The sequence below is a fragment of the Bacillus sp. AFS059628 genome, from assembly GCF_002571225.1.
Classification (GTDB): domain Bacteria; phylum Bacillota; class Bacilli; order Bacillales; family Bacillaceae_G; genus Bacillus_A.
This window is the reverse complement of record NZ_NVEC01000102.1, coordinates 1-57671: the sequence shown is the minus strand read 5'-3', so window position 1 is coordinate 57671 and position 57671 is coordinate 1. Positions and strand designations below refer to the sequence as shown.

Below are 57671 nucleotides of genomic sequence, written 5' to 3'. Positions count from 1 at the left end.
ACAACAAAGCTACTTATTCATTTTTTTCTTTTTTAAATTGGAAGGTTATATGTTCCAATTGTTTGATTTCCTCCATTATTTTACGAATTCCTTCTTCAATCCTATCTTCCTTTACATTCGATACGTTTAACTTTAATAGTCTTTCTTTCGGAAAACCTCTCACATAATTTTTATCAATTGTATCAATACTTATTTGTTTTTCACTTAGTCTTTGGAAAAACATTTCTGAAATACTCGTTTTATGTAATTTTAAACAAGTATGAATTCCAATTGTATTTTGCTTTTTATACGTGAATAAAAGCGGGTTTTCACTATGAGCTTTTTCTAATGTTTCTGCTAGTTTTTTAGATCTATCGTGATAGGAAGATTTAATTTTATTTTTATGACGTTCAAACATGCCACTCTTTATATAAATTTCTAAAGCAGCTTGAGATATCATCGGGCTATCAATATCCAAAATTTTTTTATATTTATGGAAATCATTTGCGATGGATGGCGGAATGACCGCAACTCCAACCCGTAAACCTGGGAAAATAATCTTCGAGTAACTTTTTAAATATATTACATGATTACAATTATCCAAGTTATATAAAGGATCCGCTTTTGAATCCGTTTCTAAATCTGCTAAGTAATCATCTTCCACTATAAATACATTATATTTCTTAGCCAATAATACGATTTTTTCTTTCTCATCTTTAGAATAAGAAGTTCCAAGCGGATGATGATATCTTGGTATTGTATAAAAGAATTTTATTTTACCTGTTCGAAAAATACGTTCCAACTCATTTAAGTCAATCCCTTCATTCGTACGTTTAATACCGATTACAGGGATTTGGTTTATTTCTAGATATTCAATATATAGATGATATGTTGGTTGTTCAATTAATATCGTTTCATTTTCATTTGGAAATGGTATAGAAGTTAATATTGCTAGCGCCTGCTGTACACCTGACGTTATAAAAATATTTTCTTCTTTAGTGAAGACTTGATAGTTTGCTAATTGTTTTTGAATGACCGGAATTAAAGACGGTAAACCTTTTGGCGTCCCATATACGAACAAGTCATTTTTATATGTATCAATGGCTTTATTAATACAATGTTGAAAATCTAAATATGGAAAAACATCTGGATCTGGTGCTGAGGAAGCAAAATTAATTATCTCATCATTCTCTACAAAACTCCCTGACTTTCGAACAACGTAGTATCCACTTTGAGGGACGGAATAAATAATATGACGCTTTTCTAATTCATGTAGTGCCCGTATAACTGTCGCCTTATTGCATTCATATTGCGTAACAAGCGATCGTATAGACGGTAATTTCTTTCCTTCTTTTATTTCTCCATGTTGAATCATGTTTTCTATATCATTAAAAATATGTAAATACTTATACATTATTTCACCCCTTATGCAAGGACTTAAAAATATTCCTCATTCTTAAGCAAACAGAAATACATCCCTTCTACCACTTTAAAGTTTAACATTATTTTACATTCCCTTCTCTTAACAAGGAAATTACAATTAATAAGTAGAATATCTCCATGAATGAATAAAAAGTGAGGGATATGTCATGCAGCGCTTAAATACAATTGATATTAGTAACGTTCTAGAATTAGAAAAAACTCTTTCTACTTTATTAAATAAAGAGATTTCTTCAAAGCTAGAGCTTGAAAACTGGTTAAAAAAACAATTTACAGTCATTTGGGAAATTGAAGAACAGTTAACATCGCACTATATCGCATTTCAATGTAATACAAATAATAAAAAAATAAAAGATACTTTTGAATATGATCAACAATATGTACGCCCTCTTTTGAAACGTTATCAAAATTCATTTGATAATAAATATTTAGAGTCACCTTTTCGAATGGAACTTGATGTAAAAAAGTATAGCTTACTAGACAAAAGAATTAAGAATGCGCAAACTTTATTTTGCGAAAAGAACATTGATTTAGAAATAAGCGAAGACAAACTAATAACCGAGTACTTCGAAATTACAGGTGGTTTAACTGCACAATGGGACGGTGAAGAAAAAACAATTACTGAACTACAGTCTTACTTACAAGATCCGGATCGTCATATACGAAAAAAAGCAAAAACGCTCATTTCTTCAACATTCTTATCTGTTGAAGATACATTACAACATATATTAAATGAATTAATCGCAATCCGTCATCAAAAGGCTAAAAATATTCAATTAGATAATTATCGTGATTATATGTTTAAAAAACATGAACGTTTTGATTATACGCCTAATGATTGTTATGAGCTTGCTGAATCTATTCGTAAATACGTAGTACCACTTATCGATAAAATATTTAATGAGAAAAAATCTGAACTTCAAGTAGATATTCTTCGTCCATGGGATTTAAAAGCAACTGCACCAAATCAAAAAGTATTAAAACCAATTGAAGATGCGAGTGAATTAATCGAAAAAAGTTCTTATATTTTACATAAACTAGACCCTGAATTTTCTGTACTACTGAATCGTATGCATGAAAATAATTGCTTAGATTTAGAAAGTCGTAAAGGAAAAGCGCCAGGAGGATTTTGCGAATATTTGCCTGTTTCTCGATTATCTTTCATTTTCATGAATCTCAATCATACACATGATGATGTTACTATTTTCCTCCATGAAATGGGTCATAGTATTCATAATGAATGTATGAAGCAGTTAGAGCTACAAAAATATTTAGAAATCCCTTCTGAATCAGCTGAACTCGCTAGCATGACGATGGAATTATTTTCGATGGAATATTGGGATACATTTTATGATAATAACAAAGAATTTATAAAAGCAAAATTAGATTTCTTTAAAGATATTGTTAAGTATTTACCCCCAATGCTTATCGTTGATCAATACCAGCATTGGATGTATGAAAATCCTAATCATACTGCTAAGGAAAGAAACGAAAAATATTTAGAATTACATAACACTTACCAATCAAACGTCGTAAATATCGAAGGGTATGAAAATTGGATCGCAACTGGCTGGTTACCTGTATTACACATATTCGAAATCCCATTCTATTACATCGAATATGCTATTGCACAGCTTGGTGCGTTGCAAATGTATAAACAATATAAAGAAAATCCTAAACAAGCAATAGAAAATTATAAAAAAGCTTTATCATTAGGTAGCTCTAAATCTTTACCGGAAATATATGAAGCGGCTGGAATTCGTTTTGATTTTTCTGGAGAAACGATTAAAGAACTAATGTTATTTGTAGAGGACGAATTAGAGTCACTTGAACAATTGTAAGAAGTAAGCTGTTCCTATATTTTAGGTTCAGCTTTCTTCTTTATTTTATTTATCAATTCTATGTACTGAGTATCACCATATCCGATTGTTGGAAAAAGTTGAAACAACTTTATTAATAGTTCTTGATTTGATAAACTTTGATTTTTAGAGATGAATTTCATTACGATATTATCTTCTTTTAGCATTTCTAAATATAAGTCTATAGCCTGATACATTACAGGTGGTACCTTATGGGAAGTCTTTTTATGGTTTACTAATACTTCATTGTATATAGTAGAATAATTACCCAATTCAAGTTCAATTTGATTTACTTTAAATTCATCCTCCCTGAAACTATTTAAGTATACTTTCCCTTCATAACAAGACTGTTCAAGATATGAAAGTATAGTAAGTAGATTCATTTGGCAAAACATATCTTCACCGAACCATAAAACAATGCATTTATACTTTTTCGTAAAAAGATTTTTTAACGGATCTATAACCTTTTTTGTATAACTTTCTACTGAACTGTTATGTCCTTCTGCTCTTGTTTTAATAAACTCATCATTAAAAACTTGTGTAGTAGCGCTATTTACACACATGGCCTCGTTAAATGGGGCATAATTAGACTCACCCATTAGCTTCTCCGTTTTAAATTCTTCATACATCATTTGACCATTTAATATGTTCAGTACATCTCTATCAAACAGCTCTCTTTTCGCATTTCGTAACTGCTCAACCTCTAATTTTCTAGAAACGTTCATTTTAAACTCCCCTTCTTTATTTATATTGAGTTTAACAAATGATTGAATAGGCATGTTGTTACGTTGGTATTCTCTTGGATTCATTCCAAAAACAGTCTTAAAAGCTCTACTATAAGCCTCTTGTGAAGAATAATCGTAATCCAATGCAATATCTATTATCTTTCTATCATTTTTCAAATCCTCCGTAGATAAATACAGTCTTCGTAAAAGAATATAGCGCCTAATACTAATGCCTGTTACTTGGTGAAATCTAAAAGAACAGTAATACGGAGAATAGCCCATATAATGGGATAATGCATTTAATGAAAATTTTTCATTTAAATTGCTCTCAATCCAATCAATCATCTGCTGTATATGTTCATTCATTTCCTTCACTCCTTATTTATAAGTATAAAAGAGGTTCGTTGCTTTCTTTTGATATTTCTTGTGTTTTCTAACAGGAGCCATTCATGACATCATGCTTCATTTTAAAGGATATCAAAAATAAAACACGAATGTTGTAAATTAAGATTCTTTTAGTTATCTGTTAAAAAATCACAGTTCAGAAAGGACGTTACAATGAACGAGCTAGAAAAAGAAATACTCAAATTAATAAATGAACGATATCTATTAAATTTTATTAACATTAAACCAATAACGAATGAAATGTATCAATGTATTACAGAACTAGATACATACTTCATTAGAATTACAAACTACAAAACATATGAAGAACAGTTAGAAGAAGTTACATATACGAACTTTTTATATCAAAATGGTTTAGCAGTTCCTCCAATATTACCTTCTCTTAATGGGAATTTAGTAGAGAAATTAACATTAGACGAAGAGCTATTTGCTGTATTATATAAAGCTGCGCCTGGTATACATTTACCAAGGTGCGAATGGAATTCTAAAATATTTAAAAAGCTTGGTAAACAAATTGGAAAATTACATCGTATTTCTAAAAGCTTTGAACAGACTAATCCAGTTAAACATATAAACGATTGGTATGAAAATGAAGAGTATAATTTTCTTAAGTATATCCCTAAAGAAGAAACTACTATAAGAGAAATTGCATCTGACGTTTTAACTTCTATAAAAAAGCTACAAAAATCCACTTCGAATTACGGCTTAATTCACGGTGATTTATGGTTAGAAAATATATTAGTTGAAAACAATTCAAACTTAATAATGATTGATTTTCAAGACTGTGAAAAACATTTTTACCTATTCGATTTAGCAGTTCCTATTTATAGTGCGATAGAATATTCATTTGCTGGAAATGGGAATATCGTTGACTATGAGCACTCTATTACAAAAGCACTATTTGAAGGATATCAAAAAGAAAATGAACTACCTAAAGAGATGATAGAAAAGTTTCCAATGTTTATTAAATTAAAGGAGATTTTTGAATATAGCTTAATACATATATATTAAGATAAAGAAAAATTAACTGAGGAACAAGTACGGATAATGAATCTTTATAGGATGAAGATCGAAACTAAATATACCTATATCAATGTTTAAAAATACTGTTGTTTAACTACAAGGAAACTTTAGTTAAACAACAGTATTTTAGCTACTAAATAACCTTTGTTTTATTACTTATAAATACTGAGACAATAATCTGTTTACATACACTTCATTTTGCGGAGATACTCTCTCAGAAAATCTAGCTGCAATCATAATAGGAGCCCATTGAAAGATCTCATCTCTTGTTAGATCGGAATTGCGGCAATATATTTGTAAATACATTTTCGCTAATTCTATATAAGACTGCGCATATAATAAATATGTACGAAACACCTCTGCACGAATATCACCTGAACAAGCATCTACCCAGTCTATAATACTTACATTCTTTTCACTTAAAATTAGATTAAATGGATGGAAATCGCCATGGCATAATATAGGATCAAATTTGATTGAATGTAACTTATTCAATATACTTTCCTTTTGTTTTCCATCCAATTTATGTACAGATTTAATTTGACGCTCTAACCTTTCCTCCATTGCTTCCATTTCACCCGTATTCACACGTATAGCGTGAATCTTTTTTTGTTCATTCACACAAATATTTATATAATACTCTGCCTCATTTAGATTATTAAGCAGGAGATCACCTATACTGTCCCCTTTTACGTATTCCATAATAATTGCCTGTCTATTTTGTATCTTAGTCACTTCAAATACGTTTGGAACTGATAGCCCGCATGAATACGAATATTTTTGTTTTTTTGCTTCATTCATAGACTCTGTATTTGGGAGGTAATCTTTAAATAATTTCATAATCTTATTATCATATAGATAAATTTCCGCTGTGTTCCCTTTTGCTATCGGATTTCCTAGATTCAATTCATTTCTCTCCTTACAGTAAAATAAGCTAGCATCTTATACGCCTTTATAAATTCATTGTAATAAAGCGAAAACCCTTCTCCATGAAAATACAAAAAACTTACCACTTCCCATCCTTAAATAGAAAGCGGTAAGTTTAATTTACTTGGAATATCAGAATGGAACTCTGGTGTATGCACAATTGAAAATGCATATCCCTGTTCAATAAATGACACTTCATTATGCTTACATTGAAATGGTACACTATTTTTCTTAAAGTTAATTTGAATTTGCTGTAAAAATGCAGGGTCCGGTGTTCCAAAAGAAACATGCACTTTAGGTGGTAAAGCTTTCATCGCAATCGGGATCCAAGGTCGTTGCCACCATGTTGCAACAATATATGCTGTGCCCCCTATAACAAAGTTGAAAATAGCCCCATCTTCCATCGTTTTCATATTGAGATTTGATTTCAACCATTCTGTAAATACAGGTACACTTTTAACGGGAAGTCCGATTTCTCTTACATATAAAATGTTTAAAGGCGAATGCGGTACTACTACACCTTCTTTAACATAACTATGTGCGATAATTTCGAGAAGGTTTCCATCACCGTCTTTAAAGTATACATTAAATAAACCATTCTCTTCACCAATTACATTTCCATTTTTCCATTTCACAATGAGTAATCCAGAATCCTTTAACCACCTTGCTGTTTCATGAAATTTTGAATATGGAATCTCAAAAGCAAAATGTGCAGGTGCAATTGGTTCATACGCTTCTTGAAAGCTAATTGTTGTGTATGGCGTTACTTCAAATTGAATAAACGATGCTGTTTCTTTTTTGATTGGAAAAGATAATATATCCTTATAAACTTGTTTTACCCCTTCTATGGAAACCGTTTGTAGTTTTATATTTGATATATGTGTAATCACGTTCCATCCCCCTTGTTTCTTATTATCTATTCGTATTGTATTACATTTATAAATAGATAGAATCAAACGGAAGGATGGATTTTTCAAATAAAAAACTACAACTTTAGTATGAATATGTTAGCTTCTTTCATTATTAATATATAGTATTGTTTCCATACAAAAAAGCTGCCTTTCCTTAAACGAAAAGCAACTTTTACAATAAAACATATTATGATTTTACAGCAATCATCATAAACCTTTTTGAATTTGTACGAATCCCTTTTTCAGAACTATTCATGTCAATGAACTTTTGTAAAATAGTAAAATCCTCTTCTTCTCCAAACCTAGGAATAATAGGCGTATGTTTTAATAAGAAAATGAGATCTTCAGCCGTACTGTAATAATCAGTAACATCATATTCAAGTACTTGCACGAGTTCAAATCCTGCACTTATAAGTTCACCCATATACTTTTCTTTTAAAGTTCCATCTCTTTCACCAAAGCATTGTCCTCTTCCAAATGCCTCTTTCAAGTTCAATTTATCATGTTCGCTAACTTGTTGTGTTAAAAACAAAGCACCTTTTTTCATTACTTTTGCTAATTCAGATGCTATAAACGGTGCGTGACAACTAGAAGCAATATCAAAATGCGCATGCGGAAACGTTAAAGCTGCAGAATCCATTTGAAGAAACTCAACATTTTGTACATCTGATTTTCTCAAATTGGAATGTGCTTTTTCAATCATTCCGTTAGAATTATCTATTCCAACTAACAATTTAGCCGAAGATGCTATGTTAAGTACATTTTCTCCTCCACCTGTACCAACATCTAGTAAAATATGTGATGGCTTGCACCTTTCTTTTACCTCACCATAAAAGTCCCATGAATCTCCTACAGTTTCACCTTTTACTTTACTAAAATCCCATCCATTTAATCTTCCTACTTTATCATAAAAGTTTTTGTACTCTAATTCGTTCATCTTATGTGTTCCCCTTTGTTGATCTGTAATTATAAACTTATTATTTAATTATATATTACAAAATAAAAATTATCAGAAAAACATTCAATATACTGCATTTTAGTTTACATAACAATTTTATTCTAAATGCTTCCTTCCCCACAACCACAAAAACTATCCAAAACAGCACTTACTGATTTTCCATCTTCGGATAAACTATATTCCACTTTAGGTACTATTTTTTGATAAATTTCCCGTTTACTATTCATACGCACCAGCTGTTCGCACATTCTTATCTATTTGTATAAATATTTTCCCTCTTAACAACCTTTGAATAAAATAGTTTACTATAATTTTATTATGTATTTAAATTATCTTGAATCCAACACACAGCATCAAGTGGGTTTTGCGCTATATAATCAGGTACTGTTTCTTTCCACGAATTTCTATACTTTGTTAATGAGCTTTCTCCCCATCCTGTTCGTACTAAAATCCTTTTCATAATACTGCCTTCATTTTTATTTCTTCCTTCAGGTTTTAAAATACCTCTAAAAAGTAGGATTCGCCTAAAAATTACAGAATTCTATATATAACAAATATTGGACGGATGATTTTCAAATTCCTCTATAATAAAGGTGGTATAAATAGTGTGAAACTTAAACAAGAACAAAGACTTACCGTAAAGACAACTTTTTCTAAAGAATACAAGATTTTTATTTTTGGTTTACTCATTTCACGAATTGGGGATTCACTCTACATTTTTGCGTTGCCTTGGATTGCCTATCAATTAACCGGTTCATCTGTAATTATGAGTTCTTTATTTGCTATTAATGTATTGCCAATTGTTTTATTTGGCCCTTTAGTTGGTGTAATAATTGACCAATACGATCGAAAAAAGTTACTTTGGATAGCTGATATTACCAATATTATTTTAGTAAGTCTCGTACCAATTCTACATGCATTACATCTATTAGAAATCTGGCATTTATACGTAATTACTTTTACCTTAGCAGTTATGTCCATGCTTTTTGATGTAACAACTGTTACAGTCATTCCACATATTGCAGGTGCATCATTAACGAAAGCTAATTCTTTCTATCAAATGGTCAATCAATTGGCTAGTTTGTTTGGTCCAATAATAGCTGGTTTTTTTATTACTTTTATTGGTGGCTTTCAGGTGCTTTGGATTAATGTTCTTTCATTTATTGCAACATTAGTTGCTGTGATATTATTACCGTCTATGAAAACCGTAAACAAGAAATGCGAAGATAAAAATACACTTCAAAATGTACTAGCTGATTTGGTTAATGGATTTAAATGGCTCAAAAATGACCGCTTAAATTTAGCTTTATCTTTTCAAGCTATGATTGGAAACTTTGGAGCAAGTGCGGTTTTAGGTGTGTTCATGTATTATTTACTATCCACATTGCAACTTACGCCGGAACAAAGCGGCTTTAATTATTCACTAATTGGAATAGGCGGGCTCTTAGGAAGCTTGATTGCAGTTCCTTTAGAAAAGAGATTGCAACGCGGTCTTCTAATTCCTTTACTCCTATTTGTTGGAGCAATTGGCTTAACTTTTGCGCTTTGGAGTACATATTGGCTTGCTCCCGGTATTGCTTTCGGTATTGCAATGACTTGCAATATTGCATGGAATACAATTGTAGCCACAATTCGCCAGGAAACCGTTCCATCAAATATGCAAGGAAGGGTTTTAGGCTTTTCACGTGTACTTACACGATTAGCGATGCCACTCGGGGCATTAGTAGGAGGTATTATTTCAGCCTATAATCCAGTTTTTGTATTTGCTTTAGCTGCTTTCACTAAGCTACTCGAAGTTTTTATTGCAATATATAGCCCGATACGCAAAATATGATGGATGGAAAGATAATTATGTATGATTAGCTAATTGAAGTCGAGAAACTTAAATATCTATTATAATGCGCTAATTTTATAGATTTGCAAAGAAAATTGTGCTAGTCATTGATGAATCGAATCAAGAAGTAATTTCTCTTGATATTTATGGATAAATTGATAAAGAAAAAAGGCATTATGTATATGCCTTTTTTCTTTATCATCATTTATACCTTTTTCCTTCTTAAGGCTATAAAGATTGAAATTAGCCCGTTCACAGCTAATAAAGTGATAATAATACTTGCAAATAAAGCTACGTCTGGCGCAAACATTTTAATCGTATGCCATGGTGATTTTGTACCATAAGTAAGAATTGGGATGAACGTAATAGATAATAGTAGGGATAGACTCCCTATGGATAACCAAATTACCTTTTTTACAGTGTTCATATGTTTATACTTTTTAATTAACATAAATGATATTATGAAAAGTATAAGTGTAACTATCAACAAAATAATTTGTGTTAATGGTATGTTTTTAGGGATATCAACCGGTTCTTCCCCATTCAAAATACTAATAATCCCATTTTTCAATACCGATAGTGCTGGTTCTTCTAAAACATGATTTTTATTTGTTAAAATCACACCACCCCAGCCACTTTTATTTAAAATAAATATTTCTGCACGAGCATCGGGCGTCGATCCTGAATGCCAAATCATCATTTCGTTTTCATTTATATTTGTTGTTCTTAACCCAAAACCATGACTTTTTTCTGAATTTATTTTATAAAGTGGTGAAAGATAAAGATCCATGTTTTCTTGTTTTAAAAATTGAGCATGCTCAGACCGATTCAAAAACATAATATATTGAATCATATCTTCTAAATTTGCAGTAATATAGCCATACGGTGCCCCGGCATTATCATAGGACACTACACTTTTTCTTGGAATGCCAAACCAAGACTGATAACCTGTTAAATAACCTTTTTCATATGCAGTTTCTTTACTTGCTGCCGCGCCATTCATATTTAATGGCTGAAAAATATACTTTTCCATGTATGATGAATATGTTTCATTTGTAACGGCCTCAATAAGCGCACCAAGTATTATATAATTCGCATTACTATATTGATATTTTTCACCTGGTGGAGCAGTTAATTTTACATTTGAAAGTTTCATTACATTTTCTTTTAGTGCTGTAGAATTTTCGGACTGCTTATCTGATAATGCTAAGCCTTCATATGTACTGATTCCGCTTGTATGAGTTAGTAGATGTTGGATTGTTATAGTTGAGGATATTTGAGAATCTTTTAGTTGAAACCAAGGAAGATACCGTTGAACTGGATTCTCTAATTTTATTTTTTCATCTTCTATTAAATTCACTATAGCTAAAGCTGTTAAAGATTTACTTATTGAGCCGATTGCAAATGGGGTTTTACTAGTTACCTTTTTTTCAGATTCTCCAGTAATTCCTATCGTTTTTGTGAAAAATACATCTTTATTATGTACAATTGCAACAGAAGCTCCTGGAATGTTCCGCTCCTTTATAAACTTTTCAATATACTTATCTAATGCAATTTTAATATTTTGCTGAGCATAAACTTTTGAATCTGTAATACATAACATTAATACATTACAAAGAATATAAATTAGAGACATTTTATAGATCGTATTCTTCATTATGCTTTAGACAGCTTTCTTTTTTTATAACTTACTAAACTAATAAATACTAATAAAGAGAGCATAAAACTAATCATTATTAATAATGAATTCCACCATTGATTTTCTGAAATACGATATAAAAGATTATACTGAAATGTATTTTTACTATTAGTTGGATTAAATGATCTAGTTAAAAATATTGTAAATGTAGTTTGCGAGATGAGGTAAGTAATAACTGCGATGAATATGCCGTTTAAGATAGATTTGTTTAATTTCCCCTTTTCATTTTTCAATTGCTTCCTTTTAACTTGTAAATCAATCTCATTTATTTCTAAATAATCTTGAACAAATAATTGAGGTGTACCTAAATCCTCTATACTATCTTCACCATGTTCACGACATTCTTGAATATGTTCTAATATTTGTCGCTTAATATTTTCCCTTTCTTCTAAACTAATGTCGTATTGCTTTAATTCCTTAAGTACGTCTATTAAAAATTGCTTTTCTTTACCTATCAATCTATTCCCCATTTCAGAAGGTCTCCTTTCAAACCGCTTTTTAATAATGTTTGAATATCCGATTGCAATTCTAACCACTCATTAATTTTATTCTCAAGACGTATTTTCCCGTTTTCATTAATTTCATAATAAATCCTAACTTTACCACTGTCTGTTACTACTTGATAAGTATTAACCCAATCTTGATTTTTCAACTTAGTTAAAATGGGGTAAATACTTCCTACTCCTTTCAATTTTAAATTGTTTACTTCAAGTTCTTTCATAATCTCATAACCATAACTTTTCTTTTTCGACAAAATAGATAATACACACATTTCTAAATGACCTTTAATTAAACTTGTTCTATCCATAGGATAAATTTAACAGAAACATATACTTCATTCAAGTATATGTTTCTGCTAAATTTAAAAAATCAGACAAAATAATAAAGATATTAAATAAGACATCACTTATGAACTGTTTTCATCCTTGATAATCACTTTTATACTATAATAATTACATAATATATCAACTTTTCATCCCTTTTATTTTCCATCTCTCCATATTATATTTCTTAATTTTCACATTAAGAAATTGGATCTTCTTTCATTACTTTGTAATACTCATACTACCTTATTATGAACATTATAAAGAATATAAAGTTATGTTAATAACACATAAATTAATAAAATTTTACTAATTACTCTCAAGACATTCATAAACCGCCATCATATCTCGTTTATCCAATTCGCGAATACGATTGAAAATTGGTATTTGCGCAACCGCTTCTGTTAATAAGCTTTCATCCACAACATCATTAACTTTTCCAGTTAACCATGTTTGTACATCCACGCCCTCAACAACTTCTTTTAGTCCTTCGTCATTAATATCAGTTGCATTACAAGTTACACATGGAATGGAATCACTGTATCTAATTTGTTAATGTTATTAGAATCCCAATTGATTTACTTTCTTTTATTTTTCATAAAAATGATTTTTACAATATAATAATTACACGATAAATATAATATCTTACTTGATTATCCTCTCAATTCAAGAACCTTATCCTTATATTTTTCAAACCACTGTTGCCATTCATCTTTAGAAAATTCTTTTTCTTTCCCTTCTAGTACGGAGGAAAAAAGATCTAAACAAATATGCCAACCCGCTATATCTTTCGGAGTATGATCTGTTAACTCATGAATGAATTCTTTAAGAAGTAAAATAGAACCATTTTCTTCTTTATGTATTTCAAATCGGACACGATCTTTATCCCAAGTAAATTCAAGCACAGCGTTTACTTGACACTCTAAAATATCAATATTTATAAAAGAACCGTCCATCATATCAAACTTGATTATTCCACCTGTTTTAAGGCATTCAATCTGTAAATTAGACATCCATCTTTTAAGCTTACTGTTTTCCGTTAAAACAGACCAAACTTCCTCAATTGTATATGGAAATTGGCGTTCAAATTTTACAATATACCCATCAGTTACTTTTTCAATTTCAGCTATCATATTAATTACCCCCTACACAGAATGTATGTTCTCACCTTATTTTAACCGATTTTATATATAAAATAAATCTTTAATGACGTATTAATTATTATAAATAGCCTCTTCCATATTACATACCAATAAAAAAAGCCGCAATTGCGACTCATGAAATTATAGTATTAACTCTTGCTTTTATTGAATGACTTATCGTTTAATCGCATCAACAATTAACGATGGAAAACCAAGTTTATCGCCTTTATTTCTAGAATCATACCTTTTCGAACGGAAAATAACACCGTCGTTTGCATCCCATTCATTATAATAAAACTGACCATTTTCATCACAATATTCAAGTAAAACTACCTCAAACCCAGCAGTTTCAAACATTTTTGTTAAGGTTTTATAATTATGAACAATTTTATGACTTGCTGCTGGATGATCTTTCGGTCCTGGTCCACCTATCTGAACTATATTTTGGTACGCTTCGTCCCGGAAAAACGCATCAGGAACACCGCACCGAATGTGCCCTGCTGGCTTTAAAAATTCATAACAAATCTCTGCTGCCCTTACACCTTCTTCAAACGTAAGATGTTCCCATACATGCTCAACTAAAATAGCTGAAATAGAATTGTATTCAAATCTTTCTTCCCACGTAGCTTTATCTAGTAAATTAAGTTCATCTTCTTGCGTTTGTATCCACCCTGGATTATTATTAAACACCCCTGCTCCGACTACTACTTTAATCTCGTCTTGTTTTATTGCCATCACCTTCACCTCGTAAACATATTAATTATTAATATATTCTATGTTTACTTTTAACGTACCTTCTACAATAAATTAAGAAACAACGAGTGAAGGACAATATCAAACTCAAGCAATAAAAATCCCCTAATACACTAACAGTTCACGATACAAAATTATTTTTATACTCTATTCTTCAAACGAATAAGCTGTACTATTATTTTTATATCTTTCTAAATTTGAGAACTAGAGTAAGTACTATACCTACTAAAACCATACATATGCCCATTGCGGCACTGCTAGTTGTACTGGCACCCGTATTTGGAAGCTCTTTATATGTAGATTCTTTTTTGTTAGAATTACTGTTGTCCGAGATATTGCTGTTATTAGCAAGTCCATTTGCTTTACTAGTACCTTTATCTTTTACCAATATTTTTTTTATTGTATGCACCTTATTACCTACAGAATCTGTAACACTATATATTATTTCAAAAGTACCAGCTTTAGTAGTATCTCCAATACCTTCATATGCTACTTTAGAAGTAAGATTGCCGTCTTCTTTATCAGTAGCTGATACACCTAGCATTGGATTGAATTGATCTCCTTCAGTAATTGTAGTTGTAGCAGGTACTTTTAGTATTGGTAATTCATTTTCAATTTCTTCTCTAACTTTGACCGTTACAGTTTGTTTCGCAGTTCCTTTATGGCCTTTAGAATTTGTAACTGTGTACGTTAAAACGTAAGTACCGGATTTAGTTGTATCTACTTTACCATCAACTTTTACTTTAGAAGTAAGATCGCCGTCTTCTTTATCAGTAGCTGATACACCTACCGTTGGATTAAATGAATCTCCTATACTAATTGTCGCTACAGCAGGCACTGTTAATGTAGGATTAAGATCTAATATTTTTCCATTTCCCTCCACAATTACAGTCTGTGTTGCCGTTGCATTCCCTCCTTGAGAATCAACGACAGAGTATTCCACAATGTATTTTCCAGGTTTAGAAGTATCTACATCACCTTTATGTTCTACTCGATTTGTTAAATCACCATCTTCTTTATCAATAGCTTTTATATTGCTCATTGGATCAAATTTATCACCGACACGTAGTGTAATTGTTGACGGTACTGTTAACTCTGGGAATTGGTTTGCCTCAGTTTTTTCGTTTTCTTTCACCGTTCCTTTAATTTTCGCTGCATCAAATGCTTTTTGAACCGCTTCAACCTCAATTGAATTCGCACCATATTTGTTCGTTGCAACTTTAAGACACGCTAATCTTAATTCAGTGAAATTAGATGTCATGTTCAATTCATCAGTATTTGCATAATAGAAAATATCAAACATTTTATCTTCACCAATGCCATTTACAGTTACATCGTTATGAGTTCCACCTTGTGCAATTAAATACGCGACTTTATTAATAATACTTGAGTTGAAATGGACGCCCTCATTATCTTCTCCGTTTAAATCACTGTATTTGCTATAATCATCTGGATACGGTACTCCATCAAAAAATTTGACTGAAGGTGGATTTTTCATATTACGGAGAACCGATCCGCTTTGTTCTCCTATTGTCCAATTAAATTCCCCATTATTTATATATTTCTCAATAGCCGTTCCCATAATATCAGATAATGCCTCATTAATTGCTCCTGATTCTCCAAAAAATTCAAGATTAGATTCACTAGATGTAACCGCATGTGTAAATTCATGCCCCGCTATGTCAAACGCTCTAACCATTGGATCACCATATATAAGCATACTAACATTGTTAATATTAGCACTAAATGCATTTGCCCAATTTTTAGGATCATTTGTTTCTCCAGAATCCCATGCATGTACAACTGAAACTACTTTTTTCCCTTTATTATCAAAACTATTACGCTTATATTTGTCTTTATAAAAATCATATACGTTTGTTGCTAAGAAATGAGCACTTACCGCTTTTGGATCATTAAATGTTGTTGATGTGCTAGTTGCTAATATACCAGGATAATATTTATCTTCAAAAGTAATATCCCTATAATTTACATCGTACGTCTCAATTCCTTGCCCCCTTGTGTAATCAGCAAGCGCATATTTCCCGTTACTTTGTTCAGAAATACCAAATGTACGAGTTATACCTAAATCATCTTTTCCAGTTCCGGTTAATGATTTAAAATTGCTTTTTTTACTCTCCTGAATAGCTTCAACATGCTCTTCACTTACTTTTAAATCTGACTCTTGCACCATATTTTTCAACATATCACCATTATGAGCATCCACTAAATAAGTTCCAGATACATAATTTGGTGTTGCAGCAGCAAATGTAACTTGATATGCATTGCTAGCCTGCCCATTATTTTCATTAACAAAAATAACTTCCTTAACTTCTGGTTCAGAAATAAATTTAACATCGTTTCCGTACTTCGTATAAATATATTGCTTTGCTTCTTCTTTTGATAAATTTTTTACATTCTTTACATTTTCTTGAGTTAAATTTTGTGCACTTTCTCCTGAAACACTTTTAATAATACCCTTTTTATCTACATGAGCAGTCAATTGGTATCCGTATACTTCTTTACCTTCATATACTTGTTGCATACGCACAAGTGTAGTCCCATCATAAGAACCACGTTTTTGAATAACTTCGTAGTCTACCCCTTCGTCTCCACTCACTTGTTTTGAAGACAAAGCATGCTCCGTCTTTTCCTTAAGTGCATCTTTCACTACGTTCTCAGGCGCCTTTTGTGATGGTTGTGTAAGTTCACCTGTACGGAACGAATCCTCTTGAATTTCAACTTGCATTTGATCTTTTTCCTCTGCATAACCCACTTCATATGGTGTTACAGTTGTTAAAGCTAATCCTGTTGTTAATGCAACTATAGCTATTTCTTTTTTATTATTCATGTTATTTTCCTCGTATAATTTCTTAAAATATGAAACTGTTTAAATGTATTCCTATCAAAAATAGAAAAATAAAAAGTACAACACATTACGCAATACTGTATTATAAAAAGATGACTTCTGTAACCAACAAAAGTCATCCGTTCAATATGTAATATCCCTAATATATTTTCAATGCATAATTTCTATATAAAAAGAAAAAACATTCTTTAACGAGCATTTTGCATTACTTTTATTAGGTCATTTATATTTTCAACTTTCTGCTGAAACTGATCAAAACTACTATGTAGTAATAAAGGATTTTTATCTTCAGTTGAAATAACTAGTTTTAATTCCTGTTCTAATTTATCATATGTATGAAAGAAATTATCAAATTCTACACTTATGAGTTCTTCATTTTCACGATAAAATCTTTTTGCTTCTAAATAAGTCATATATGATTTATTTAGAAATCCTAATGAAATTAAATATTTAGAAGTGTTTTCTTGATAAATAGCTATATCACATGCTATTTTAATATCAGAATAAGTCTTTTGAACGAAACAATGCAATTCAAAAATCTTAACTTTTAATCCATTATTCATTTCATCCCCTCCCATCCTATCTATTCTACAAAAAAATAGAATATTATACAAAGTAAAATATCAATATAGTACAAAAATAAAAAGCGAAAGAATAACTCCTTCCACTTTTTACAGCAATACATACATTTCATATTGTGCTAACGAATTCTTTTCAAAACCAGTTTTCTTTAAAAATCCTTCTAGTAAATTGTTGTTTGGAAACCCAATTGATAAACTTGATACATTTAAGTTTTCTCTTGCCACTTGTAATAATCTTGATCCAATACCTTGATTTCTATAGTCTTTGTCTACAAAAAGAAAACTAATTTTACCTTGCTCATTTACACATATAGAACCCTTTAAATCATTATTGACATATGTCCCGTAAAATGTATTATTTGTTTTTTCGATATAATCCATATCATTTTGCCAATTTATATGGAAGTGTAACCATTTCTGAATTGCAACTTTGAAAGCTGGAAATTCTAATTGTTTTACTTCAATTCCGTTACAGTCTTTAGTTATTATTTTAGTCAAATCTTTTAAATGATAATAAGATAGATCATACACTTTTTCATAGCCTAATTTCGTATAAAAATGAATTGCTCGGTCATTGCCTACAATGACTTCAAGAAAAAGCTGCTTACACTCATTTTGAAGCGCCTCTTCTTTATGCAGTTCAAATAACTTTTGACTCACACCCATACCACGGTAATTAGGATGAACAGCTAATGTTCCACAGCGCATTGTTTTTATGTTTTCGTAATCCTTTATCCCGCCAAGTATTACACCAACAGATTTGTTACCGTCTAAAGCAACAAAGGAATGTTTTAGTGAATTCCCTTCAGCTCCAAAAAATCTTTTTATAAAATCTTCTTTTGAAACTTCCATTTTAATAATGTAATCTGAAAAGCCATCTCTAAAAGCTTCATATACTAAATCTATACTTACTTCACTGCATCTTTTGTATTGAATCATATAAAATTATCCCCCAATTACTCGTGTTAAACTTAACATTCAAATACATAAAATGTACTAGTTCCACTCTACCCATCATTCTTTAATTTTTAATTCTACCATTTAATTTGAAATAAACGGGCACTTCCCTACATATCTGTCACTATTAATTTGTTTTATAACAAATGGTGCAATATCACCATTTTGTATTTTGATTCCTGGCATATCAACTAAACTCTCATTTATATTTCCAATGCCCTTCCCTTCTATAACAAATGGTAATCTAACAATTGTCCAATCGACTTCACTACTTTGGATAATTTGTAATTCTTTATATTTATCTTGCATCATTTTTGATAAAAAAACTTTAAATAAGGTAGCCCCTATTTTATTTACAATTCCCTTTTGATCTCCTGTAACATTTAAAGAACCTCCGGAAATTACAATATATCTTTTTATTTCAAACTCCTTCATTGCTTCTAAAATATGCTTCGTTACTGTGCTAAAAATATAAGATTCATTTTTTGGTTGACCTACTGCATTAATTACAGCTCGACACCCTTTAAGTAATTTGCGTATTGAAGCAAAATCACGTGCATCTCCATTAATAATCTCTAAATTTCCATTTGTTATTTTGATATTATTAGCATTTCTTGTTAATATTTTTACTTGATACCCCTTATCTAGCGCTTCTTTTACAAGGAATTTCCCGGCTTTTCCGTTTGCACCCAAAATAGCTATTTTATTTGTACTTTCCAATATTAACCCCTCTTACTATCTATTATTTACTACATTAATCTCATATACACGTAAAAAAGCAATTAAATGCTCACACGCTCGTTCACACGCTAACATTTTAAAGATTTTTTGTTCCTCTTTCGTTTTATCATTCGCTTGATCTGATGCAGCTTTTAAACTGAGAAAAGGCTTGTTATTGATTTGACACACATAAGCAAAAGCTGCCACTTCTTGATCAACCGCTAATGCTCCATATACAGTATGAAGTAAATATCTCATTTCTGAACTACGGATACGTTGATCTCCAGATAAAAATGTGCCATAATGAATCGGATCATAAGATCGTACCTTTTTTATTCTTCTTACAAGTGACTTTGTTGTTTCAATAGGTGCTGTTCTACCATTATATAAATTAAAAACATCTTCCCCCGAACCAGCAGCAGTAACGTCGTGTTGTATTGCATTAAGGGCTACTACAATATGTCCGTTTTTCACCTTATTTGATAAGCTTCCGCATATCCCTGTCATAAACAACTCATCAGGCTGAAACTCGCTAATTAATAATTGTACACAACTAGCACAGCTTACCTTACCAACACCAGTTATAACTGAAATAATTTCCAGATCATTTATAGTATGAAAATGAAATTCCCAAGCTGCTCTTTTTTCAATGCGTTCACTTGGATAATACTGTTGCAAATAATTAAGTTCAGGTTCCCATGCGGCTACGATTGCAATACGTTTCATTACAAGCTTCACTTCCCCCACTGTCATTTAAATAAATTATCTATACTTTCTCGTTCATAATCTGGAATCCACTCTTTATATTTCTCATATAAATTTCGTATTGTTTCTTTATTCTTCGCAATTACTTCACATCCTCTATCATCATAAATAAACATGATAATATCTTTCGTTACATTAATAAGAAATACATCTGGATAAAAAATTTCTTTTTTCCGTCCAAAACGAGGATAAAGCCCCGGAAAATCTTCATGATTCGCAGCTTGAATAAGCGGCATATACTTTATATCGCAAGCAAAACATTTTAGTGAAACTTGATAAGTACAATACAAGTCAGCTTCTTCTTCTTCAAATAAAAAAGGTATTGTTTCTTGCCTTATATGATACTTTAATTCTCTATTATGAATAAAACGTCTATATAGATTAATTTTCTGCAGATTTTTCACATTTTCCTTTTTAAATCGATAAACATTTGTTACTAAAAAGACTTCATCTTCTTTTGAAAATATATCTTCAAATAAGTATTTATTATATGTATAAAGTTGAGTGAAGTATTCCCTATTTATAGCGTTGGTTCTTTCTACATATAGGTCTTTCCCTTTCCCAAAATGAAAATGCAAATGATTTTCCCATTGAAAGTATATATGTGGTACTAATGTAACCCCAGGAAATGTTTGATTCATATATTCTTTTAAGTGCATTCTTACAACCTTTCTACTCTACAATCTCTTTTAACTGCCAATATGATTCTTCTAGCCAAGGATGTAAAACTTTCAACTTATCTTTTCTATCCCACAAATATGAAATATATGCAAAAGCAGCATGTTCTAAAGATTTTTCTAATCCTTTTTTTTACTTCTGCTAAATATGGTGGCGCTCCATTTTGATCTCATTCTATTTTATCAGCAACAAATAACACTAAATCCATTTTCGTTGCATGTTTACGTAGTGTAGTATGGCAGCAAATTGCATTCAAAATTTCTTCATCATCCACTTTAAATATCTCTTTTGCGATTACTCTCGAAAGTTTTTGATGAATAATCATTGGAAATTTCCGTTCTTCTTCTAATATCCCTATTCCAAATTGCTCAGCAACTACAATCCGATCTTCATTCGGAAAGATTGCACTAATATCATGTAAATATCCTGCAATTGTTGCCTTTTCTTCATTTACATGATACTTAACCGCAATTTTTCGAGCTTCATTTGCCACTCGAATTGAATGTTTATATGTAACTTCTTTATTGTATTTTAATAGAAAAGCTTTTATATCATTTTCAATTTTTCCAGTGGCAGTAAATGAATATATATCCTTATATAACATCGTATGTCCCCTTCTTCCTAATTTTCAGTATAACGTTGTATTTAAATATCCTTTTTATTTGTATTCGTTAAGAATGTTTTAATCCCTTTTTTATACGTTACATGAAATTTTATGTGGAATCATTGCTACAAAATACATAAATGTTTGATATTATAGTAATGTTAATGATTTGTAAGGAAAGGAACTACATAATGAATAAAAATATATTAATTATTGATGATGATAAAGAAATTGTTGAATTACTTGCTGTTTATTTGCGAAATGAAGGCTATAACATTTATAAAGCATACGATGGTGATGAAGCATTGCAAATGATTTCTACATATGAAGTGGACCTTATGATTTTGGATATTATGATGCCAAAACGAAACGGATTAGAAGTTTGCCAAGAGGTTCGTGAGAATAATACTGTACCTATTCTTATGTTGAGTGCAAAAGCAGAAGATATGGATAAAATATTAGGTCTTATGACTGGTGCAGATGATTATATGATTAAACCATTCAATCCATTAGAATTAGTAGCTAGAGTGAAAGCTTTACTACGAAGATCATCTTTCCAAAATGCCACTTCCTCCAAAAATGAAGATGGTATTATCCGTATTCGTTCTGCTGAAATACACAAACATAATCATACTGTTAAAGTCAATAGAGAATACATTAAACTTACATCTATTGAATTTGATATTTTATATTTACTTGCGAGTAATACGGGAAGAGTATTTAGTTCCGAAGAAATTTTTGAACGCGTTTGGAATGAAGATGGTTATGGTTCAAATAAAACTGTAATGGTTCACATTAGTAATTTACGGGATAAACTTGAAACAGGAATGAATGGAGAGAAGTTTATTCATACTGTTTGGGGAGTAGGCTATAAAATTGAGAAATGAAGCATTTGATATATTAAAAGATATCCCAAAATGGAAGTTAATTTTTTGGTTCATGTTAGCTATCACACTTACCCCTATTACTGAATTAATTATATATCGCCTCGTTACAAGTGTAATTGAAAGTTCACTTACATTAAGTGAACTTGGCAAAGAATTCATTAGAATTTTTGGTTATGAAAAATATAAAGGAATAAAGGAATCTCTTTGGATGATGATCGTCTCTTATTTATTTTTATTTTCGATTTTCTCATCTTACCTATACATTTTTTACCGTCATGAAAGAAAGCTTTACTATGAAGCTTGTATTAAAAAAATGATAGAGGAAATTCGTTATATTGCAAATGGAAACTTCAATCATAAAGTTTCTATCGTAAACCATAATCATTTAGAAGAGTTAGCAAGCGGAGTTAATCACATTGTTGAACAATTGAAAGTCTCGATTGATGAAGAAAGACAGGCAGAACAAGCAAAAAGTGAGCTAATTACAAATGTATCGCATGATTTACGTACTCCTCTTACTTCTATAGTTGGATACGTAAATTTAATCCACCATGATAATTATAGAGATGAAGTGGAATTACGCCATTATATACAAGTCATTTACGATAAAGTAACCCGTCTTAATGCATTAATGAATGACTTGTTTGAATATACACGTGTTCAAAATAAAGAGTTAAGTTTATATTCTGTCCCCATTGATATTGTAGAACTTCTTGGACAATTAACTGTTCAATTTCGAATACAATTTCAAGAAGCGAATATAGAATGTCGCCCTTCTTTCCCATCTCAAAAACTCATGGTATTAGCTGATGGAGACAAATTAGTTCGCGTATTTGAAAATCTAATTATTAATGCTATCGCTTACGGTAACGACGGTGGATATATCGACCTTGCTGCCTATGAAAACGATAATATGATTACTATAGATATAACAAATTACGGACAACCTATTCCTAGTACAGATTTACCTCATATTTTTGAACGTTTTTATCGCGTTGAGAAATCTCGCTCTACGAACACTGGTGGTTCTGGACTCGGATTAGCAATCGCAAAAAGTATTGTAGAGTTGCATAAAGGAACAATTGAAGTATATAGTGATGATACAAAAACAACTTTCACTGTAAAACTACAACCGTATAAATGTTAATACAATTTAATTTCAGGTCCAATTTCTTATCATATAAGAAATCGGACTTTTTGTTTTCCATTAAAAACCAAATTTTAATAATCCTTTATAATTCTTTAGAAATTCTTTACCTTTTCTTTCTTCCTAATTAAGCATTCCTTTTTACAATATTATTATCGATGTCATAATAGGAGGATCGCTTATGCAATTCTTGAAAAAATTCACAATTTTATTCTTATCTTTCGTTATTACAGCACTTATCGTTTTATATTTTTACCTTTATGTAAATGGTCCAATTATTCAAGCTAAATCAGCTATTTTAATAGATGCTAATTCAGGTGAAGTTGTTTATAAAAAAAATGAAGAAATTCCTATACAGTCTGCTACTTTATCTAAATTAATGACAGAGTATATCGCAATGGAACAACTGAATGAAGGAAACATACAGTTAGATGAATTAGTAAAAATAAGTAACGAAGTCTTCAGAGCAGAAACGAGTCCTATACAAGTAACTTCGAAAGATAAAACGACAGTTCGTGATTTACTTCATGCATTGTTTTTGACAGGGAATAATTGTTCCACACTTGCCCTTGCAGAACACATTGCTGGAAACGAAGATAACTTTACACTTTTAATGAATGAGAAAGCAAAACAACTAAAGTTATTACAACCATCCCCGTTTCTAAATGCTACTGGAATACATAACGATACAAATAAACAATCAACTACAACAGCGATAGATGTAGCTAAATTAGCTACACAATTAGTAACAGATTTTCCAGATGTATTGAATATTACAAAACTAACCTCTTACCAATTTACCTTCAAAGACTCAAAAGTTTTCAACACAAATAAAATGATTTATTCCCTTGATAAAAACATTAAACTCCAAGGTGTTGACGGCTTACAAACTATTTTTTTAACTAATGGTAATTATAGTTTTGTTAGTACAGCAAAACGAGGAGATACTAGACTTATTTCTGTAATATTAGACTCAAATGAAGAAAACAGTACCTTTATTGAAACAAAAAAGCTACTACAGTACGGTTTTGATCCATCCTCTTATTCTGCACTCCAAGCTTTTAAAGATGCTGTTACATCTTGGACAGTTTTGCTTCAGTTTAAAAATTTAATCATACAAACATTATTGATTTTCTTCATTATTACAATTTTAATGTTTTTACATATACGTCAGAAAAAATCCGAGGATTTCAATTAGGAAATCTTCTTATATATATAAAACGGCTTGCATTTACAGTACAAGCCGTTTTTTTAACTATAGTCCTCTTCCAATTAAATTCGCTGAAACAGGCTGAAGATTTAGTTCTCTCGCCCATATAGATAGCTGACCAATGTGATGAATTTCATGTACAATTACATGTCTTAACACTTCACCGTATGTATATGTTTTATCTGTCCACGAAGCTTTTAATATTTTACATTCTAGGCTAGATGACCACAACTGCAAAAAATCTTCTAATTCTCGTTTATATAAATCAGATAACGCTTTTACTTTTTGGATTGAATGATAATCTTGAAACTGCGGTTCATTATCTTCTTTTCCTTGAAGTGCACTAATCCAGCTATATTCAACATCGACAATATGGAATAATGTTTCTAAAATACTTCCTACACCACCTACACACTTGCGAAGCAATTCTTCCTCTGAAAGTTGTTCACACCACTTAAACCAATCATCTCTTACTTGCCAATTGTATTGAAATATAGTCTGCATATTTCTCTCTCCCCTACCCAATAATCCATTTAACAGCATCTGTTATATATTGAGGCTCGTCTTTTTGAATATAGTGACCACTTCGTTCTGCAATTACAAATTTATTATTGCTTGATAATCGTAATAATTCTTCTTGTAATTGTAACCATTTCATTTGTGCATCTGGCGTATAAAAAGCTTTTTTACCCGCAGCTAACACGACAAGTGGAATATCATTCATTGATTTACAATATCTATCTACTTCACTTAAACTAAATGTCAACTCTTCATATGAACTTTCATATACAAATTGTTTATAGTAAGCTTCTTGAAATTTTGGAGACATGATTGGCAAAAAATCTTCTTTATAATTTTCTGGTGTCGAATCCACCAAAACGATTCCCAACATATCTTCGGGATAAAAAGTCGCAAATAAACGTGCATTTATACCGCCAAAAGAATGTCCTACAAAAATATAAGGTGGTTTCAATTGTAATTGCGCTAAGCAACACCTTAAATCTTTTATCATTTCAGAACTAATACGTCTCTTGGAACTCTTCCCACTTTTCCCTAATCCCGCTCGATCATATGTAAGTACCGTTCCATATTCCGTCAACTCTTCAGCAATATGATCCCATGTCTTTGAATAATCGCCATAACCTGCCTCCATTATAATAACTGGCTGCAGCTTTTTTCCTTGGAATTTTTTCGTATACATTTTAAAATTGTCAACTTGTACATATTCCTCTATGCATTTAATCATTGATAATCACTTCTCTCAGACCAAGTTCCTCTACAGCATGATTAATTATTTCACTTACAGATAAAGAGCCATCCAATACAATATCCGAATTCGGCTTAACAGTATGAATTGCCTCTAAATATGCTTTTCTCGCAAATGTCATGTAATGTTTCAAATCATTATGTATTTCATCTATTGTATCTTCTTTAAAATCTCGCAAGATTCTTCTAGCCATCGCAATATCTAAAGGCGTATCAATAAATATAGTTGCATCAATATATTCTCGCATTTCACTATTTAAGTATGCAAAAGGATAATCTACAATAATATAATCTACATTAGCCTCTCGTATAAGATGCTGAATATCATGAATTAATGGCGTAAGTACCCATTCATCATAATTTGCTCCATCATCAATCCATTTACAAATATCAGTAGGACAATTTTCAAAGTGATAGCTATCAAAATATAGTGCTTTTGAATTTGTTAGCTTTTGAGTTAATTTTTCTGTGACAGTAGTTTTACCTCCTCCTGAAACAGCTGCAATTGTAATGATTTTCGTTTTCTTATTCATAATCCCCACTATACCCCTTTTAATTAACATAATATAATTACAGATAACTATAATTCTTTATCGCCCCATTCATATTCTAACATACTCATTTCCCATAAATTCCAATACATTTCTCTTACTTTTTTTGACTCTCGTAATAAACCTTCTTTTATAAATCCTATTTTTTCATAACATGAGATGGCCGACGTATTAAAATCATAAACACCAAGAGTTACTCTATGTAGTTTTAATTCTTTAAATGCAACTTGTAGTATTGCCTTCATCATATGTTTCCCTATAGAACGTCCTCTCATTTTCGTATCACCAACTAGCACTTTTCCAATCCTTGCAGACTTATTAATATTGTCTATTTGCCCAAGTGAAATATGACCAACTACTTTCTTAGACTCTTCATCTATTACTTTAAATGCAAGTGTATTTGAGCTTTCTATATAATTTTCTAATTGTTGTTCATTTAGAGGATATGTAAATGCATTTCCTGACCATTGTATTAAAAACTCTTCAGAGTCAATCCAATCCATTAATTGTTTGAAATCAGACTTGTTAAAAGTTTCTAGTTTAATCACTTTTATGCTCCTTTCATACATCATACTTTATAGCCCCAAACCTATTTCTATATAAATAATATATTCTCCTTTATATGAAATTAAAATAAAGCCATTCTTAAGAATGGCTTTACAAAAAAGCGAAATTACTCTTTTCCCTATGTCAACAATGGCTCAATCGCTTCAATTTTACAAACTGAAATAATTACTGTAACTACCCCAGCACTATTAGCAAGCTTTACAACATCACAAGTGACGGAAGAAACAGTTCCTGCATAATTATTAGTTCCTGTTGTAATACGCACTGATCTGTTTACTAACTTTCTCAGCTCATCTCTAATTCCTTGTACACAGCAACAGTCACATGCCTTATTTTGCTCTTCATGTTCTTTTTTACACTCTTCAAAAACATCCCAACAATCATCCTGTTTACATGAACACTTTTTTCTAGAATTACTATAACGAGATCCCAAAATCTCACCCCCTAGTCATTTCTATTAATATAGTATGTCCACTAGCTTCAAAGTGTACGAGGCAAAAACATAGAAAAGAAAAGAAAAGAAAAAACAAACACATGTACTAAACTATCCTGTATACATAAAAACTGACCTCTAACAATTAGAGGTCAGTTCACATTATACATGCTTTAATTTTATAATTTACTAGACTGCAACCCCTGAATAAACGGAACTACCTCAGGATTCACAAGTGACGATAAATCGCCTAATTCCTTTCCTAAATAAGCGGCTTTAATGACGCGTCGCATTACTTTAGAATTACGTGTTTTCGGTAAATCTTCTACAACGTGAATATCTTTTGGACATAATGCTTTTCCAATATGAGAGTTTACTAAACTCATTAATTCTTTCTTTAATTCTCCTGAGAATGTTACATTGTCTCTTAATACTACAAAACAATGACAAACTTCACCTTTTACATCATCTGGTACACCAATCGCAGCAGCTTCTATGACATCATTATGCTTCACAAGAATAGATTCATATTCAGCAGGTCCAATGCGTTTTCCGGCAATGTTTAGCGTATCATCTGAGCGTCCTGTAATAATATATTGTTCACCATCATAAACCACCCAGTCACCATGAACCCATTTATTTTCAAAACGTGACCAATATGTGTTCACATAACGCTCATCGTCTTCCCAGAAACTTTTCGTCATACCAACCCAAGGTTTCTCTAAACATAATTCTCCAACTTCATCACGAATCTGATTGCCCTGATCATCGAGCACAACCGCTGCCATTCCTGGTAAAGAAGCGTTAAAGCTAATCGGTGCAATTGGTTTAATAAGGACGTTTCCGAAAATTCCACCAGAAATTTCAGTCCCGCCTGAATAGTTACAAATTGGTACATTACTTTTTCCAACCGTTTCAAATAGCCACATCCAAGGATCTGGATTCCAAGGCTCGCCTGTTGAGGCGAATACTTCTAAACTCTTAAGCGAATGTTTATTTACATACTCATCACCTTTTGCCATTAACGCACGAATTAATGTTGGTGATATACCAAGATGTGTAATTTCATATTTATCAACTGTCTCCCATAAACGATCTGCTTCTGGGAAATCCGGAACGCCTTCGTACATAACCATTGTTGCCCCATTAATAAGAGAACCGAATAGTAAAAATGGTCCCATCATCCATCCCATATCAGTTACCCATAATACGCGGTCACCTTGTTTAATATTCATTCCGAACCCCGCATCAAAAGCTGCTTTTAAGGGAAATCCAGCATGAGTATGTACTGTCCCTTTCGGTTTTCCAGTTGTACCTGATGTATAAATGAGCATTAATGGATCATCACTATGCATTTCTTCAGCATGTACAAATGGCTTTTCTTTTTCTAACGTACTCCATGAGAAATCATAATTATGCGGTGTAAAATCATTTCCTGCATGACGCACGATAACAACTTTTTCAACAGTTGGACAATGCTCACAAGCTTTATCTACTTCGTCTTTTAATGAAACAACTTTACCTCGGCGTGAAAAACCATCTGCAGTAATAATCATTTTAGATCCTGCCGCTTGCACACGTGTCATGACTGCATCAGACGCAAAACCTGAGAATATTGGTGAAATAATTGCTCCGATTTTCATAACAGCTAGCATTGCAACAACTGTTTCTGGAATCATCGGCATATAAATTGTTACACGGTCACCTTTTTCAATACCCGCATGTTTCAAACCGTTTGCAACACGACTTACCCAGCTGTCAAGTTCTTCATATGTAAATGATTTTGAAGTTCCATTTTCCCCCTCATACTGAAGTGCTGGTTGTGTTCTTGTTTCATCATCTGCAAGCCAGCGTGATAAAACTGATTCTACAACGTTACATGTTCCGCCATTATACCACTGTGCAAACGGCGTTCCATTTTCTAAATCTAGCACTTCTGTATAAGGTTTCATCCATTGATAGCCAACCGCTTTTTCAGCTTCTCCCCAAAACCAAGCTGTTTCTTCAATAGATTTATTATAAAACGTTTCATAATCTTCATAGCCCAATGATTTCATCCAACCATACAAACGCGTTTTTTCTTTATACTCTTCTGTTGGAAACCAAACTGCTTGTTTCAATGTTTTCCCCTCCTTGACTTTTTGAGCAAGAAAGCCCTAAATAGGGCTTTTAAACTGGATAAACCGGATGTTTACGATCCGTAAATACTTGATATTTACTCATATACATTTCGAATCGTCCTTTTAACTCTTCTCTTAAATTGTTTGGATGAACAATACCATCAATGACCATCTCTGATGCTAAATGGTAAATATCAATATCCTTCTTATACTCTTCGCGTTTTTCAGCAATAAAGCTATCACGCTCTTCTTCTGGTAAAGCTGCAATCTTATTTGCATATACAGCATTGACCGCGGCTTCTGGACCCATTACCGCAATAGAAGCTGTTGGTAATGCTAGGCAGCAATCTGGCTCAAAGGCTGGACCTGCCATCGCATATAAACCAGCACCATATGCTTTACGAACAACGATAGAAATTTTCGGTACAGTTGCTTCACTCATTGCGGAAATCATTTTTGCACCGTGACGAATAATACCAGCACGTTCTACTTTTGTACCAATCATAAATCCAGGTACATCTGCAAGGAACAATAACGGAATATGATATGCATCGCATAAATTAATAAACTTCGCTGCTTTATCAGCTGAATCGTGGAATAATACGCCGCCTTTCATTCGCGGTTGATTTGCAATAATACCAACTGGCTTACCATCAATACGTGCTAAACCTGTTATTAGTTCTTGAGCAAATAATTTTTTCACTTCATAGAAAGAACCTTCATCAATAACTCTATTAATGAGATCTTTCATATTGAAAGGAGCATTTTGATTTTCTGGAATGATTTCTTCTAACGTTTTATCGAATTGTTTCGGTTCTAGAGGTGTAACCAATGGAGTCTTTTCTAAGTAGTTATTTGGAAAATATGAAATGTATTGTCTTGCTTGTGTAATCGCATCTTCTTCTGTCTTACATAAAACATCTCCGCATCCTGATACAGAGCAATGCATACGAGCTCCGCCCATCTCTTCTAAAGTTACCTTCTCACCGATAACCATCTCAGCCATACGAGGAGATCCTAAATACATAGATGCATTTCCTTCTACCATCATTACAACGTCACAAAAGGCTGGAATATATGCGCCACCAGCGGCCGAAGGTCCAAATAATAAACATACTTGAGGAACTTTACCTGATAATTTCACTTGATTATAGAAGATTCTTCCTGCACCGCGGCGCCCTGGGAACATTTCAACTTGATCAGTAATACGCGCTCCAGCAGAGTCAACTAAATAAAATAATGGAACACGTAATTTTTCTGCCGTTTCTTGAATACGTAAAATCTTTTCAACTGTACGTGCGCCCCATGATCCAGCCTTTACTGTTGAATCATTTGCCATTACGCATGCCGTACGACCATGTATTTTACCTGTTGCTGTTACAACACCATCAGCAGGTAATCCTGTTTGTTCACAATTTGCAAATAATGCATCTTCTACATATTCACCATTATCAAATAAAAGAGCTAATCGATTTCGAACAAATAGTTTTCCTTTTGCTTTGTTTTGTTCATGATACTTTGGTGCGCCACCTTGTTTAATCGTTTCAACTCGTTCTTCAAATGTATTCGATTGTTGTTTTTGGTCTAACATATTTACTCCCCCTTATACATTGGTGTGCGTTTTTCCTTGAATGCTTGTAATCCTTCTAATCTATCTTTCGTATGGATTACACCTTCATACGCTTGTTTTTCCATTTGTAATCCGGTATGTAAATCAACTTGAATACCGTTTGAAATTGCTTCTTTTGCTAATCGAACAGCAATTGGACCATTACTAGCAATTCTCTCTGCCATTTCAATTGCTTTCTCTTCAAGTAAATGAGCCGGTACAACGAATTCTACTAGGCCATATTCTTTCGCTTCTTGCGCCGAAATGCGTCTGCCTGTATAAATTAATTCTTTCGCTCTACCAACACCGATTAATCTTGGTAAACGCTGCGTACCGCCTGCTCCTGGTATAATTGCAAGAGTCGTTTCAGTAAGACCAAGACTTGCAGTGTCAGAAGCAATTCTAAAATCACAAGCTAAACTTAATTCCGTACCACCACCAAGTGCGATTCCATTTATAGCAGCAATAACTGGCTGTGGTAATTGTTCAACCATTTCCATAGTGGAACGAATCATACTAACAGCATGACGAACTTCTTCTTCATTCATGCCAGCACGTTCTTTTAAATCCGCTCCGGCACAAAATGCTTTTTCACCAGCGCCTGTTAGTATAACTACACGAGTATTTGACTCTTCATTTATTTGAGTTAATATGTTTTGTAACTCTTCTAATAACGCTAAAGATAATGAGTTTGCTTGTCTTTCACGATATAATGAAATCTTTACAACGTGAGGTGTTACATAATCAACTGAAATGTTTTGTAATTGTAGCATCTTCTCACCTACTTATCGTTTTATGTTGAAGCGCTCTATACACATGACTCGGTAATTGGATATTTAATTTACTTTGAATAAATTGACTCGCTCTCAATAACTTCTCTTCATCAATGTTCGTTTGGACCCCTAACTTATGGAGCATATGAACTAAGTCATCAGTTGCAACATTGCCTGATGCTCCTGGTGCATATGGACATCCACCAAGACCACCACAAGAACTATCAAATGTAGTAATACCATATTCCAATGACTTAACTACATTCGCCAGGGCCATTCCATACGTATTATGGAAGTGCATTGCAAACTGCGAAGCATCATATTTCTTTAATAAATGTTCTAATACTTGCTCTACTTGTAACGGATTCGCTACACCGATCGTGTCACCAAGAGAGACTTCATAAATGCCATATGAAAATAGTTGATTACATAATTCGTCAACTGCTAAGACGCTTATATCACCTTCATAAGGACATCCAAATACTGTAGAAACATAGCCCCTTACCTTTTTCCCTTCGAATAATGCCTGTTTTGTTATATCTTCAATTACAACTAATGCTTCTTTAATTGATTTATTAATATTACTTTTATTATGAGATTCACTTGCTGATAAAAAAACATTCACCTCATCTACATTTTGCAAAAAAGCTCGTTCCAAACCATTTTGATTTGGAACAAGCGCTGCATATGTAACATTTTGATCCCTTTTCAGCTCAGAAAACACATCATTTGCATCTGCTAATGCAGGGACCCATTTAGGGTGAACGAATGAGGAAACTTCAACGTACGATAATCCTGCCTCTGTAAGTAGTTGAATCCATCTTACTTTATCTTTTGTGCCAACAATCTTTTTTTCATTTTGTAAGCCATCACGTGGCCCGACTTCTTTAATGACAGCAAAATTAGGTAGTTTCAATTCGCTTCCCCCTATATCTCCCTATTCAATTTCTAGTAATACATCTCCTTCATTTACAAAATCGCCTTCTTGCACATTAATTTTCATAACTGTGCCAGCTTCTTCTGAAACGATTGGAATTTCCATTTTCATAGATTCCAAAATGACGACATCCTGCTCTTCCTCTACTGTATCTCCTATTCCTACAACAATCTTCCATACATTTCCTGCCATCGATGCATATACTTTCGTCATCATTTTTTCCCCCTTAATATTGTTAAATCTTATTTTTTAACAAGTTGTTTTGTTACAAAACCTGTTGTATAAATACCGCTTTTGAACACATCATCTTCTAAAACTTGAATTAACATTGGCGTGTTCGTTTTAATGCCTTCTACCTTTAATTCTTCTAAAGCATCATGTAATCTCAAAATTGCTTCTTCACGAGTTTCACCATGAGCAATGACTTTCGCAATCATTGGATCATAGAAAGGTGTAATCGTTACTTGATTCTCTAAAAAGTGATCAATACGTACATTTGTTGGAAGCGTTAAATCTGTAATTTTCCCAGGTGATGGGAAGAAAGTCTTCGGATCTTCTGCATAAATACGTGCCTCAATGGCATGACCACTACGTTTTACATCATCTTGTGTAAACGATAATTTCTCACCATATGCAATTAGAAGTTGTTGTTCTACAAGATCTAAACCAGTAATTTCTTCTGTAACTGGATGCTCTACTTGTAATCTCGTATTCATCTCTAAGAAATAGAAGTTTTTCTGATCATCAACTAGAAACTCAACTGTACCAGCATTTGTATATCCTAGAGCTTTGGCAGCTTGTACAGCAACTTCACCCATCGCTTTTCGTGTACCTTCATCTAAAAATGGTGAAGGTGCTTCTTCAATTACTTTCTGATTTCGGCGTTGTACTGAACATTCACGCTCCCATAAATACACTGTATTACCATGTGTATCTGCTAAAAGCTGAATTTCAATATGGTGTGCATCTGCTATATAGCGTTCTAAATACATTTCTCCGTTACCGAAGAAGTTTTGCGCTCTTGTTTTGTTACTTTCAAATGCTTTGGTGAGCGTTTGCTCAGTTTCCATCAACTGCATTCCAATGCCTCCGCCGCCTGCGGATGCCTTCAACATTAATGGATAACCAATCTGTTTTGCAATTTCAATTGCTTCTTCAGCAGTTTCAATATTTGTAGTAATACCTGGAACTACTGGGACATCTGCAGCTTGCATTGCAATACGTGATTCAATTTTACTTCCCATCTTCGTAATGATTTCTTCTGACGGTCCGATAAATACAATTCCTTCTTCTTTACAGCGAACCGGAAAAGACGGATTCTCAGATAATAATCCATATCCCGGATGGATTGCTTCAGCATTTGTCTTCTTAGCTATTTCAATAATTTTTTCAAGGTTTAAATAGCTTTCTTGGACACGCGGCCCACCTACTAAGTAAGCTTCATTTGCCATTTTTACATGTAGGGCGTTTTCATCAGCCTCAGAATAAATAGCAACAGTGCGAATGCCAAGTTTTTGACAAGTTTTCATAATACGAACTGCGATTTCCCCGCGATTAGCAATTAATATTTTTTGAAACATAGTGATTCCTCCCTTTTATCTACATCCTAAATGTCTAGCAATTACGAGACGTTGAATTTCAGAAGTTCCTTCACCAATTTCTAATAGTTTCGCATCACGAATATGTCGTTCCACTTCATATTCACGCATATAACCGTATCCACCGTGAATTTGTACTGCTTGATTTGCAATACGGCTTGCTGCTTCCGATGCGAAAAGTTTCGCCATAGCCGCTTCTTTACCGAAAGGTTTATCGTTATCTTTTAGCCAAGCTGCTTTATGTACTAAATTACGAGCTAGCTCTACTTCAGTCGCCATATCAGCTAATTTAAATTGAATCGCTTGGAAATTAGAGATTGCTTTTCCGAATTGTTGACGTTCTTTCGCATATTGCAGTGCACGTTCAAATGCAGATTGCGCAATACCAACAGCTAATGCTGCAATTGAAATACGTCCTCCATCAAGTGTATATAAGAATTGTTTAAATCCTTTATTTACATCACCAAGAATATTTTCTTTCGGTACACGTACACCATCAAGTACGATTTCACATGTATTAGAAGCACGGACACCCATTTTATCGTAAGGACTTGAGATCGTTAATCCTTCACTAGTAGTCGGTACAATAAATGCCGAAATGCGTTTTCTACCATTGTCTTCAACACCGTTGACAGCGGTTACAATAATTGTATTTGCATACTCTGCATTTGTAATCCAACACTTTTCACCACTAATTACATATTCATCGCCATCTAATACAGCTTTCGTTTGTGTACCACCTGCATCAGATCCAGCATTCGGCTCAGTTAATCCGAAAGCACCTAACGTTTTACCTGATGCCATTGGAACTAAATATTTCTTTTTCTGTTCTTCTGTACCGAAATAATAAATTGGAGAAGCACCTAATGAAATTGTTGCAGCGTAACTTAATCCTGTTCCACCACAAGCACGACCAATTTCTTCAACTGCTAACGCGTACGATACAGTATCGCCACCTGAACCTCCATACTCTTCAGGGAATGGGATGCCTAATAATCCTAGTTCGCCCATTTTTTGAAATGTTTCATATGGAAATTCCGCAGTTTTGTCATAATACACAGCTTTCGGTGCGATTTCCTTTTCAGCAAAGTCACGTACCATTTCTTTAATCATTTGTTTTTCGCGAGTTAGAGTAAATTCCATTCCGCTACACACCCCTTATCGAATATTGAGTTTCGACAGCGTGCGAGTTTCTACTACAAACACTACAGATTAAAAGACAAGAATATTAGTTAGATAATTGTTATAATTCTGTCATAATCTAATTTTAAAACAGATTCTGTACTAATGCACAAAAAAATTCCTACATTGTTCTACAACAACATAGGAGTTTTCTTGTCGAAATATGTAATTTGTTGTTTAATAATCTCTACCTTTACCCGAATCTGAAATCTCTACTAAAGCTTCAGGGTATGGTTCGAAATATGTTTGTCGTAATAAATACTTTTCATCAAATCGAAGCGCCCATGATTTTAAAATTGCAAGTATACTACTAAGCGGGCTTTTCTTTTCTTTATATTTTTGTATCAGATCTAAAAAATGATCTTTTTCTTGTTTTTTCAATTTTGTTTTAAAATATCCAAAAATATGCTCACATACATTTACATTCGATGTATAGCGGGGTGTGCGCATAAATAATTCATATAAAGTTTTCTCATAGTTTTCAAATACCACTTCAATCTTTTCATTTTTGTGATTTGCAATTATTCGTCCCAATTCCTTTTGTTTTACCTGATTATATGCCATAAATAAATATTTATTATCAGACTGAAACGATACAAGATCTTTCATATTTTTATTATGTTTGATCATTTTGTAATATGCGATTGTAAATAACCTTGTAAAGAAATGTTCTCTAATAATAAAATTCGACAATCTACCTTCTTCTTCAATTGGAAGATGTGAAAATTTTTTTATTACTGCTCCGCCAAATAAGCCTGATCCCTTTCCTTTTGCTGGCGCTTTTTCAAAACCAGAATAAATTTTCACATCACGGGTACCACAACTTGGCGAACGATTCTTTAAAATAAAACCATCCACATCAGGTATCGTTTGTAAAAAGTCATTTGAAAATTGCTCCATTTTTTTAGTTACATCTTCCCGCGTCGACGGCTGCACAAGCTTATTCACACCATTTTCTTCTACAATTCGTATCGTTTCACGAGGAGTGCCCAATCCGATCTCGACTTCTGGACAAACAGGTATAAATGTAACAAATGGCTGCAAATTTCGTATTGTTACATCTGGAATCATCTCTCCATTATAACGACAAGCATCAAATTCTAAACATTTACTTACAACAATTGTTGGTTTTGCAAATTGTCGCATTTCATTACCTCCTTTGTACTAGTCCGTACTATATAAATTGTACTAAGTTTAGTATCGTAATCAAAGTTTGTTTTATTTATATTTTAATGCACATATCCAATGCCATTTTAACAGTTATTTAGCTCTACGACGTAAAGATGTTCGCTTTAAAATCATGCTTTGATACTATCACAAATGAATAATGCACAAAAGAGTTGGAGAATGTAATACGTAAGAAAGGAGGGGAAATTTATGAAAAAAAAATTATCATCTATTTTAAGTGTTTTAGCACTATCTATTATGTTTTTAGGTACATCTGCCCAAGCTGAATACGATGGAAATCATATGAATAGAGTTAATAACACTGATATTTCAACTCGAGTTAATGACAATAACTTAGACAGAGTTAATAATGATGTGAGAACTCGAAATGTAAATACGACAAATGATTTAAATGATAATCGTGATAGAAATAATAATTGGGCTTGGCTCGGTTTATTAGGACTAGCAGGATTATTAGGTCTTAGAAGAAGAGACAAAGAAGTACGTTAATCTAGACTGTTTTTCGTAAACAAGTACTTATTTATCAAAAATATAACAAATATAAATCGCCTTTTTAAAGGCGATTTATATTTTGCTTAAATGTAACATATGTAATTCATACTTCAACGATTAATTTCGTGGCGTTAATCCATACAATATAAATTGAATCGTATTTTCAATTTCCACTTCATCATTCCATTTTTCTTCTGGCAATAATAAAAATCTTGTTAATAATAAACCTAATACAGCTGATAAAGTAAGTCTTAATACTGAAGATGGCGGCATTTCAATAATTTCCCCGTCTTCTTGAAACTTTACAATCAACTTTTTAAAATGTGAAAATAACTCTGTTTCTACTAAATGTTGTATTTCATTTTTTAATTCTGGCTGAAATGGCACTTCTTGAATTAATATTTTTATCATGGGAAAATGCTTTTTTGCAAATTCAAATCTATTATGAATCACAACTCTTAGAAGCCCTTCGTATGATTCATACTCCGATTTAAATATTTCCTTTGCGAAGGCTTGTACGAAAAATGGTGCAGCAAACTTTGTTAATGTTGGCATGACGACTGCTAACAATAAATCTTTTTTCGTTTTATAGTAGCGGAAGATTGTTCCTTCCGCTACACCAGCACGCTTTGCAATTTCATTTGTTGAAGTTGATGCATATCCTTTTTCTCCAAACATATCAACAGCTGCCTCTAGTATACGCATTTGACGTTCATTTCGTTTATCCGTATTTGTTGCAGCAATTAATTCTTCTAGCCAATCCTTCTTCATCTATAATGCCCCTTTGTATCATCATTATATTTTTCGATGTTTCTTTAATGCAAATACATTTCCTATTGCAAATAATACTGAGAAAAATAGTAAAACAGTTAAATCTAATGCAATCTCTATAAATCCTTGATTTCGAATCATCACTTGTCTCATTGCGTCAGCGCCGTATGTGAGCGGAAATAATTTCCCTAACATTTGGAGCCACTTATTCATCGATTCAATTGGAAACAAACCAGAAAAGAATATTTGTGGCACAATGACAAGCGGTATAAACTGGATCATTTGAAATTCATTATTTGCGTATGCTGATAAAAATGTCCCTAAAGTTAATGCCGTTAAAGAAAGCATACATGTAATAAGTAGGGTTAGCCATATGGATCCAGCTACATACAAGTCTAAAATATAAACTGAAAAACTTACGATTATAATGGATTGTATAAATGCAAAGATCCCAAAACCAATAATATATCCTACAACTATTTCCCATCTTTTAATTGGAGTCGATAATAACCTTTCTAAAGTACCACTTAAACGTTCTCTTACGAAAGACACCCCTGATAAAATAAATACAAAGAAAAATGTAAAGAAACCGATTAATACAGGACCAAGCCCATCAAACATTGTAAAGTCTTTAGAGCCATGTAAATAATTCACTTCAGTTTTCATAATTGATACATCGTTTTTCTCTGTACTCTTTTGTAATATTTGGAGCACAGCACGATTTTTTGACGAATCACTACCTTCTAATACAATATTCATTTTTCCATTTTCTAATCGAATTACTGCATCTACCTTTTGATTTTCCAGCTCAGACATTGCCTTTTCTTTACTATATTCATAAATTGACGCTTCCTGATTTTTCATCATTTTTACTACCTGAGCGGGCATATCGACAACAGCGATATGCGGTACATAGTCTTTTTGTGTAAACACTAGCGATAATAACCAAAGTAATAACATAGGTGCTCCAAACATCATTGCTAACGAACGCTTATCCCGAAAAAATTGGCGAATAATACGAATGATTACACCAGTAACTCTCATAATAGGGCCACCTCTTCCAACAAAAAGACATCTTCAATCCGTCCTGAAGATACTCGCTTTTTCAGTTCTTCAGGTGTTCCAGTCGCTACTAGCTTTCCTTCTCTAATTAACCCTAGGCGTTCACAATATTCAGCTTCGTCCATAATGTGCGTTGTTACAATAATAGTAGTGCCTTCCTTTTTCAAATCATAAAATTTTTCCCAAATCGTTTTTCTAAGAAGCGGATCTATCCCCACTGTTGGCTCATCTAAAATTAATATTTCAGGTTCATGAAGAAGGGCTATTGCTAATGATAAACGCTTCTTCATCCCGCCTGAAAAATGCTGTACTTGCTTTTTCATATGTTGTGATAATTGAACAAGATCAAAAACCTCTTCAATTCTTTCTTTTTTACGCTTTCCTTTTAATCCATACATTGTTGCCATAAAATCTGCATTTTCAAATGCTGATAATTCTTCGTATAATGCATCCACCTGAGCCATATAACCAATTCTTTTCATTTCATTTAAATTAGGCATGTTCGTGTTGTAAACAAACACTTCACCTTTAGTCGGCTCATTAATACCAGCAATCAATTTAATAAGTGTCGTTTTCCCTGAACCAGAAGGCCCAACTAAACCAAATATCTCAGCTTTTTCAACTTGCAATGAAAGATTGTGTAACACTTCTTTTTTTCCAAAACTTTTTGACACGGTTCGTAAAATAATTGCAGGTTGCTGCACGTTTTCTTCCCCCTTTTCAAAAATGAGTGAGTACTCACTTTTATTTTACTCTTGCGTAATTATATGTCAAACTTCATTGATTAGTATATATTTTCAATCAACAATATGAAACAATGAAACAGAGTCGACATTAGAATTTCATTTCCTAAAGTCGACTCTGTTTCATTTAAATTATATATTTTATTTTATGTTTTTAAATTCATATATTTTCTAATTCTAGCAACATCTAAAGAATATTCGATAACTAACTGCTGTAACGGTAATATAACTGTATCAGGATATAAATGGGCATATTGTAATGTTTCTGCGTATTTTTCTAACCTTTTTTCTAAATACTTAATTATTTGATCAGGATGACTTACTAATAAACATTTACAATAATAATGTATTTGTTCCTCAATCGCCGTATATTCTTCAATTTCATATTCTTTATGCATGTGTACACCCCTTTAAGTTTTTTCACATGAGTTACTTATCACATTTTTCACTCGACTAATTTTTAAGTTTTTTGATTATTTACACTATAACAAACTCTTCGGGTCAAATTTTGTTACTTTATGTAACGTAGAAAATTTTTAACAAAATTGTAATGTTAACTTGTATAAAATGCATATGTCCTATTTTTTTCTGTATAGAAAAGTCGTACAGTTCAATTTAACTGTACGACTACAAGTTCTGGCCTATTAAAAATTCTTTGCGGAATGATACTATTACCTAATCCTCTACTCACTACCATAGACGTATTTTGTTTTTTATATAAACCGGCTGTATATTTAGGTAAAACACCTTAATTTGGAGCCACTAATTTGCTGATAAATAGTAACTAAATTGTCCACCCTGAGCGTGTCCTGATAAAACAATATCTATTTGCTCATCAGCATAATTCTGAATAAATTTAGGTCTATAGAATAAATTATCTATTTCTCCTATTTTAATGTGGTGCTCCTATATATAGATATACTCCTATGTAATCCGTAATTTTCCTTATCGGATAAATTAATAAAAATTATTTCCCTACACATTGAGATTACAAGTTGTATAAGGAAGCTCTTCTTTTTTCCATGCAAGAAATCCTCCCTTTAGATTAACCACTTCCTTTATACCAGCTCTTTGTAAAATACTAGCTGCTATAGCGGAACGCAATCCGGTTCGACATTGTAAAACGATTGAGCAATCCTTTGGTATACAATCTAGTTGCTTAAATAGATTTCCTAAAGGGATATGTATTGCATCATAAAGATGTCCTTCCTCCCACTCTTTTTTACTACGCACGTCGATTACCTTAACGCTTCCATCTTTTATATGCGGATATAATTCAATTGATGTTTTTTCTTTGTAACTTTCAAACCTATCAAGTCTTTGTATAACTTGTAAGGGTGCAAAAGCAATAATATTATCTAGCCCAATAGATTCAAAGTCTCTAATAACCTCCTCAACTCTAACTTTTTCCTCATCTAGAATGATTATAGTTTCTGTTTTATAATCTAGTAACCATCCACACCAGGTTGTAAAGGAATTGTTATACGGTATGTTAATTGATTTCTCGATGTGACCAGAAGCAAAACTCTCTACATCCCTTATATCAACTATTTGCTGAACACTCCTCATAACTTCTTGAAGTTCTTTTACTGTTTTAATAGCAAAAACTTCTCTCTTCTTACGAATTGGTGGACCGTACTTATTTAAATCCTTCATTAATGAAAAATATTTTGGAGGCTCTGGCTGTCCCGTCAATAAAGTCGATACAAAATCACCTTGTTCATTACACTGAAATGCCCAATTGAACATCTTTTCATAACCTAATGTAGAAGTTGGAATTGCTCCTAATGCTTTTCCACATGCACTTCCTGCACCATGTGATGGCCATATTTGCAAATAATCAGGGAGTATTTTTATTTTTTGTATAGAATCAAATAATTGTTTCGCTCCAATTTTTGCAGTATCTTTCATACCTACAGCAGTTTCTAATAAATCCGGTCTTCCTATATCTCCTACAAATATAAAATCACCTGTGAATATTCCTATTGGCTTATCATTCGTATAGTTATTTTGACTTGTATCAGTTACTAAAAAAGAAATACTTTCAGGCGTATGCCCTGGTGTGTGCATTACATTAAATTTTATATGACCTACTTTAAACTCTGAGCCCTCTCTAACCAAATTATATCGACCTTCGTTAAGATATTGATATTTCCAATCACAATCACCTTCATCAGATACATATAAATTGGCATGATAAAGAGTAGAAAGTTCTCTAGACCCAGAAAGAAAATCTGCATGAATGTGAGTTTCAGCCGCAGCTATTACTTCCATCCCCTCTTTCTTAGCAAATTCTATATATTGTTCTATATAGCGACCTGGATCAATTACAATTGCTACACCTTCCTTCTGACAACCGACTAAATAGGAAGCATGTGCTAATTTTTCATCATAAAAATATTTTAAAAGCATAGCTATTCCCTCCAATTAGTTATTTCAAATTGCTTTTCAATTTTAATTTTTATAACCACTTTCTCTTTTCTCTTATAGAATCCCTTTCAACATAAAATTCCAATACATATAGGGCAACATATATCTTTTAAGTAAAAACATACTATACCGTTCTTTCGCTTGATTAAATGGAAACGTTTCTTGAGGCTCATGTTTATAGTTAAATTCAGCGAGTATCAGACTTTTATAACCAGTAATAATCGGACAAGATGTATACCCATCATATTTAGCCTGCAAGTCTCTTCCGTTAAGTACGTCCATAATATTTTGTTTTAAGATAGGTATTTGTTTTCGAATTGCCGCTCCAGTTTTAGAGGTGGGTAAGTTGGTACAATCTCCAAGTCCGAAAATATTCTTATACTGCACATGTTGTAAAGTATAAGGGTTTATATCTACCCACCCCTGAGAATCACTTATTTCACTCTCTTTAATAAAATTAGGTGGCCCCATTGGTGGAACAACATGGATCATACTGTATGGTACAGTTTCTCTTTTCAGTGTTTGTGTATCTTCAAAAATTGCTTCTCTCTTTTCGGCAATAATTTCTACTAAGTTTTTATTATAATTTGTTATAATTTGCTTTCTTTCTAGTACTTGTTCTAATGTATTAGCATATCGTGGAACCTGAAATATGTTAGCGTTCGCGGTATAAAACATTACTTCACTTTTGTTTCTTACACCGTTATTAGAAAAATACTCTTCTGCTAAATACATAATCTTTTGTGGGGCACCACCGCATTTAATAGGAGTATTGGGGTGGGTAAAAACCGCATTTCCTCCTTTAAATTTTTTAATTTCTTTCCAGGTAGAATCAACATATTTATAAGAGTAATTGCTACAAACCCCATTAGTCCCAATAGACTCTTTTAAACCTTTAATACCGTCCCAATTTATTTGTATACCGGCTGCTACAATAAGAATTTCATACTCAAGCAGCAGTCCATCATCTAAAAGTAGCTTATTTTCATCCGGAAACAACTTAATAACACTTTTAGGGATCCATGTTGCCCCTTTTGGAATAAGCAATTCTTGATCACGCATCGTAATTTCCTTTGAAATAATTCCTCCCCCCACTAAACTCCATAGTGGTTGAAAGTAATGTTTTTTTGACGGATCAATAATTGCAATACTTTCTTTCAATAGGGGTACATTTCGTAACAAATGTGCAGTAGAAGATATTCCAGCAGTCCCAGCACCAATTACAATAATTTTATAACTATCTCTGGTCTTCATTATCCTCTTCCTATCTAAAATTGATTTTTAAAATAACTATTTAGTAGCCTTATTTTCATCGTAATAACATTATTATAATTTAAAAACACCATGTATTTATTTGAGTAAAATGAAAATTTTGTTAATTTAATCTTCAATATTACTTTATGCGTAAATCCCCTATGTTACTTCCCTCTTTATATATTTCTCAATGCTAGTCTTTTTCCTATCTTACTTTAATTACAATTTCTCTCTACGCTCAAATCTATCTTTATCTCTTTTTTCCAAGAAAGCGCTTCTTCTAGGCCTTCTTCACCATTCACTTCATAGCTTATTTTCCAAGCTCTAATCGTTCCAGAATTAACAGAAAACTTTTACGTAATGTCAGCTATTGAATGACAATCATCTTTATAAAGAGCTAAAATCGCCAATTTTTCAGCTTTAGAATATTTCATTCTATCCATAAAAAATCCTCCCCATTAGGTAGATAGATTTTTCCTTTTTATCTATCTACCTAACGGGGAGGATATCATTATACAAGTGTGTTCTTTTCTTTTTTCAGTTTTAATAACTAAAATTCTTAGCCTATAGTAGCCAAATTAAATTATTTTACACCGACCTGATTCCAAGCATTTTCTATAGCTTTATACGTTACACTATCATAACCATCATAATCAGCCGCAGATTGTAATAAAGCAGTACGAGCTTGTTTAAAGTCGCTAGTTGGAGTCAAATATGTTGTTAACGCACGATAATAGATTTTTTCTGCCTTTTCTTTACCAATAGAATTAATTGTCAAATATGCAGCCTTATTCGGAATACCACTATTTATATGCACTCCACCATTATCTCCCTCTTCAGTTTCTGGAAGATATTGGTAGTTTCTCATATGAGCAGGTTGTCCATATTTCTCAGGATTTGATAAGCTTCGTAGTGCGTCCCCAGAAACACCAGGTGTAAATACAGCATCTCCTACATACCAATTGGTAGGATCAACAAAATAGCCAAGGACATCAGAGAAAGATTCATTTAATGCACCTGATTGATTTACGTAACGAAGATCAGCAGAATACTCTGTAACAGCATGAGTTAATTCATGTGCCACAACATCAAGAGAACCAGAAAGTGGAATAAACCTGCGACCATCTCCATATATCATTTGCTGGCCATTCCAAAATGCATTATTTACGTTAACTCCATAATTCACAGCGGAGCGAATCGTTTTACCTTTCCCATCAATACTATTACGATTATGGACATTTTTATAATAATCATAGACTTTCCCTGCATGATAATGGGCATCAACTGCTGGCCCTTGATCTTTATTTGTCCAAGATAGACGATAATTTATTGGATAATCTTCATCGCTATGATTTACTGTAAATGTTTCAATATAGCCACCATTCATAGGCTTTGTTGTGTCTTTTAAGTAGTATTTTCCCTTTACACTACTAAAAGTTGTATTTAATTCTTTGTTATCACCTAGTACCCCATATCCATCACCTTTATGAGCACTATCTGCATCTGTAACTGCATTATATGAATCTACAATTGTCCCATCTTCCGCATTAACATAGATGTGCCAATTAGCACCATAAGGTTTAATAAATTGTAGTTTCACTTTAAATGTTAAATGGTAAGTTCCATCTTTTTCATATACAACTAAATCTGCTTTTTCATTAGTAGACTCTCATTTTTCTTTTATCTGATCTAATGCATTCCCATCCATTTTTACTAGCGTATCATTTTTTGTAAGTTTAATATGTTTCCAAGTATTTGAAAGTGCTGTTTCCTTTGTAATCTTTGCTTTTGTATTACCCTTTAAACTTTCCTCTGCAGCTGGATGGACATCTCCATTGACCGTTGTTACTCTACCCTCTTTATCTGTATGTACAATAAATTGTGCACCATAAACGGGTATTTTATTTATAGATCGTGTATAAACATAATGTTTCATACTTAAATCATCTAATTTCACTTCTTTAAGTGTTAAATCTTTTTGTGGATTTATTTTAAATAATTCTTTATTTTCTTCAAGAAACTCTTTTACCGCTTTTTGAGTCTCTACCTTTTTATCAGATAAGTCACCTGAAAGAAATGATGGGCTTCCCTGTTCCTCATTCCAATTTTTTTGTAGTAACTCCATTTTATCCATCGCTTCTTGTTGAGAAACTTGCTCTTCTGCAAACGCAGTTGAAAATGGTGCACCTAACATTGTTCCTGCAGCAAGCAATGTAATAGCCGTTTTTTTTATTCGTTTTCCCCCTTCAATATGAGTAATATAAGAGATATAATTACAAAATTTAATATACAATTATTTTCGGATTTTTTGTATAAATATGAATAATTTCATATTATTCGTTTGTAAAATTATTAAGATATAAATTCTTTCTAGAGGTGCCTTCACATGCCCATCAACCTAAAATTTTGAAAGTACCCCCAAATGAAAAATTTACTTTTCTACAGTTATTTATGAGGATTAAGCCATTTTTTACATCTTGCGAGTAATTATTTAATCGCTGTTGTACTTCTGTTTGAATATAAGTAAAATAAGTTCCATTCATCCAAAAAACACCCCTGATTTCCTATGAATAATGGAAATCAGGGGTGTTTATCGGTATATAAACCTTTAAAATTATTAATGAGTCTTCTTTTAAATAGATAAACGGTTAAACAGATAAAAAAACTTCCACTGTTATATTATCCCTTATTTCTTAAATACAGGTGCTATTTTATCAATGCGATTTGTCCAAATTCCACCTGTATAATCGTTAGGAAGGCGTTTTATATCTTCAGAGGAGTCAAACCCACTTGAAAACCCAAACTCATTTCCTCCTACAATGATAACTCGAGTATCTGCTTTATCCATTCGATAAATTAAACTTGTATAATGTTAGCTTGATAGGCATAGAGCACCACCCACATTTTAATTATTTTATAGACCAAGCAATTCTCAAAAAATGATAGCACAATTTTAATTATGATTTTGATTTTAATAATACGTTCTGAGACACTACTCTTCTTCTAAAATAGCGTAATAATATTCATCCCACCATTCATTTCCATGGGGTATACACTTCTTGAAATAGCCTTCTCTCCTCATTCCAATTTTCTCCATCACTCGATATGATGGGGTATTTTCTGGCTGACATGTAGCTATAATTCTATGTAATTTCATTTCCTTAAACCCATATTTCAATGTAGCTTGTGCTGCTTCAGAAGCATATCCTTTATTGAAATATTTAGGATTGAATACCCACCCAATCTCATAAGTATGTTCACCAAAATATTTATGAAAAACAATATGACCAATCAGGATATTTTCACCTATTAGTATCACAGGAAAGTTCTTAGCATTTTCACCCATATTTTTATTTACAAAGTTTCTTGTATCTTCTTCAGTAAAAACCCCTTCAGGTATGTATTTCATAACATCGCTATCTGATGTATACTCATGAACAGCTTCCCAATCCTTGAATTCAAATTTTCGTATTAGTAATCTTTCTGCTTTTATAAACATTTACTTTTCTCCCCTCAAAAACTCGTTACTTTATTTCAGATTCACATTTAATCCTTAAAAAAGAACTTGCAGGAATCTCTACAAGTTTTTTTATATCACGTGAATATATGGGACAAACAAACTATCTTACCGATTCATCATAGAAACTACAGGGGTAGTACTTTGACAACTATATTATATAACAAATCTTAACATCTGCAGATTTTATTTTTGAAAATTATGTTAATTAAGAACAAAATTATCCTTTTCCTTAACTATTCTAACTTTTATTCACTTAAATAAGCGTGTAGTTCAAAACAAATCTAATAATGAGAATATGGATACTAAATTTACTCTCAAAAACAGAAACACTTAACTGCATACCTTCTGAAAGTAAACATAAGAAAGACGTTCTACTTCATATGAGTAGAACGTCTTCTCACTTTAATTCATATATTTTTGGGGACTTATTTATTTTGTGTCGTATTTAAAAAATTAATAAATTCATCTTCATAGTGATTGCGCTAATAATAATTCGTAGAATCCAAGTTGTATTCATGCTAATCTTTTCTAATTGCTTATTAAATGTAGCGATGTCTTTCTCATTAATTGTTTTGCGAGTTTCTAAATTACGAATATCTCGCATAATTTCTTTTTGTTCTGCTTTTAAACTGTCAATTTTTCCAGAAACATCTTCCAATACGTTCACATCATTTTATAATCTTGATAAAGCAATCTTTATATGATATGAGACAACCTTATTCATCGTGAATTCTTTGCAGGAAATTCCATACAAAACCCGTATTTTGTTAATAATAAAATACGAAGAAATTCATTTATTTTCCCCTTTGAATAACTTTTTTACAAAGAAAAAAGACCTTGTAAATTACAAAGCCTTTTTTCTTATATATAAATTTACAACTTTCATTTTAGTATTAGTTAAATCCCCCCACCAGGCTCTGTATTAGCTGGTGCTCCTGTATTTCCATGTGCATAACTCGGAGACCATGTATCTCCCTTATTGTAAGAAGGCGCCCCTCCTGTATTCCCTTCCGATTCTAACTTCGGTGCAGGGAAATGTCCATGAGTATAAGTTGGTGCTCCCCCATGATTTCCATGTGCATATGCAGGCGCTCCTCCTCCATCACCTACTGAAGCCGCTTGAACAACCCCTCCACCATTTCCATGAGTAAAACCAAAAATTCCAAATCCTAAAAAAGATAAACCTACGACTGCTGTACCAATTCTCCTTTTCATAATCTCTCTCCTCTATGTGTATTTCATGTTAATTGAAATGAACATATTATGGATATCAGTCATGATGAAAATTCGACTCATTTCATTACCATATATTTATACTTATATGTATTTTTTTGTAAAAACTTCTTTAAATATGAAAAAATGTTTATTTTTTGTAAAAAATAAAATACATTAACAAATTATTCACTTCACAATTTAGGCTTCTTTGCCTAGCCATATTCACCACCTCGCGGTAATCCCTAATTTAATATTGAAATTCTCTAAATCCTGATGTATTATATTTTTGTATTTTCTCAGTTCCCAAGCCGAGAATACATCATCACTTCTGAAAGGACCCGAACTCCATCGGGTTCTTTTTCATTCCTCTTATTGTAAATCTATTTATTTAAATGTAAAATTATAAATGAGCTCTAATATTTTGAATCGAGGTGAAAATCATGAGAAGTTTTAACTCATTAATAATCTCTACTATCTGTTCAATACTTCTTATAATTTGGAATTTCAATTCCTTCTATCACGGATTGACAACAGGACGTACATACTACTGGATTAATGGCATCGCAGCTGTTATCTTCCTTTTATTCTTTATCCTCAACATGCGCGATTTTAAAAAGAAAAACTACAGAACCTCATAACAATAGGAGTTGATACATATGTGGGAAAGATTTAAAAACTATAAATATTCCTCAAAAGAATTAAAGTTCATGCTTTGGTTATTTGGTATTACTTGTTTTGTACACTCGGTCGCTTTCTTTGGCGGACTATTTTCTTCCGAGTTTCTTTGGTTTAAAGGCCTTTGTGCAATTGCTGCATTACTAGCTTTTATGGATGTTAAGCGAAAAATCAATAAGTATAAGATAGCAATGTGAAAAGGAGCCACTACAGGTTCTTTTTTTCTGTTCAAAATGAGAACGCCCTCCATATTTCCTCGTTATAAATAATGATATGATAATTTCATGTGACCAATCAACCCAGCAATATTGGCGATCTCAACAAATAACACAAAAGCCACGACACTCACGCACCATGGCTAAATATATAAATGTAATTAGCCTTTTCGTCCTTTTTGCGGATTCTTACCGTCCATGCCCGTTCTCCGGTAACGTTTTAATAAAAGGGTCTATGTTTACTGTTTATCAATGCATTGATACATTATCCCCACACTACTTTTCTTTCAAAGAACTGTATAGACAGAGTATAATATCGATTCTGTTTTGAGAAATCCCTGGAAACTTTCCTTTTTTCATCCCCTTTTCTATTGAAAAAAAGACCTACATTTATGCAGGTCAAATATAAATTAGGGACTTTACTTAGATAAAATTACTGACGAGATTTCATACTACTTATACTTGTGGAGACGGGAATCTTGCAGCTTCAAAATGCGTACCATTTTCTACATTTGAAATAACTCCAGCTACACTACTTTGTGCAAAAACCTCAACTATATCCCCTGCATTCAATTGAATTATCGATGAAACAGCTACAACATTAGCAAAGTTTATTGGGCCAAAAAAATCATTATCTATTGCAATTGCCGGATTCCCATTAACTCGAATTTCTACCCGCGCTCTATAGTTTACGTTTAGATTATTGGGAATGAACGCAATTGTTCCAATAACAGAGTAAACACCTCTTGTCTTTGGTATAAAAATGGATGTTGCAGGGTTATATTCATTTGCTAAATCAAATTGTTCATTTTGGAATAAAACTTTAACAAATGTATTTGCTGGCAAATTCTGATTAACTGTACTCACAGCTCTAAAAGCAGATGCTCTTACAAGATTGTATCCGTTATCATCAGAACAACAATTCACTTTTACATTAAACCAAGGCTTTTCCTCATGTTTTTTATCACATTTGTCATAACTCTTACTGCTTTTATGACAATCATGATATTTCTTTTTGGAATCCCTACAATAATCATCGTAGTAATAAGACATACTAGATTCCTCCTTTAAATTTATTAACACATACTATGTAAGATAGATTAGATAAGTTTGGACGAGCTGTTACTATTTTTAATAAAATTAAAAATCTCATCATAATGGCAAAGTACAAAGAAAGTAAACAACTGGAAAGCGATGCCTAGAAGCATAATAACAGTCTTTCTGCCATTTTCATTATCTGTATTTTTAGCCATTATTTTGTTTGTAGGATATCGATTAAGTTAAACAGAAAACCTTTAGGTACTCCTGAATAAAACTCAATATTCTGCCGACAATATAGACAACCCATTTCGAACCATATTCCATTATTGGAGCAGTTAGCTTTTACTAACTGCTCTTTTTTTGTAAAAAACGAACACAATTAACTGCAAGCACATATAATATTCAGTGTTCCTTTCTTTATAAAATAGTCTTTACAAAATGAATCTCGTCACGAGAGCACTTTATTAAGTGCTCTTTTTTGTTTTTAAACTAATAAAAAATGAAATTTTTACCACATAGCTAATTGTTAAATATTTTACGCTTATACATTATAATGAAATAGTTATTGCATATTGGCATTAAGAGGAGCGTCCTGATTAAGCGCTTCTCTTTTTTTATAAAATAGCGTTTTAGTTAACATACACTTACCGCCCATAAAATATCTACAGATTTCAAACTTTATAGAAAAAACCTTCACTTCCAATTTAGTTATATTAATATATTAAATAAAGTGTGTGATAAATTAATGGAACAACTTGACTTTAGTGCTTTAGAACCACCACTATTTTTGTTAGTACTTCAATTAATTGCATTTGTATCAATCATTTGTATCGTATATGGAATCTTATACAACAACTTATTAAAATTAAATATGCCTAAATGGACTGCCCATGCGGTAGCTACGGTATTTTCCCTCGGTATTGCCTATCAATCTTTTATGAATTTCATTTAAAAACATTTTTCTTTATTTCTCTCTTTTGTAGAGAAATCTATCCTTTACCATGCAAAAACGTCAGGCAACTTAATTCGTTTCCTGACGCTTTTACGGTTATTTATTTTCAAATAACTATTTTTTTAAGTTTTGCTACATCCATTTTTTATACGTCTTTCTGCTAAACATATTTGTCCAGAAAATCCTATATTATTGAACAGGATTATCGATTCTCAAATTGCAATTTTTTAATTTTGATGAAGCAACCACCTATAATGGAAATATACTTTTTTCTAAGGAGGAATCTAATGTATATATCAAATAGGATTGGCTTATATAGCTGGATTGCAACTTGCCTATACTTTTTAATTGAACCTTTCTTCATTTTCACTTCTACAGCACCTTATAACTATTTGCATCATGCAATGAGTGATCTAGGTGTAACAACCTGCGGAGTATTCACCTACGAAATAGCGCCTTATGAAATATGCTCCCCTAATCACTTTTGGATGAATTTACTCTTTATTCTTAATGGAATAACATTTTGTATTGGAGTACTATATATTTCACAACATCTAGAAAAAACAAAAATTAATAAAATAGCAACATTTTTTATACTTATAATAGGAGTCTCTACTATAGTTTCAGGATTAATTCCTGCAGATATAAACCTAATTGGACATTCTATTCTAGTTTGGATAGGTATGCTTACTGTATTTCCAGGATTATTTATTTTTGCTAAGAATCTTAAAAAAGCTGGAAAATGGACATATTTCTGTTTACTAAGCTTAATAGTAATAACAATCCTTATCTCACTTGTTTTTCTTTTCCCCTTACCTGCAGGCCTACTACAAAGACTTTTTTACTTGGTTCTTTTCGTTTGGGGAACTGTATCAACCTACAAATTGATAAAATAAAGTTTTTATACAAAAGTGCACATTTATCAGGAACATACGTAAAATAATCATGATCAACTCAGTGGTAGTTATTGAGCACCTTTTATGGTGCTTTTTATTTGCGACTAAATAGGGATTTTATTTAAATTTCATAAAACTTCTCTTTACACAAATAAGTTCAAAATTATCTATTTAGCATATATAATACTTTTAAGCAGTTTAAATTCTATACATAGGTAATGGAGGCATTAAAATGGGGAGTATCCCAAATTCACTACCACAACAATCAATCTCAAAAATACAAATTAATCCTAACAAGAATCCACAAACGAACAAAAAGCTAAGACGTCGTCTTTTATTAGCACTTGCTTTTATGCTACCTATGGTTATTTCCATTCAAATCTGCATTTATAAGCAAGAACAAATGATTCAAGAAAAACAAATTACACTAAATAAAGAAAAGAAAAGATTGTCTGAATTAGAAATCATAGGACGTTATTATGAAAACGATATTAAAACTTTAACAGAGAGTGAAGAAGGTATTTTAAAGTTCGCAAGGAAATTGTATGGATTCTCTAGACCTGATGAAACTATATTTCAAATAAATGAATAGTTTTTCAAGACATAAGCGATTGTCATTAATCATGAAGTGATTTAATGATAAAAAATACATACAATAAGTACCCTATACATCATATTAGATTAAATCTTATTAAAACAAAAAGAGATGCCCTAGTAACATATCTAGGACATCCCTTTATTTTTACTCATCTTAAAACATAACTTGTCTAAATTTCAAGATTCTATATATCTCTAACAATTAAACAATTATTAGAGATATCTTCTACCTAAAACATCGTATTATTATTAGCTGCCTCATTTGGAATTTCTTGAATTACATCCCAGTGTTCGACAATCTTTCCATCCTTTATACGGAAAATATCCACTATAGCAACTCCCTTATCTTGAGAATTAGTACGAGAATGTACATGGAGGGCAACTGTATCTCCTTCAGCTACTACACGTTTAATCACTGCAGAGGCATTTGGATTTTTTACAAAATCCTCCTTAAAGAAATCCATGAAGACTTTTCGGCCATCAGCAACAAAAGGATTATGTTGCTTATAATCTTCACTTACATATTTAGGGATAATATCGATATTATGTTTGTTAAAAACTTCATTATAGAAATCAACTACCATCTTTTTATTCTTTTCTTTTTCTGTCACATTATCTCTCGATACCGATGCAGCATTCTCACCCTTTATTGAATGGCCTTTGGTATTACCAGTTGAAGCTTGAAATATCAAAGTCGACACAATTCCTAAAATAAACACAGAAATAATTATTACTATTAAATTTTTCTCTACTTTCATATATACCTACCTCTTCTAATTTTATAATTCATCTTCGTTAACACCCTTGATACAGGAAAAATCTTTCCCATAATGTGATGTCAGAGATATTGTTAGGAAAACACATTTATCCTAACAATACTCCTTATACGAGGCATGTTAGAAACTAGTAATCCTAACTTAATACCTCATTAACAGTTGCACTGTCCACAATTTGAATAAACTTCTTAACCTTATCGTTCTCATCAAACTCATAAAGATGACAAAAATCTGCTACAAATAATTTCCCTGTTACTTTATACGTTCCACTATATTTTCCATACACGATAACAGTATTGTTATTAAAAGCATAAATTTCATCTTTAGCGCTATAGTTATCCCATTCAGTTCCAAGACGTTCATGTACATTTTTCACTACTTCATCAGGACCTACATAAGTGCCCGTATATGGAAACCCAGCAGCTTCTGTCCAAGATACATTTTCACTTAAATACGTTTTAAAAGCATCTAATTTTCCTTCGCCAGTTAACACATACGTTTCATGTAATAGTTTTTGATATTCATTCATAGCATTAACCCCAAGGCATTTCTTTTGTTACAACTTTTGCACTTAATTCTAATACACCTTTATTTGCATAGCCTGGATATGCTGCATCAAGTTTTGCTACAAAATCTTTTGAATTCTTACTTTCCTCAGAAGCTTGAATTGCAGTTCTTAAATAATCCATAGTTGCAGTAATCGCTTGACTATCTAATGATTTTTCAATTGATCCATGGCTCGGTATAATTACGTCAACATTTAACGCCTGTAACACTTTCAAGTTCTCAATCCATGCCTCCATTGCTGATTTTGAGCTAGTATCTGCTAAGAATAGATGAATTTCGTTAAATACATCTATTCCCCCAATTAATAATTTCAGTTCTCTGTTAAATAAGCTAGTTCTGTAATCGTCTAAGCCTACTAGTTCAAATGTTAGTCCTTGAAAATCAATAGATTTTTCCTTAAACACTTGAGGTAATACCACATTACTTGGTGCATTTTCTCCAAGTGCATCTTTCCAAACTTTTAATTTTCCTAAGACAGAATGAACAATATGTTCAACAGTAGACTCTGTGGCATACGCTATAGCTTCTGGGTATGCAGCTTTAATACTTTCTAACCCGAAATAGTAATCCGGATCCCCATGGATAATAAAGATTTTATCTAGAGATAAGTTATTGTTTTTCAAATAATCCACAATTTCTTTCGAATCAGATTGAGTAAATTTTGTGTTTATTAAAAATGCATGTCCTGCTTTCTCAACTAAGGTTGCAGTGACCATAAAACTTTTTTCATCCGAGCTAAAAACCGTTAATTTCACATCTTTTTGATTTGTATCGATTGTTTTAAACATAGATATTATTCTCCTTTTGTTATACTTATTGAATAGATAACACACTTTTATTTTGTTCCGACAGAAGACTCCTCTTCAATTCTCTTAAAAGGTTCATCGCACCAGCAAATAGATGGAAGATGTATGTCGGATGGCGTAAGCTAGCATATTTGCTACTATAGCCTAAGTTTTCTTAATATAAATTTTTAAAACGTGCTTCAATTTTATCTGGCGTCATTACCCCACCACCAATAGGGATAATTTGATTATCCTTTTGTAAAAGTAATGAAGGATAACTATTAACACCAAGCTGTCGAACTTTATTGAAATCATTTTGGACATCTATTACTGTTTCCTGAGCGTTTAAGCGTTCTAATACTTGTTCAGGGTCCAAACCATGCTCGATTGCAATCTTACGATATGTCTCAGGATCACTTAGACTTTGTCCCTCATAATAAAACGCTTTTTGCATAGCCGAAGTGAATTCTAACAAACGGTCTGGAGCGAATGAGCGTAATGCCGAAAAACCAATTGCAGCATCTTTCGAATTCATTTTAAAAGTCCCTTCATCCACCAATTTTTGATATGAAGGACCAAATTCTGCACCTGTGAGTTGATTAATTCTTTTATTTCCCTCTTCTATATATGAGAAATTTTTCATTGGTAAATTATCTAAAAATAAACCTCCACATAAAACTGTTAACGGTATTTCAGTATGGTTTTTGTAAAAACCTTTAATACTTTCTGAAAATCCATAGCACCATCCACAATAAGCGTCCCATACATAAATAAGGTTATCTTGTTTCGTCTCCATTTAAATCTCCTACCTTTATTTTTATTATCCAGCTCAGCTAAATTTCTGTTTTATATAAGTACATCTTTTTATATCTTGTTCTTTTTTGAGTTACCTTAATATATTTTTCAAAACTAACCCTTTCAAAAAAGATTAACTATGATTTTTAACAAAAGATAACTGAGCACATTTTTCCTAAAAATAGATATCAGTTGTAACTGATATGATTACAATTTTATGTAACCATTTTAGTTACAACTAGTATAGAAGTCAATTCTTTTTTTACAAAAACATTTAATTTCTATCCTAGCGCTTCCAGAATTCTAGTATCAAATACTTTTCTTCTTGTTCATAAATTTGTCATAGTCCTTAGTAAATTAATCCCAAAACTTCTCAGAAAGAAACGCTCACTTTTTAATATGCTTTATATAAAAAACTACAACATAACATATAATAAAAAACGGTGAACCCTCCACGTAGGAGAATCCACCATCACAAATAAATGATTATTTCACACCTAGTTTTTCTTTTGCTTTCTTAGGAAGCTCGTCTTCCTGCACTTCCTTCCAAGCCGTTACACCTTTTTTCTCTGAATGATATACACGTAGGAATGCTTCTTTACGAAGATTCTTTTGTACAATAAATTCTAACTCATTTTCCTTACCTTCCTTATCAAAACCCGATAATGCATATTCATACCCCTTTACCATTCATAGATTTTGAAACTCCCTCTTTTCAATCCATTGTAATTTGAACGTAATATTCACTTTTAACGATACGATTAATATCACACCCAACTAATAGACTTGCAAATACAACTAATAGACTAAAAAGTGACATATATTTTTTCATATTGTTCACCTCATTGATTTTTATAATACTGTAATCTTAATCTGTTTTCGTTTGAAGAAAAATTCAAAAACATGACTTCAACATTACATTTTCGAAAGATAATAAAATTACATACATCAATATTAACAAATGAAATATTTACTTAATCATAGAAAATCATTTAAAAGATTACTAACTGAACTAATATATTATCTTGTAAGAAAAATATAAGTAGCCCGTTAAAGAACCCTACAGAACAGGATTATTAACATATAAAGTGACAACCATTTTATTAAAAACACAGGAATTCAACATTTTTGTTATGCCGTATGTATATCATGTCCCGTACAAAAAAGCGAAGTCTTCAACCAAACTTCGCTTGTCATTGTATTATGAATTACAGGAATTATTGCTAAATGCCAAAAGTTTATTTCTTCAAACATAGATCTTTTTTATTTCAGCTAACTGTGCAAAAGAATTTGATCAAATATAATTAATTATTGATTAACCGCTTTAGCCACAAGGACTGCGTATGCTTCTGCACCTACATTGGTTAAATGCACACCATCAGGTGCAAAGTAGTCTTTCTTTCCAGCACTTGCTGCATACCAATCAACTAGAGTTACATTAGGATATTTAGTTACTGTTACTTTCAGTCTCTCGTTCACAATTGATTCCCACGGACGTGGCACTCTCGTATTAATAAATATTATTTTACGTTCGTTTCCAATTAATTTTATTAATGAAACAAGTTGCTCAGTAGTAAAGGCTCCATTTGTACCTAATCCGATAATGACATAGTTTCCTAAATTCCCTTCATTTTTTAACTGTTCAACTACTGGAATCGCTTTTGATAGCTGACGGCCAATTTGCGCATCAATCCTAATATCAGGAAAAGTATTTTTTAAATATGGAGTAATATCAATCATAACGGAATCGCCTATCGCAGTAACTGT

The 57671-nt window shown here is 32.2% G+C and carries 56 protein-coding genes and 9 pseudogenes (1 of these 65 running past the window's edge); 12 read left to right on the top strand and 53 right to left on the bottom strand.

Annotated features, from left to right (window positions below):
* Window positions 1–2, bottom strand: a pseudogene (locus COL05_RS32080) (carboxypeptidase regulatory-like domain-containing protein) (its annotated part extends 85 nt beyond the left edge of the window); the annotation flags it as partial.
* An 11-nt stretch (window positions 3–13) separates the two neighbouring features.
* Window positions 14–1393 (bottom strand): aminotransferase-like domain-containing protein, encoded by a 1380-nt coding sequence (locus COL05_RS28260; RefSeq protein ID WP_098670991.1) that lies wholly within the window; start codon window positions 1391–1393, stop codon window positions 14–16.
* Window positions 1394–1568: 175 nt separating this feature from the next.
* On the opposite strand from COL05_RS28260, the gene COL05_RS28255 reads away from it, so the two are divergent.
* Window positions 1569–3260, top strand: a complete 1692-nt coding sequence (locus COL05_RS28255) for a M3 family oligoendopeptidase (protein WP_098670990.1) — start codon at window positions 1569–1571, stop codon at window positions 3258–3260.
* 14 nt (window positions 3261–3274) lie between these two features.
* On the opposite strand, the gene COL05_RS28250 is transcribed toward COL05_RS28255, so the two are convergent.
* Window positions 3275–4369 carry a helix-turn-helix domain-containing protein gene (locus COL05_RS28250; protein ID WP_142337702.1) on the bottom strand — a complete coding sequence of 365 codons (1095 nt, stop codon included), beginning with the start codon at window positions 4367–4369 and terminating at the stop codon, window positions 3275–3277.
* Window positions 4370–4561: 192 nt separating this feature from the next.
* On the opposite strand from COL05_RS28250, the pseudogene COL05_RS28245 reads away from it, so the two are divergent.
* A pseudogene (locus COL05_RS28245) lies at window positions 4562–5509 on the top strand (phosphotransferase enzyme family protein).
* Window positions 5510–5587: 78 nt separating this feature from the next.
* Here the strand turns inward: COL05_RS28245 and COL05_RS28240 are convergent.
* The 5 genes and pseudogenes from COL05_RS28240 to COL05_RS31570 form a co-directional block, all read right to left on the bottom strand.
* Window positions 5588–6337 (bottom strand): aminoglycoside phosphotransferase family protein, encoded by a 750-nt coding sequence (locus COL05_RS28240; RefSeq protein ID WP_098670988.1) that lies wholly within the window; start codon window positions 6335–6337, stop codon window positions 5588–5590.
* A 116-nt stretch (window positions 6338–6453) separates the two neighbouring features.
* Window positions 6454–7248 carry a VOC family protein gene (locus tag COL05_RS28235; RefSeq protein WP_098670987.1) on the bottom strand — a complete coding sequence of 265 codons (795 nt, stop codon included), beginning with the start codon at window positions 7246–7248 and terminating at the stop codon, window positions 6454–6456.
* Between the two features lie 208 nt (window positions 7249–7456).
* Complete coding sequence (locus tag COL05_RS28230; protein WP_098670986.1) at window positions 7457–8206, bottom strand: class I SAM-dependent methyltransferase; 750 nt, start codon at window positions 8204–8206, stop codon at window positions 7457–7459.
* Between the two features lie 117 nt (window positions 8207–8323).
* Window positions 8324–8445: pseudogene (locus COL05_RS28225) on the bottom strand (winged helix-turn-helix transcriptional regulator); the annotation flags it as partial.
* A gap of 98 nt (window positions 8446–8543) precedes the next feature.
* A complete protein-coding gene (locus COL05_RS31570; protein WP_180233485.1) occupies window positions 8544–8687 on the bottom strand; it encodes a hypothetical protein in 144 nt (47 codons plus the stop codon).
* A gap of 147 nt (window positions 8688–8834) precedes the next feature.
* Here COL05_RS31570 and COL05_RS28220 point away from each other — a divergent pair, with 147 nt between their 5' ends.
* Window positions 8835–10061, top strand: coding sequence for an MFS transporter (locus COL05_RS28220; RefSeq protein ID WP_098670985.1), 1227 nt, complete (start codon window positions 8835–8837; stop codon window positions 10059–10061).
* Between the two features lie 205 nt (window positions 10062–10266).
* Here the strand turns inward: COL05_RS28220 and COL05_RS28215 are convergent, their stop codons facing one another.
* The 13 genes and pseudogenes from COL05_RS28215 to yqeK form a co-directional block, all read right to left on the bottom strand.
* The gene (locus COL05_RS28215) at window positions 10267–11718 is read right to left on the bottom strand and encodes a serine hydrolase domain-containing protein (RefSeq protein ID WP_098670984.1); all 1452 of its coding nucleotides are present in this window, start codon (window positions 11716–11718) and stop codon (window positions 10267–10269) included.
* On the bottom strand, window positions 11718–12230 hold the full coding sequence (locus COL05_RS28210; RefSeq protein ID WP_142337700.1) for a DUF1700 domain-containing protein: 513 nt from the start codon (window positions 12228–12230) through the stop codon (window positions 11718–11720). The genes COL05_RS28215 and COL05_RS28210 overlap by 1 nt, the downstream gene beginning before the upstream one ends.
* Window positions 12215–12568, bottom strand: coding sequence for a PadR family transcriptional regulator (locus COL05_RS28205; protein ID WP_098670983.1), 354 nt, complete (start codon window positions 12566–12568; stop codon window positions 12215–12217). The genes COL05_RS28210 and COL05_RS28205 overlap by 16 nt, the downstream gene beginning before the upstream one ends.
* A gap of 325 nt (window positions 12569–12893) precedes the next feature.
* A pseudogene (locus tag COL05_RS28200) lies at window positions 12894–13118 on the bottom strand (ABC transporter); the annotation flags it as partial.
* 119 nt (window positions 13119–13237) lie between these two features.
* Window positions 13238–13717 carry an SRPBCC family protein gene (locus COL05_RS28195; RefSeq protein ID WP_098670982.1) on the bottom strand — a complete coding sequence of 160 codons (480 nt, stop codon included), beginning with the start codon at window positions 13715–13717 and terminating at the stop codon, window positions 13238–13240.
* 183 nt (window positions 13718–13900) lie between these two features.
* Window positions 13901–14461, bottom strand: a complete 561-nt coding sequence (locus tag COL05_RS28190; protein ID WP_098670981.1) for a class I SAM-dependent methyltransferase — start codon at window positions 14459–14461, stop codon at window positions 13901–13903.
* 199 nt (window positions 14462–14660) lie between these two features.
* Window positions 14661–17327: a M4 family metallopeptidase gene (locus COL05_RS28185; protein WP_098670980.1), complete on the bottom strand. Its 2667-nt coding sequence runs from the start codon at window positions 17325–17327 to the stop codon at window positions 14661–14663.
* A gap of 206 nt (window positions 17328–17533) precedes the next feature.
* Window positions 17534–17908 (bottom strand): hypothetical protein, encoded by a 375-nt coding sequence (locus tag COL05_RS28180; RefSeq protein ID WP_070806080.1) that lies wholly within the window; start codon window positions 17906–17908, stop codon window positions 17534–17536.
* 108 nt (window positions 17909–18016) lie between these two features.
* On the bottom strand, window positions 18017–18865 hold the full coding sequence (locus COL05_RS28175; RefSeq protein ID WP_098670979.1) for a GNAT family N-acetyltransferase: 849 nt from the start codon (window positions 18863–18865) through the stop codon (window positions 18017–18019).
* Between the two features lie 102 nt (window positions 18866–18967).
* The gene (locus COL05_RS28170; RefSeq protein ID WP_098670978.1) at window positions 18968–19603 is read right to left on the bottom strand and encodes an SDR family oxidoreductase; all 636 of its coding nucleotides are present in this window, start codon (window positions 19601–19603) and stop codon (window positions 18968–18970) included.
* Window positions 19604–19618: 15 nt separating this feature from the next.
* Window positions 19619–20356: a phosphorylase family protein gene (locus COL05_RS28165; protein ID WP_142337699.1), complete on the bottom strand. Its 738-nt coding sequence runs from the start codon at window positions 20354–20356 to the stop codon at window positions 19619–19621.
* Window positions 20353–21027 carry a DUF3885 domain-containing protein gene (locus COL05_RS31115; protein WP_142337698.1) on the bottom strand — a complete coding sequence of 225 codons (675 nt, stop codon included), beginning with the start codon at window positions 21025–21027 and terminating at the stop codon, window positions 20353–20355. The genes COL05_RS28165 and COL05_RS31115 overlap by 4 nt, the downstream gene beginning before the upstream one ends.
* A gap of 13 nt (window positions 21028–21040) precedes the next feature.
* A pseudogene (yqeK, locus tag COL05_RS28155) lies at window positions 21041–21650 on the bottom strand (bis(5'-nucleosyl)-tetraphosphatase (symmetrical) YqeK).
* 191 nt (window positions 21651–21841) lie between these two features.
* On the opposite strand from yqeK, the gene COL05_RS28150 reads away from it, so the two are divergent.
* From COL05_RS28150 to COL05_RS28140, 3 genes are all read left to right on the top strand, one after another.
* Window positions 21842–22537 (top strand): response regulator transcription factor, encoded by a 696-nt coding sequence (locus tag COL05_RS28150; RefSeq protein WP_098670977.1) that lies wholly within the window; start codon window positions 21842–21844, stop codon window positions 22535–22537.
* On the top strand, window positions 22527–23684 hold the full coding sequence (locus COL05_RS28145) for a sensor histidine kinase (RefSeq protein WP_098670976.1): 1158 nt from the start codon (window positions 22527–22529) through the stop codon (window positions 23682–23684). Before COL05_RS28150 ends, COL05_RS28145 begins: the two co-directional genes overlap by 11 nt.
* Before the next feature lie 181 nt (window positions 23685–23865).
* Window positions 23866–24882 (top strand): D-alanyl-D-alanine carboxypeptidase family protein, encoded by a 1017-nt coding sequence (locus COL05_RS28140; RefSeq protein ID WP_098670975.1) that lies wholly within the window; start codon window positions 23866–23868, stop codon window positions 24880–24882.
* A gap of 57 nt (window positions 24883–24939) precedes the next feature.
* Here the strand turns inward: COL05_RS28140 and COL05_RS28135 are convergent, their stop codons facing one another.
* The 13 genes from COL05_RS28135 to COL05_RS28075 form a co-directional block, all read right to left on the bottom strand.
* Window positions 24940–25398 (bottom strand): DinB family protein, encoded by a 459-nt coding sequence (locus COL05_RS28135; protein WP_098670974.1) that lies wholly within the window; start codon window positions 25396–25398, stop codon window positions 24940–24942.
* A gap of 13 nt (window positions 25399–25411) precedes the next feature.
* Window positions 25412–26140, bottom strand: coding sequence for an alpha/beta fold hydrolase (locus COL05_RS28130; protein WP_098670973.1), 729 nt, complete (start codon window positions 26138–26140; stop codon window positions 25412–25414).
* Window positions 26133–26693: a nucleoside/nucleotide kinase family protein gene (locus COL05_RS28125; protein WP_098671004.1), complete on the bottom strand. Its 561-nt coding sequence runs from the start codon at window positions 26691–26693 to the stop codon at window positions 26133–26135. The genes COL05_RS28130 and COL05_RS28125 overlap by 8 nt, the downstream gene beginning before the upstream one ends.
* Window positions 26694–26740: 47 nt before the next feature.
* Complete coding sequence (locus COL05_RS28120) at window positions 26741–27283, bottom strand: GNAT family N-acetyltransferase (RefSeq protein WP_142337697.1); 543 nt, start codon at window positions 27281–27283, stop codon at window positions 26741–26743.
* 113 nt (window positions 27284–27396) lie between these two features.
* The gene (gene exsK, locus COL05_RS28115; protein ID WP_047956951.1) at window positions 27397–27711 is read right to left on the bottom strand and encodes an exosporium protein ExsK; all 315 of its coding nucleotides are present in this window, start codon (window positions 27709–27711) and stop codon (window positions 27397–27399) included.
* Window positions 27712–27890: 179 nt separating this feature from the next.
* Window positions 27891–29831 (bottom strand): AMP-binding protein, encoded by a 1941-nt coding sequence (locus COL05_RS28110; RefSeq protein ID WP_098670972.1) that lies wholly within the window; start codon window positions 29829–29831, stop codon window positions 27891–27893.
* Between the two features lie 49 nt (window positions 29832–29880).
* Complete coding sequence (locus COL05_RS28105; RefSeq protein WP_098670971.1) at window positions 29881–31422, bottom strand: acyl-CoA carboxylase subunit beta; 1542 nt, start codon at window positions 31420–31422, stop codon at window positions 29881–29883.
* Window positions 31423–31424: 2 nt separating this feature from the next.
* Complete coding sequence (locus COL05_RS28100; protein WP_098670970.1) at window positions 31425–32213, bottom strand: enoyl-CoA hydratase; 789 nt, start codon at window positions 32211–32213, stop codon at window positions 31425–31427.
* 4 nt (window positions 32214–32217) lie between these two features.
* Complete coding sequence (gene mvaB, locus COL05_RS28095; RefSeq protein WP_098670969.1) at window positions 32218–33129, bottom strand: hydroxymethylglutaryl-CoA lyase; 912 nt, start codon at window positions 33127–33129, stop codon at window positions 32218–32220.
* A gap of 21 nt (window positions 33130–33150) precedes the next feature.
* Window positions 33151–33366 carry an acetyl-CoA carboxylase biotin carboxyl carrier protein subunit gene (locus tag COL05_RS28090; protein WP_098670968.1) on the bottom strand — a complete coding sequence of 72 codons (216 nt, stop codon included), beginning with the start codon at window positions 33364–33366 and terminating at the stop codon, window positions 33151–33153.
* A 26-nt stretch (window positions 33367–33392) separates the two neighbouring features.
* Entirely contained in the window at window positions 33393–34730 is a 1338-nt protein-coding gene (locus COL05_RS28085) for an acetyl-CoA carboxylase biotin carboxylase subunit (protein ID WP_098670967.1), read from the bottom strand.
* Window positions 34731–34745: 15 nt separating this feature from the next.
* Window positions 34746–35891 (bottom strand): acyl-CoA dehydrogenase, encoded by a 1146-nt coding sequence (locus tag COL05_RS28080; RefSeq protein ID WP_078384161.1) that lies wholly within the window; start codon window positions 35889–35891, stop codon window positions 34746–34748.
* A gap of 216 nt (window positions 35892–36107) precedes the next feature.
* Window positions 36108–37076, bottom strand: coding sequence for a YbgA family protein (locus tag COL05_RS28075; RefSeq protein ID WP_098670966.1), 969 nt, complete (start codon window positions 37074–37076; stop codon window positions 36108–36110).
* 231 nt (window positions 37077–37307) lie between these two features.
* Here COL05_RS28075 and COL05_RS28070 point away from each other — a divergent pair, with 231 nt between their 5' ends.
* Window positions 37308–37607 (top strand): WGxxGxxG family protein, encoded by a 300-nt coding sequence (locus COL05_RS28070; RefSeq protein ID WP_000728148.1) that lies wholly within the window; start codon window positions 37308–37310, stop codon window positions 37605–37607.
* Window positions 37608–37727: 120 nt separating this feature from the next.
* Here the strand turns inward: COL05_RS28070 and COL05_RS28060 are convergent, their stop codons facing one another.
* From COL05_RS28060 to COL05_RS28000, 12 genes and pseudogenes are all read right to left on the bottom strand, one after another.
* On the bottom strand, window positions 37728–38381 hold the full coding sequence (locus COL05_RS28060) for a TetR/AcrR family transcriptional regulator (RefSeq protein ID WP_098670965.1): 654 nt from the start codon (window positions 38379–38381) through the stop codon (window positions 37728–37730).
* Window positions 38382–38405: 24 nt separating this feature from the next.
* Window positions 38406–39425 carry an ABC transporter permease gene (locus COL05_RS28055; RefSeq protein WP_098670964.1) on the bottom strand — a complete coding sequence of 340 codons (1020 nt, stop codon included), beginning with the start codon at window positions 39423–39425 and terminating at the stop codon, window positions 38406–38408.
* Window positions 39422–40147 (bottom strand): ABC transporter ATP-binding protein, encoded by a 726-nt coding sequence (locus tag COL05_RS28050; protein WP_142337696.1) that lies wholly within the window; start codon window positions 40145–40147, stop codon window positions 39422–39424. The genes COL05_RS28055 and COL05_RS28050 overlap by 4 nt, the downstream gene beginning before the upstream one ends.
* A gap of 185 nt (window positions 40148–40332) precedes the next feature.
* A complete protein-coding gene (locus tag COL05_RS28045) occupies window positions 40333–40584 on the bottom strand; it encodes a hypothetical protein (RefSeq protein ID WP_000548621.1) in 252 nt (83 codons plus the stop codon).
* 212 nt (window positions 40585–40796) lie between these two features.
* Window positions 40797–41059, bottom strand: a pseudogene (locus COL05_RS32075) (metallophosphoesterase); the annotation flags it as partial.
* Window positions 41060–41161: 102 nt separating this feature from the next.
* Entirely contained in the window at window positions 41162–42598 is a 1437-nt protein-coding gene (locus COL05_RS28035) for an MBL fold metallo-hydrolase (protein WP_098670963.1), read from the bottom strand.
* Window positions 42599–42670: 72 nt separating this feature from the next.
* Window positions 42671–43870, bottom strand: coding sequence for an FAD/NAD(P)-binding oxidoreductase (locus COL05_RS28030; RefSeq protein ID WP_098670962.1), 1200 nt, complete (start codon window positions 43868–43870; stop codon window positions 42671–42673).
* A 583-nt stretch (window positions 43871–44453) separates the two neighbouring features.
* Window positions 44454–46103 (bottom strand): annotated as a pseudogene (locus COL05_RS28020) (M4 family metallopeptidase).
* Window positions 46104–46556: 453 nt separating this feature from the next.
* Window positions 46557–46721 (bottom strand): annotated as a pseudogene (locus COL05_RS28015) (glycerophosphodiester phosphodiesterase family protein); the annotation flags it as partial.
* 141 nt (window positions 46722–46862) lie between these two features.
* Complete coding sequence (locus COL05_RS28010) at window positions 46863–47369, bottom strand: GNAT family N-acetyltransferase (protein ID WP_060630906.1); 507 nt, start codon at window positions 47367–47369, stop codon at window positions 46863–46865.
* 466 nt (window positions 47370–47835) lie between these two features.
* A complete protein-coding gene (locus COL05_RS28005; protein ID WP_098670961.1) occupies window positions 47836–48048 on the bottom strand; it encodes a hypothetical protein in 213 nt (70 codons plus the stop codon).
* 239 nt (window positions 48049–48287) lie between these two features.
* Window positions 48288–48605: a hypothetical protein gene (locus COL05_RS28000; RefSeq protein ID WP_098670960.1), complete on the bottom strand. Its 318-nt coding sequence runs from the start codon at window positions 48603–48605 to the stop codon at window positions 48288–48290.
* 440 nt (window positions 48606–49045) lie between these two features.
* On the opposite strand from COL05_RS28000, the gene COL05_RS32070 reads away from it, so the two are divergent.
* Entirely contained in the window at window positions 49046–49243 is a 198-nt protein-coding gene (locus COL05_RS32070; RefSeq protein ID WP_098670959.1) for a hypothetical protein, read from the top strand.
* Between the two features lie 18 nt (window positions 49244–49261).
* Window positions 49262–49477 (top strand): hypothetical protein, encoded by a 216-nt coding sequence (locus COL05_RS27990; protein ID WP_071716451.1) that lies wholly within the window; start codon window positions 49262–49264, stop codon window positions 49475–49477.
* Between the two features lie 474 nt (window positions 49478–49951).
* On the opposite strand, the gene COL05_RS27985 is transcribed toward COL05_RS27990, so the two are convergent.
* Window positions 49952–50548 carry an ABC transporter permease gene (locus tag COL05_RS27985; RefSeq protein WP_098670958.1) on the bottom strand — a complete coding sequence of 199 codons (597 nt, stop codon included), beginning with the start codon at window positions 50546–50548 and terminating at the stop codon, window positions 49952–49954.
* Between the two features lie 733 nt (window positions 50549–51281).
* Here COL05_RS27985 and COL05_RS27980 point away from each other — a divergent pair.
* The 3 genes from COL05_RS27980 to COL05_RS27970 all read left to right on the top strand — a co-directional run bounded on the left by COL05_RS27980 (window position 51282) and on the right by COL05_RS27970 (window position 52976).
* The gene (locus tag COL05_RS27980) at window positions 51282–51488 is read left to right on the top strand and encodes a hypothetical protein (RefSeq protein ID WP_098670957.1); all 207 of its coding nucleotides are present in this window, start codon (window positions 51282–51284) and stop codon (window positions 51486–51488) included.
* A 287-nt stretch (window positions 51489–51775) separates the two neighbouring features.
* A complete protein-coding gene (locus tag COL05_RS27975) occupies window positions 51776–52384 on the top strand; it encodes a DUF998 domain-containing protein (RefSeq protein ID WP_098670956.1) in 609 nt (202 codons plus the stop codon).
* A 232-nt stretch (window positions 52385–52616) separates the two neighbouring features.
* Window positions 52617–52976: an FtsB family cell division protein gene (locus COL05_RS27970; protein WP_029438384.1), complete on the top strand. Its 360-nt coding sequence runs from the start codon at window positions 52617–52619 to the stop codon at window positions 52974–52976.
* Between the two features lie 235 nt (window positions 52977–53211).
* On the opposite strand, the gene COL05_RS27965 is transcribed toward COL05_RS27970, so the two are convergent.
* From COL05_RS27965 to COL05_RS27940, 6 genes and pseudogenes are all read right to left on the bottom strand, one after another.
* Window positions 53212–53739: a nuclear transport factor 2 family protein gene (locus tag COL05_RS27965; RefSeq protein WP_098670955.1), complete on the bottom strand. Its 528-nt coding sequence runs from the start codon at window positions 53737–53739 to the stop codon at window positions 53212–53214.
* Window positions 53740–53893: 154 nt separating this feature from the next.
* Window positions 53894–54286 (bottom strand): nuclear transport factor 2 family protein, encoded by a 393-nt coding sequence (locus COL05_RS27960; RefSeq protein ID WP_098670954.1) that lies wholly within the window; start codon window positions 54284–54286, stop codon window positions 53894–53896.
* A gap of 4 nt (window positions 54287–54290) precedes the next feature.
* The gene (locus COL05_RS27955) at window positions 54291–55112 is read right to left on the bottom strand and encodes an MBL fold metallo-hydrolase (protein WP_098670953.1); all 822 of its coding nucleotides are present in this window, start codon (window positions 55110–55112) and stop codon (window positions 54291–54293) included.
* A gap of 172 nt (window positions 55113–55284) precedes the next feature.
* On the bottom strand, window positions 55285–55905 hold the full coding sequence (locus COL05_RS27950) for a DsbA family protein (protein WP_098670952.1): 621 nt from the start codon (window positions 55903–55905) through the stop codon (window positions 55285–55287).
* Between the two features lie 485 nt (window positions 55906–56390).
* Window positions 56391–56736, bottom strand: a pseudogene (locus tag COL05_RS27945) (YxeA family protein).
* A 476-nt stretch (window positions 56737–57212) separates the two neighbouring features.
* Window positions 57213–57671: SGNH/GDSL hydrolase family protein (locus COL05_RS27940; protein WP_483861172.1), on the bottom strand; the 459-nt coding region annotated here is incomplete at its 5' end.

Coding starts and splice junctions, on each gene's coding strand:
- COL05_RS27980 (WP_098670957.1), top strand. CDS start 51,282: ATGGAACAACTTGACTTTAGTGCTTTAGAACCACCACTATTTTTGTTA.
- COL05_RS28090 (WP_098670968.1), bottom strand. CDS start 33,366: ATGATGACGAAAGTATATGCATCGATGGCAGGAAATGTATGGAAGATT.
- COL05_RS28085 (WP_098670967.1), bottom strand. CDS start 34,730: ATGTTTCAAAAAATATTAATTGCTAATCGCGGGGAAATCGCAGTTCGT.
- COL05_RS28180 (WP_070806080.1), bottom strand. CDS start 17,908: ATGAATAATGGATTAAAAGTTAAGATTTTTGAATTGCATTGTTTCGTT.
- COL05_RS31115 (WP_142337698.1), bottom strand. CDS start 21,027: ATGCACTTAAAAGAATATATGAATCAAACATTTCCTGGGGTTACATTA.
- COL05_RS28075 (WP_098670966.1), bottom strand. CDS start 37,076: ATGCGACAATTTGCAAAACCAACAATTGTTGTAAGTAAATGTTTAGAA.
- COL05_RS27990 (WP_071716451.1), top strand. CDS start 49,262: ATGTGGGAAAGATTTAAAAACTATAAATATTCCTCAAAAGAATTAAAG.
- COL05_RS27950 (WP_098670952.1), bottom strand. CDS start 55,905: ATGGAGACGAAACAAGATAACCTTATTTATGTATGGGACGCTTATTGT.
- COL05_RS27955 (WP_098670953.1), bottom strand. CDS start 55,112: ATGTTTAAAACAATCGATACAAATCAAAAAGATGTGAAATTAACGGTT.
- COL05_RS28175 (WP_098670979.1), bottom strand. CDS start 18,865: ATGATTCAATACAAAAGATGCAGTGAAGTAAGTATAGATTTAGTATAT.
- COL05_RS27970 (WP_029438384.1), top strand. CDS start 52,617: ATGGGGAGTATCCCAAATTCACTACCACAACAATCAATCTCAAAAATA.
- COL05_RS28140 (WP_098670975.1), top strand. CDS start 23,866: ATGCAATTCTTGAAAAAATTCACAATTTTATTCTTATCTTTCGTTATT.
- COL05_RS28250 (WP_142337702.1), bottom strand. CDS start 4,369: ATGAATGAACATATACAGCAGATGATTGATTGGATTGAGAGCAATTTA.
- COL05_RS27960 (WP_098670954.1), bottom strand. CDS start 54,286: ATGAATGAATATCAAAAACTATTACATGAAACGTATGTGTTAACTGGC.
- COL05_RS28105 (WP_098670971.1), bottom strand. CDS start 31,422: ATGTTAGACCAAAAACAACAATCGAATACATTTGAAGAACGAGTTGAA.
- COL05_RS28260 (WP_098670991.1), bottom strand. CDS start 1,393: ATGTATAAGTATTTACATATTTTTAATGATATAGAAAACATGATTCAA.
- COL05_RS28100 (WP_098670970.1), bottom strand. CDS start 32,213: ATGCTACAATTACAAAACATTTCAGTTGATTATGTAACACCTCACGTT.
- COL05_RS28150 (WP_098670977.1), top strand. CDS start 21,842: ATGAATAAAAATATATTAATTATTGATGATGATAAAGAAATTGTTGAA.
- COL05_RS28165 (WP_142337699.1), bottom strand. CDS start 20,356: ATGACAGTGGGGGAAGTGAAGCTTGTAATGAAACGTATTGCAATCGTA.
- COL05_RS28000 (WP_098670960.1), bottom strand. CDS start 48,605: ATGAAAAGGAGAATTGGTACAGCAGTCGTAGGTTTATCTTTTTTAGGA.
- COL05_RS28030 (WP_098670962.1), bottom strand. CDS start 43,870: ATGAAGACCAGAGATAGTTATAAAATTATTGTAATTGGTGCTGGGACT.
- COL05_RS28125 (WP_098671004.1), bottom strand. CDS start 26,693: ATGAATAAGAAAACGAAAATCATTACAATTGCAGCTGTTTCAGGAGGA.
- COL05_RS28055 (WP_098670964.1), bottom strand. CDS start 39,425: ATGAGAGTTACTGGTGTAATCATTCGTATTATTCGCCAATTTTTTCGG.
- COL05_RS32070 (WP_098670959.1), top strand. CDS start 49,046: ATGAGAAGTTTTAACTCATTAATAATCTCTACTATCTGTTCAATACTT.
- COL05_RS28080 (WP_078384161.1), bottom strand. CDS start 35,891: ATGGAATTTACTCTAACTCGCGAAAAACAAATGATTAAAGAAATGGTA.
- COL05_RS28205 (WP_098670983.1), bottom strand. CDS start 12,568: ATGGATAGAACAAGTTTAATTAAAGGTCATTTAGAAATGTGTGTATTA.
- COL05_RS28255 (WP_098670990.1), top strand. CDS start 1,569: ATGCAGCGCTTAAATACAATTGATATTAGTAACGTTCTAGAATTAGAA.
- COL05_RS27985 (WP_098670958.1), bottom strand. CDS start 50,548: ATGTCTTATTACTACGATGATTATTGTAGGGATTCCAAAAAGAAATAT.
- COL05_RS28215 (WP_098670984.1), bottom strand. CDS start 11,718: ATGAAGAATACGATCTATAAAATGTCTCTAATTTATATTCTTTGTAAT.
- COL05_RS28010 (WP_060630906.1), bottom strand. CDS start 47,369: ATGTTTATAAAAGCAGAAAGATTACTAATACGAAAATTTGAATTCAAG.
- COL05_RS28195 (WP_098670982.1), bottom strand. CDS start 13,717: ATGATAGCTGAAATTGAAAAAGTAACTGATGGGTATATTGTAAAATTT.
- COL05_RS28035 (WP_098670963.1), bottom strand. CDS start 42,598: ATGCTTTTAAAATATTTTTATGATGAAAAATTAGCACATGCTTCCTAT.
- COL05_RS28190 (WP_098670981.1), bottom strand. CDS start 14,461: ATGGCAATAAAACAAGACGAGATTAAAGTAGTAGTCGGAGCAGGGGTG.
- COL05_RS28120 (WP_142337697.1), bottom strand. CDS start 27,283: ATGATGTATGAAAGGAGCATAAAAGTGATTAAACTAGAAACTTTTAAC.
- COL05_RS28210 (WP_142337700.1), bottom strand. CDS start 12,230: ATGGGGAATAGATTGATAGGTAAAGAAAAGCAATTTTTAATAGACGTA.
- COL05_RS28130 (WP_098670973.1), bottom strand. CDS start 26,140: ATGATTAAATGCATAGAGGAATATGTACAAGTTGACAATTTTAAAATG.
- COL05_RS28060 (WP_098670965.1), bottom strand. CDS start 38,381: ATGAAGAAGGATTGGCTAGAAGAATTAATTGCTGCAACAAATACGGAT.
- COL05_RS28185 (WP_098670980.1), bottom strand. CDS start 17,327: ATGAATAATAAAAAAGAAATAGCTATAGTTGCATTAACAACAGGATTA.
- COL05_RS28070 (WP_000728148.1), top strand. CDS start 37,308: ATGAAAAAAAAATTATCATCTATTTTAAGTGTTTTAGCACTATCTATT.
- COL05_RS28045 (WP_000548621.1), bottom strand. CDS start 40,584: ATGCATAAAGAATATGAAATTGAAGAATATACGGCGATTGAGGAACAA.
- COL05_RS28135 (WP_098670974.1), bottom strand. CDS start 25,398: ATGCAGACTATATTTCAATACAATTGGCAAGTAAGAGATGATTGGTTT.
- COL05_RS31570 (WP_180233485.1), bottom strand. CDS start 8,687: ATGAAAAGGATTTTAGTACGAACAGGATGGGGAGAAAGCTCATTAACA.
- COL05_RS27965 (WP_098670955.1), bottom strand. CDS start 53,739: ATGAAAGTAGAGAAAAATTTAATAGTAATAATTATTTCTGTGTTTATT.
- COL05_RS28230 (WP_098670986.1), bottom strand. CDS start 8,206: ATGAACGAATTAGAGTACAAAAACTTTTATGATAAAGTAGGAAGATTA.
- COL05_RS27975 (WP_098670956.1), top strand. CDS start 51,776: ATGTATATATCAAATAGGATTGGCTTATATAGCTGGATTGCAACTTGC.